This window comes from Acinetobacter sp. CFCC 11171 (assembly GCF_003268405.1).
GTDB classification, from domain to species: Bacteria; Pseudomonadota; Gammaproteobacteria; order Pseudomonadales; family Moraxellaceae; genus Acinetobacter; species Acinetobacter amyesii.
The window spans coordinates 1-57,671 of record NZ_LQXP01000004.1 but is presented as its reverse complement, the minus strand read 5'-3'; the positions used below and the strand labels follow the sequence as shown (position 1 = coordinate 57,671).

The 57,671-nt window shown below is 42.6% G+C and carries 45 protein-coding genes, 1 tRNA gene and 2 pseudogenes (1 of these 48 running past the window's edge); 18 read left to right on the top strand and 30 right to left on the bottom strand.

Annotation, left to right across the window (positions count from 1 at the left end; all coding sequences use genetic code 11):
- The 13 genes and pseudogenes from AVJ20_RS03410 to AVJ20_RS03350 all read right to left on the bottom strand — a co-directional run.
- Positions 1-732: pseudogene (locus tag AVJ20_RS03410) on the bottom strand (TPM domain-containing protein); it reaches 289 nt to the left of the window's first position.
- 77 nt (positions 733-809) lie between these two features.
- Positions 810-1,400 carry a LemA family protein gene (locus AVJ20_RS03405; protein ID WP_078189372.1) on the bottom strand — a complete coding sequence of 197 codons (591 nt, stop codon included), beginning with the start codon at positions 1,398-1,400 and terminating at the stop codon, positions 810-812.
- 163 nt (positions 1,401-1,563) lie between these two features.
- The gene (locus tag AVJ20_RS03400) at positions 1,564-2,448 is read right to left on the bottom strand and encodes a metal-dependent hydrolase (RefSeq protein ID WP_111884144.1); all 885 of its coding nucleotides are present in this window, start codon (positions 2,446-2,448) and stop codon (positions 1,564-1,566) included.
- Between the two features lie 240 nt (positions 2,449-2,688).
- On the bottom strand, positions 2,689-4,110 hold the full coding sequence (locus tag AVJ20_RS03395) for an FAD-dependent oxidoreductase (RefSeq protein WP_078189374.1): 1,422 nt from the start codon (positions 4,108-4,110) through the stop codon (positions 2,689-2,691).
- A 69-nt stretch (positions 4,111-4,179) separates the two neighbouring features.
- A complete protein-coding gene (gene gltB, locus AVJ20_RS03390; RefSeq protein WP_111884200.1) occupies positions 4,180-8,655 on the bottom strand; it encodes a glutamate synthase large subunit in 4,476 nt (1,491 codons plus the stop codon).
- A gap of 445 nt (positions 8,656-9,100) precedes the next feature.
- Positions 9,101-9,877 carry a hypothetical protein gene (locus AVJ20_RS03385; protein WP_228157147.1) on the bottom strand — a complete coding sequence of 259 codons (777 nt, stop codon included), beginning with the start codon at positions 9,875-9,877 and terminating at the stop codon, positions 9,101-9,103.
- Positions 9,878-9,946: 69 nt separating this feature from the next.
- Complete coding sequence (aroB, locus tag AVJ20_RS03380) at positions 9,947-11,029, bottom strand: 3-dehydroquinate synthase (protein WP_111884142.1); 1,083 nt, start codon at positions 11,027-11,029, stop codon at positions 9,947-9,949.
- A 14-nt stretch (positions 11,030-11,043) separates the two neighbouring features.
- Positions 11,044-11,589: a shikimate kinase AroK gene (gene aroK, locus AVJ20_RS03375; protein WP_078189378.1), complete on the bottom strand. Its 546-nt coding sequence runs from the start codon at positions 11,587-11,589 to the stop codon at positions 11,044-11,046.
- A 36-nt stretch (positions 11,590-11,625) separates the two neighbouring features.
- Complete coding sequence (pilQ, locus tag AVJ20_RS03370; RefSeq protein ID WP_171319188.1) at positions 11,626-13,737, bottom strand: type IV pilus secretin PilQ; 2,112 nt, start codon at positions 13,735-13,737, stop codon at positions 11,626-11,628.
- Positions 13,738-13,798: 61 nt separating this feature from the next.
- Positions 13,799-14,326 carry a pilus assembly protein PilP gene (locus AVJ20_RS03365; RefSeq protein WP_111884140.1) on the bottom strand — a complete coding sequence of 176 codons (528 nt, stop codon included), beginning with the start codon at positions 14,324-14,326 and terminating at the stop codon, positions 13,799-13,801.
- Complete coding sequence (locus tag AVJ20_RS03360) at positions 14,326-15,099, bottom strand: type 4a pilus biogenesis protein PilO (protein WP_111884139.1); 774 nt, start codon at positions 15,097-15,099, stop codon at positions 14,326-14,328. Before AVJ20_RS03360 ends, AVJ20_RS03365 begins: the two co-directional genes overlap by 1 nt.
- A complete protein-coding gene (locus AVJ20_RS03355; RefSeq protein ID WP_111884138.1) occupies positions 15,096-15,782 on the bottom strand; it encodes a PilN domain-containing protein in 687 nt (228 codons plus the stop codon). Before AVJ20_RS03355 ends, AVJ20_RS03360 begins: the two co-directional genes overlap by 4 nt.
- On the bottom strand, positions 15,782-16,840 hold the full coding sequence (locus AVJ20_RS03350; protein WP_078189383.1) for a pilus assembly protein PilM: 1,059 nt from the start codon (positions 16,838-16,840) through the stop codon (positions 15,782-15,784). The genes AVJ20_RS03355 and AVJ20_RS03350 overlap by 1 nt, the downstream gene beginning before the upstream one ends.
- A 165-nt stretch (positions 16,841-17,005) precedes the next feature.
- Here AVJ20_RS03350 and ponA point away from each other — a divergent pair, with 165 nt between their 5' ends.
- Positions 17,006-19,546: a penicillin-binding protein PBP1a gene (gene ponA, locus AVJ20_RS03345; RefSeq protein ID WP_111884137.1), complete on the top strand. Its 2,541-nt coding sequence runs from the start codon at positions 17,006-17,008 to the stop codon at positions 19,544-19,546.
- Positions 19,547-19,602: 56 nt separating this feature from the next.
- Here ponA and AVJ20_RS03340 read toward each other — a convergent pair whose 3' ends face one another.
- From AVJ20_RS03340 to AVJ20_RS03300, 9 genes and pseudogenes are all read right to left on the bottom strand, one after another.
- Positions 19,603-20,406 carry a putative RNA methyltransferase gene (locus tag AVJ20_RS03340; protein ID WP_111884136.1) on the bottom strand — a complete coding sequence of 268 codons (804 nt, stop codon included), beginning with the start codon at positions 20,404-20,406 and terminating at the stop codon, positions 19,603-19,605.
- A 77-nt stretch (positions 20,407-20,483) separates the two neighbouring features.
- The gene (gene mraY / locus AVJ20_RS03335) at positions 20,484-21,602 is read right to left on the bottom strand and encodes a phospho-N-acetylmuramoyl-pentapeptide-transferase (protein WP_078192535.1); all 1,119 of its coding nucleotides are present in this window, start codon (positions 21,600-21,602) and stop codon (positions 20,484-20,486) included.
- Complete coding sequence (locus tag AVJ20_RS03330; RefSeq protein ID WP_111884135.1) at positions 21,602-23,011, bottom strand: UDP-N-acetylmuramoyl-tripeptide--D-alanyl-D-alanine ligase; 1,410 nt, start codon at positions 23,009-23,011, stop codon at positions 21,602-21,604. Before AVJ20_RS03330 ends, mraY begins: the two co-directional genes overlap by 1 nt.
- A 9-nt stretch (positions 23,012-23,020) precedes the next feature.
- Positions 23,021-24,517: a UDP-N-acetylmuramoyl-L-alanyl-D-glutamate--2,6-diaminopimelate ligase gene (locus tag AVJ20_RS03325; RefSeq protein ID WP_111884134.1), complete on the bottom strand. Its 1,497-nt coding sequence runs from the start codon at positions 24,515-24,517 to the stop codon at positions 23,021-23,023.
- A gap of 10 nt (positions 24,518-24,527) precedes the next feature.
- Positions 24,528-26,354, bottom strand: a complete 1,827-nt coding sequence (ftsI, locus tag AVJ20_RS03320) for a penicillin-binding protein PBP3 (RefSeq protein WP_078192538.1) — start codon at positions 26,352-26,354, stop codon at positions 24,528-24,530.
- A gap of 12 nt (positions 26,355-26,366) precedes the next feature.
- On the bottom strand, positions 26,367-26,699 hold the full coding sequence (gene ftsL / locus AVJ20_RS03315) for a cell division protein FtsL (protein WP_078189390.1): 333 nt from the start codon (positions 26,697-26,699) through the stop codon (positions 26,367-26,369).
- A 10-nt stretch (positions 26,700-26,709) separates the two neighbouring features.
- Positions 26,710-27,622 (bottom strand): annotated as a pseudogene (gene rsmH, locus AVJ20_RS03310) (16S rRNA (cytosine(1402)-N(4))-methyltransferase RsmH).
- Between the two features lie 186 nt (positions 27,623-27,808).
- Positions 27,809-28,825 carry a sulfate ABC transporter substrate-binding protein gene (locus AVJ20_RS03305; protein WP_078192855.1) on the bottom strand — a complete coding sequence of 339 codons (1,017 nt, stop codon included), beginning with the start codon at positions 28,823-28,825 and terminating at the stop codon, positions 27,809-27,811.
- Between the two features lie 248 nt (positions 28,826-29,073).
- Positions 29,074-30,081, bottom strand: coding sequence for a sulfate ABC transporter substrate-binding protein (locus AVJ20_RS03300; RefSeq protein ID WP_078189392.1), 1,008 nt, complete (start codon positions 30,079-30,081; stop codon positions 29,074-29,076).
- A gap of 381 nt (positions 30,082-30,462) precedes the next feature.
- Here AVJ20_RS03300 and AVJ20_RS03295 point away from each other — a divergent pair, with 381 nt between their 5' ends.
- From AVJ20_RS03295 to AVJ20_RS03280, 4 genes are all read left to right on the top strand, one after another.
- Positions 30,463-30,756, top strand: coding sequence for a hypothetical protein (locus AVJ20_RS03295; protein ID WP_111884133.1), 294 nt, complete (start codon positions 30,463-30,465; stop codon positions 30,754-30,756).
- Between the two features lie 169 nt (positions 30,757-30,925).
- On the top strand, positions 30,926-32,434 hold the full coding sequence (gene gltX / locus AVJ20_RS03290; protein ID WP_111884132.1) for a glutamate--tRNA ligase: 1,509 nt from the start codon (positions 30,926-30,928) through the stop codon (positions 32,432-32,434).
- A 91-nt stretch (positions 32,435-32,525) separates the two neighbouring features.
- Positions 32,526-32,601: transfer RNA gene (locus AVJ20_RS03285), tRNA-Glu, on the top strand.
- Positions 32,602-32,755: 154 nt separating this feature from the next.
- Positions 32,756-33,097 (top strand): hypothetical protein, encoded by a 342-nt coding sequence (locus AVJ20_RS03280; RefSeq protein ID WP_078189395.1) that lies wholly within the window; start codon positions 32,756-32,758, stop codon positions 33,095-33,097.
- A 25-nt stretch (positions 33,098-33,122) separates the two neighbouring features.
- On the opposite strand, the gene AVJ20_RS03275 is transcribed toward AVJ20_RS03280, so the two are convergent.
- The gene (locus AVJ20_RS03275) at positions 33,123-34,094 is read right to left on the bottom strand and encodes a zinc transporter (protein ID WP_111884131.1); all 972 of its coding nucleotides are present in this window, start codon (positions 34,092-34,094) and stop codon (positions 33,123-33,125) included.
- A gap of 353 nt (positions 34,095-34,447) precedes the next feature.
- Here AVJ20_RS03275 and AVJ20_RS03270 point away from each other — a divergent pair, with 353 nt between their 5' ends.
- On the top strand, positions 34,448-34,858 hold the full coding sequence (locus AVJ20_RS03270; protein ID WP_111884130.1) for an SEL1-like repeat protein: 411 nt from the start codon (positions 34,448-34,450) through the stop codon (positions 34,856-34,858).
- 64 nt (positions 34,859-34,922) lie between these two features.
- Here the strand turns inward: AVJ20_RS03270 and ettA are convergent, their stop codons facing one another.
- Positions 34,923-36,584, bottom strand: a complete 1,662-nt coding sequence (ettA, locus tag AVJ20_RS03265) for an energy-dependent translational throttle protein EttA (protein ID WP_111884129.1) — start codon at positions 36,582-36,584, stop codon at positions 34,923-34,925.
- Positions 36,585-36,903: 319 nt separating this feature from the next.
- Here ettA and AVJ20_RS03260 point away from each other — a divergent pair, with 319 nt between their 5' ends.
- From AVJ20_RS03260 to AVJ20_RS03205, 12 genes are all read left to right on the top strand, one after another.
- Positions 36,904-38,181, top strand: coding sequence for an O-acetylhomoserine aminocarboxypropyltransferase/cysteine synthase family protein (locus tag AVJ20_RS03260; RefSeq protein WP_111884128.1), 1,278 nt, complete (start codon positions 36,904-36,906; stop codon positions 38,179-38,181).
- 400 nt (positions 38,182-38,581) lie between these two features.
- Positions 38,582-39,469, top strand: coding sequence for an SDR family NAD(P)-dependent oxidoreductase (locus tag AVJ20_RS03255; RefSeq protein WP_111884127.1), 888 nt, complete (start codon positions 38,582-38,584; stop codon positions 39,467-39,469).
- Positions 39,470-39,571: 102 nt separating this feature from the next.
- Positions 39,572-40,873 carry an FAD-dependent oxidoreductase gene (locus AVJ20_RS03250; RefSeq protein ID WP_111884126.1) on the top strand — a complete coding sequence of 434 codons (1,302 nt, stop codon included), beginning with the start codon at positions 39,572-39,574 and terminating at the stop codon, positions 40,871-40,873.
- A 96-nt stretch (positions 40,874-40,969) separates the two neighbouring features.
- Positions 40,970-41,752 (top strand): bifunctional phosphoribosyl-AMP cyclohydrolase/phosphoribosyl-ATP diphosphatase HisIE, encoded by a 783-nt coding sequence (gene hisIE / locus AVJ20_RS03245; RefSeq protein ID WP_078189402.1) that lies wholly within the window; start codon positions 40,970-40,972, stop codon positions 41,750-41,752.
- Between the two features lie 9 nt (positions 41,753-41,761).
- The gene (locus tag AVJ20_RS03240) at positions 41,762-43,264 is read left to right on the top strand and encodes a UvrD-helicase domain-containing protein (RefSeq protein ID WP_111884125.1); all 1,503 of its coding nucleotides are present in this window, start codon (positions 41,762-41,764) and stop codon (positions 43,262-43,264) included.
- Between the two features lie 46 nt (positions 43,265-43,310).
- Complete coding sequence (locus AVJ20_RS03235) at positions 43,311-44,714, top strand: ATP-binding protein (protein ID WP_111884124.1); 1,404 nt, start codon at positions 43,311-43,313, stop codon at positions 44,712-44,714.
- Positions 44,715-45,057: 343 nt separating this feature from the next.
- Positions 45,058-47,898, top strand: coding sequence for a monovalent cation/H+ antiporter subunit A (locus AVJ20_RS03230; protein ID WP_111884123.1), 2,841 nt, complete (start codon positions 45,058-45,060; stop codon positions 47,896-47,898).
- Between the two features lies 1 nt (position 47,899).
- A complete protein-coding gene (locus AVJ20_RS03225; RefSeq protein ID WP_078192550.1) occupies positions 47,900-48,265 on the top strand; it encodes a Na+/H+ antiporter subunit C in 366 nt (121 codons plus the stop codon).
- Entirely contained in the window at positions 48,265-50,073 is a 1,809-nt protein-coding gene (locus AVJ20_RS03220) for a monovalent cation/H+ antiporter subunit D (RefSeq protein WP_111884122.1), read from the top strand. Before AVJ20_RS03225 ends, AVJ20_RS03220 begins: the two co-directional genes overlap by 1 nt.
- 1 nt (position 50,074) lies before the next feature.
- A complete protein-coding gene (locus AVJ20_RS03215) occupies positions 50,075-50,596 on the top strand; it encodes a Na+/H+ antiporter subunit E (RefSeq protein WP_111884121.1) in 522 nt (173 codons plus the stop codon).
- Positions 50,593-50,868 carry a monovalent cation/H+ antiporter subunit F gene (locus AVJ20_RS03210; RefSeq protein ID WP_078192553.1) on the top strand — a complete coding sequence of 92 codons (276 nt, stop codon included), beginning with the start codon at positions 50,593-50,595 and terminating at the stop codon, positions 50,866-50,868. The genes AVJ20_RS03215 and AVJ20_RS03210 overlap by 4 nt, the downstream gene beginning before the upstream one ends.
- Positions 50,869-50,880: 12 nt before the next feature.
- On the top strand, positions 50,881-51,282 hold the full coding sequence (locus AVJ20_RS03205) for a Na+/H+ antiporter subunit G (RefSeq protein WP_111884120.1): 402 nt from the start codon (positions 50,881-50,883) through the stop codon (positions 51,280-51,282).
- A gap of 17 nt (positions 51,283-51,299) precedes the next feature.
- On the opposite strand, the gene AVJ20_RS18300 is transcribed toward AVJ20_RS03205, so the two are convergent.
- The 6 genes from AVJ20_RS18300 to rimP form a co-directional block, all read right to left on the bottom strand.
- The gene (locus AVJ20_RS18300; RefSeq protein ID WP_162689720.1) at positions 51,300-51,683 is read right to left on the bottom strand and encodes a hypothetical protein; all 384 of its coding nucleotides are present in this window, start codon (positions 51,681-51,683) and stop codon (positions 51,300-51,302) included.
- Positions 51,677-52,129: a tetratricopeptide repeat protein gene (locus AVJ20_RS03195; RefSeq protein WP_162689719.1), complete on the bottom strand. Its 453-nt coding sequence runs from the start codon at positions 52,127-52,129 to the stop codon at positions 51,677-51,679. The genes AVJ20_RS18300 and AVJ20_RS03195 overlap by 7 nt, the downstream gene beginning before the upstream one ends.
- Before the next feature lie 174 nt (positions 52,130-52,303).
- The gene (locus tag AVJ20_RS03190; protein ID WP_111884117.1) at positions 52,304-52,708 is read right to left on the bottom strand and encodes a ribosome-binding factor A; all 405 of its coding nucleotides are present in this window, start codon (positions 52,706-52,708) and stop codon (positions 52,304-52,306) included.
- Positions 52,708-55,401: a translation initiation factor IF-2 gene (infB, locus tag AVJ20_RS03185; protein WP_111884116.1), complete on the bottom strand. Its 2,694-nt coding sequence runs from the start codon at positions 55,399-55,401 to the stop codon at positions 52,708-52,710. The genes AVJ20_RS03190 and infB overlap by 1 nt, the downstream gene beginning before the upstream one ends.
- A gap of 10 nt (positions 55,402-55,411) precedes the next feature.
- A complete protein-coding gene (gene nusA, locus AVJ20_RS03180) occupies positions 55,412-56,896 on the bottom strand; it encodes a transcription termination factor NusA (RefSeq protein WP_078192558.1) in 1,485 nt (494 codons plus the stop codon).
- A 35-nt stretch (positions 56,897-56,931) separates the two neighbouring features.
- On the bottom strand, positions 56,932-57,456 hold the full coding sequence (rimP, locus tag AVJ20_RS03175; protein WP_078192559.1) for a ribosome maturation factor RimP: 525 nt from the start codon (positions 57,454-57,456) through the stop codon (positions 56,932-56,934).
- Positions 57,457-57,671: the final 215 nt, after the last annotated feature.

The following is a 57,671-nucleotide window of genomic DNA, read 5'->3' as shown; positions in this document are numbered from 1 at the left end:
AATCACCAAAATGATGAGAACCGTTGTAAACGTTTTCTCTTTGGCTTGTTGCTCGTGTAAGGCTTGTTCCTGACGTTCTTTTAGCTCTTGGGCTGCTTGAGCGGCAACTTCAGGGTCTTGATTTAAAATACGTGTTATTTCCGTTAAGCCAGCATCAATACCTTGAGCATACTGAGCTTGCTTAAAATACGGTGTGATTTGATTTCGAATAATGCGACTAACGATGATATCGGGCATGATTCCTTCCAGCCCATAACCCGTCAGGATTTGAATTCTGTGATCATTCACAGCAATCGCCATCAATATCCCATTGTCACGTTTTGCTGAACCGAGTTGCCATTTTTCTGCAACACGCATGGCGTAATCAAAAATATCTTCTTGACCTGTGGTTGGCACAATCACAACACCAATTTGTGCCTTACCTTGTTCGTGCAACTGTAGAATTTTCTGACTAATGGCTTGCTTTTCAGCAGCCGAAAGTAAATTTGCCTGATCAACTACCGGTTCATTTAGGGTCGGCAAGCCACGAATCGACTCGCCATCTGCCATATCATTGGCGATATTCGGCTGCTGAATTTTGATTTCAGGCTGTGCTGTTGTTTCTTTTTGTGTAGCTGACTGCTGATCTTTTAATATTTTACCGACAACAACTGTTTCAGCATCTACATCTGTAGCGGTGGCAGTTTCTGCATGTGTGAAACCCACCACACACAATAAGCATGCTAAAACCATGCGCTGCAACCACAACAAACCTGTATGTTTTAGCTCAAAATCCACCATCAGCCCACCTCACAATGCAGTGATGCCAATTAATTAAAATCAACTTTTGGTGCAGTTTGTGCACTTTGCTCTGCGCTAAAGTTAGGCTTGGTATCCATACCGATGACTTTAGCTGTCATCACTTGCGGGAACTGGCGTGCATAGCCATTAAAGTCTTGTACCGTAGTAATGTAGCGATTACGTGCGACAGCGATCCTGTTTTCAGTGCCTTCAAGCTGTACCTGTAAATCACGGAATTGCTCATTGGCTTTTAAGTCTGGATAATTTTCCGAGACTGCAATTAAACGAGAAAGTGCGCTGGTCATCTGCGCTTGAGCTTCTTGATATTTTTGGAACAGTGCTGGATCTTCCAAAACTTCCTTATCCACTTTTAAGCCCGCAACATTGGCACGTGCTTGAGTCACTTCTGTCAGTACTTGTTCCTCATGTTTCGCGTAACCTTTAACCACATTGACAAGGTTAGGTACCAAATCTGCACGGCGTTGATATTGGTTTTGCACCTCAGACCATGCTGCTGTAACGGCCTCGTCTTTGACTTGTAATGTGTTATAACCACAACCACTCAGGGTCAACGTACTGACTAATGCGATTGCGAGCATGCTTTTTTTCATTGAATTCATAACCCTTAACCTCAAGTATTTATTTGTAATTGTTTAAATAAATTCATTCTAACCCTATTTTTCGAATGAATTATGTATTTTCTTTGTGATTAAACTGATCCACTCGAAAAATATTGAGCATGAAAAAAAAGCCCACAACTCGGGCTTTTTTTATCATATTGAACTAACTATACAATTGCGGTGTAATTTCAGTCTGAAAACTTTCCATTTGATATTCATCAGCAAGGCGTTCTTTCCAATATTTCACAAACTGACTGTAATCAATTTCACTCGGATGGAATTCTGCTTTGTAATATGACAAATATTCTGGCGTCAGTTGAATAAACATTTTTGCCAATAAATACGCGCCGAAAATATTTCCGCCCAGCTTTGGCAAACTTTTTTTCATATCCTGCATAAATAGCTTCGTTGCAGAATAAAACGTAAGACTTGCAAAACCTGTGGTCACACTGCGCATAATCATGCGACGTATTTTATCATCACCATACACATGCTGATATACATCAAATGCCACCGCACGATGCTCAATCTCTTCAATGGCATGCCACACCCAAAGTTTCACTGCATCATCATCTAAAGTACTCAGTACTTCAGGATGTCTTAAAATATAGCCGCCAAGCAAAGCAGTAAAATGCTCAAATGCACAGGTAATTGCCAACTGTATTTTGGGATGTAAGTTTTTTACATAGCTGTCTTTACGTGCTAGCCATGCTTGGAAACGATCTAAATTATAGGTTTCACTGCGCCAAGCATCATTAAATTCAGCATGAGCCTTGGAGTGCATCGCTTCTTGCCCAATAAATGCTGCGATCTCAGCTTGTAATTTTTCATCACTGACTTTATCGCGTACATTACGCACGCTATGCACAAAGAATTGCTCACCAATGGGAAAGGTCGATGACAATGCCGTCAACAAATGCGACATCACCGGTGAGTTGGCAAAATAATGCCTGCGAATCGCTTTAGGATTGAATTGTGCTCGACGTACCGTAATGCCAATGGCTTTAGGACGATTTAGATATGTTTTTTGTGTCGTCACTTGCGTCATGCTCGCTTCCTAAGATTTAGATCATGATCGCAGTATGTAATTCCTAAGCTCTTTCACACATGGCAAAATGTGCTAGCACACTTGCATAATTCACCATTCTAAAGCGCTGTCTGACAACTTTTCAGCGTATTTATCTGCAAAATCCATTTACGTGTCATTTGAGGTAAATTCCAAAAAATAAAAAACCCGCCGAAGCGAGTTTTTTGAATAAATCCAATGCAATCACTGGCATGTCATGACTTAAACATCTAAGTAGTCAAGAATACCTTCTGCAGCTTGGCGACCTTCCCAGATTGCGGTTACCACAAGATCAGATCCACGTACCATATCACCGCCGGCAAAAATTTTCGGATTCGATGTTTGGAACTTAAATTCTTGCTGTTCAGCAGCAATGACGCGGCCTGAACCATCCATACTGATGTTTGATGTTGTAAACCAATCTGCGGGGCTTGTACGGAAACCAAAGGCTAGCAATACTGCATCTGCTGGTAAAATTTCTTCTGAACCTGGAACTGGCTCAGGGCTACGACGACCGCGACTATCAGGTGCACCTAGCTGTGTAGTCACAACTTTAACACCCGTCACTTTGCCATTTTCACCTACAATTTCAATCGGCTGACGATTAAATTGGAAATCCACACCTTCTTCACGCGCATTTTTCACTTCACGACGTGAACCCGGCATGTTTTCTTCATCACGACGGTAGGCACAGACAACGGATTCGGCACCTTGACGGATCGAGGTACGGTTACAGTCCATCGCGGTATCACCACCACCGAGAACAATCACTTTTTTGCCTTCCATGCTGATGTATTCAGATGGATCTTTTTCCCAACCTTGCGTACGGTTGACATTGGCAATCAAGAAATCCAGTGCATCATGCACACCAACAAGGTCTTCACCCGCAAAACCACCCTTCATGTAAGTATAGGTTCCCATACCCATGAATACAGCGTCGTAATCAGCCAAAAGCTGATCAATGGTCACATCTGTACCAATTTCAGTATTTAGACGGAATTCAACGCCCATGCCAGAGAAAATCTCACGGCGACGTTTCATCACATCTTTTTCCATTTTGAATTCTGGAATACCAAATGTCAGCAAACCACCAATTTCAGGGCGTTTGTCGAATACAACTGGCTTCACACCATTACGTACAAGAATATCTGCACAGCCAAGGCCAGCAGGGCCTGCACCAATAATCGCAACTTTCTTGTCTGTCCACTTAACGTGTGACATATCTGGACGCCAGCCCAATGCAAATGCCGTATCGTTAATGTATTTTTCAGCATTACCAATGGTGACTGCACCAAAGCCGTCATTTAGCGTACACGCGCCTTCACATAAACGGTCTTGCGGGCACACACGACCACAAACTTCAGGCAAGGTGTTGGTTTGATGACACAATTCTGCCGCTTGGAAAATGCGACCTTCTGCAATCAGTTTTAACCAGTTTGGAATGTAGTTATGTACTGGACATTTCCATTCACAATACGGGTTACCGCAACCTAAGCAGCGGTGTGTTTGGTTTTTTGCAACTTCAGCTGTAAACGGTTTATAGATTTCCACAAATTCTGCTTTGCGGACAACTAGATCTTTTTTCTCTGGATCTTGGCGTGCTACATCCAGGAACTGAAAGTCATTATTTAGGCGCTCTGCCATGTCTCTCTCCGTGGGTAGGTGTAAGCATGTTTGCACTTACACCTGCCTATCAAATCTGCAGTAGTGGAATTATTGTGGATCAGCTTGAGTTGTTTTCAACAAAGTCTGCAAATTAGCAGCTTTTGGTTTCACAAGCCAGAATTTGCGGCTATAGAAGTCAAACTCGTTGCGGATCTTATACGCCCAAGCACTACCTGTTTCTTTAATATGTTCATCTAAGATACGGCACAAGAACTCTTTGTGTTCTTCCATCGATTCTGTAGAGATACGGTTCAATTCAATCAGTTCGTGGTTGTAATGGTCAACAAAGTCATTGTCCAGGTCGAGCACATAAGCGAAACCGCCTGTCATACCCGCACCAAAGTTATGACCCACTTTACCCAATACAGTCACGATACCACCCGTCATGTATTCACAGCAGTGGTCGCCTGCACCTTCAATCACGGCAAACGCACCTGAGTTACGTACAGCAAAACGCTCGCCTGCTGTACCTGCAGCAAACAATTTACCGCCTGTTGCACCATACAAACAGGTGTTACCAATAATCGCAGTATTTTGCGTTTGGAACGGTGAACCTTTCGGTGGGAAGATTGAGATACGACCGCCCGCCATACCTTTACCCACGTAGTCATTCGCATCGCCCTCTAGGCTGATGTGTAAACCACCTGCGTTCCAAACACCCAATGACTGACCTGCAGTCCCTGTTAATTTAACTTTAACAGGATGCGCTTCCATGCTGAGGTTGCCATAACGTTTTGCAATCTCACCCGAAATACGCGCGCCAATTGAACGGTCACAGTTACCAATAGTGAAACCGTATTCACCGCCTGTGCCTGCTTCAATCGCTGGCAGCATTTCAGCTACCATTTTCTCAGCCAATAAGCCTTTATCGAATGGTGCATTGCCTTGTACTTCACAGTACTGTGCTTTGCCTTCAGCCGCAGGATGCGATTGGAGCAATGCACTCAAATCAAGGTGTGCATGTTTTTCAGTTTCACCCGGAAGCATTTCCAGTAAATCTGTACGGCCAATCAAATCTTTCAGACTTGCAACGCCTAGCGCTGCCAGCCATTCACGCGTTTCTTCCGCAATAAAGTGGAAGAAGTTGATCAGCATTTCAGGCTCACCGATATAGTGTTCCTGACGTAAATGATCTTGCTGTGTTGCAACACCGGTCGCACAGTTGTTTAAATGGCAAATACGCAGGTATTTACAACCCAATGCGATCATCGGTGTAGAACCAAAACCGAAACTTTCAGCCCCAAGAATCGCTGCTTTCACAACATCTAGACCTGTTTTCAAGCCACCATCAGTTTGTACACGGACTTTGCCACGCAGGTCATTCACACGTAGCGCCTGATGCGCCTCAGATAGACCAAGCTCCCATGGAGAACCTGCATGGTGAATTGAAGAAAGTGGAGAAGCCGCTGTACCACCGTCATAACCAGAAATGGTAATGAAGTCTGCATATGCTTTTGCTACACCTGCCGCAATCGTACCAACACCCGGCTCAGAAACCAGCTTAACGGACACCATCGCCTGTGGGTTAACCTGTTTTAAATCGAAAATTAACTGTGATAAATCTTCGATTGAGTAGATGTCGTGATGCGGCGGCGGAGAAATTAATGTCACACCCGGTACTGAGTAACGTAAACGTGCAATTAAGCCATTCACTTTACCGCCCGGCAACTGACCACCTTCACCTGGTTTTGCACCTTGTGCCACTTTAATTTGAAGGACTTCTGCAGAAGTTAGATATGCAGGGGTCACACCAAAACGGCCAGATGCAATTTGTTTGATTTTCGAGTTACGAATAGTGCCGTAACGCGCTGGGTCTTCGCCGCCCTCACCTGAGTTCGAGCGACCACCAATAGTATTCATAGCGATTGCAATGGCTTCGTGTGCTTCAGGCGATAATGCGCCTAAAGACATCCCTGCCGAGTCAAAACGTGGCAGAATTTCTTCAACGGATTCAACTTGATCGAGTGCAATCGATTGATCTGTTTTCAGCTTGAATAAGTCACGAATCGTCGCGATTGGACGGTTATTCACTAGCTCTGCGTATTCTTTAAAGTCCGCATAATTACCAGAACGCACAGATTTATGCAGCGCATTGATCACGTCTGGGTTAAAGGCGTGATATTCCTTACCGAATACAAATTTCAGCATACCGCCTTGATCGATTGGCTTACGTGATTTCCACGCCAAATCTGCCAATTTTTTCAAGTCATTTTCTAGATCAGAGAATGTTGCACCTTTAATACGGCTCGGTACGCCAGTGAAGCATTTAGCAACCACTTCATCAGAAAGGCCGACCGCTTCAAACAACTGACCGCCACGGTAAGAGGCAACAGTAGAAATACCCATCTTAGAAAGGACTTTCAATAAGCCTTTCTCAATGCCTTTACGGAAGTTAGCTTGCGCATGAATTGGATCACCCAATAACTCACCTTTCGCGATCAAGTCATTGATCACGTCATAAGCCAAGTATGGATAGATCGCAGTCGCACCGAAACCAAGAATCACCGCAAACTGATGCGCATCACGCGCCAAACCAGTTTCGACAATGATGTTGGCATCTGTACGTAGACCTACATTGATTAAATAGTGGTGAACCGCGCCAGTTGCCATCAATGCATTTGCAGGTAAGAAACCTTGACGGATTTTCTTATCAGACAATACAAGTAATGTTTTTCCATCGCGAATCGCTTGTGCTGATTCTTCACAAATACGCGCGATAGCAGCTTCTAAGCCTTCATCTTCTGCATAGTTCAGGTCGATGTCTGCAATTTCATAACCTTTACGACCAAGGGTACGAATTTGATGCATTTTCGAATTTGACAATACAGGGCTTGAAATGATCAGACGATCTGCATGCTCTGGACCTTGTTCAAATACATTTTGTTCACGGCCGAGACATGTCTCTAACGACATTACGATCGATTCACGTAATGGATCGATTGGCGGATTCGTAACCTGAGCGAACTGCTGACGGAAGTAGTCAGACACATGGCGCACTTGACGAGACAATACTGCCATTGGCGTATCGTCACCCATTGAACCCACGGCTTCCTGACCGCTTTCAGCGATTGGGCGAAGCAATTGGTCACGCTCTTCAAATGTCACCATGAACATTTTTTGTGAAGCTTTCAGGTCATCGCCTTTCAAACCTTGTTCACATAAATATTCTTCCAGCTCTGGACTGCCTTGTACACGTACTGAGTTTTCACGTAACCACTGACGGTACGGACGCATACGTTTGAGGTGATTACTCACATCTTGAGTATCGAGCATTTTGCCAGTAAAGGTATCGATTACCAAAATTTGACCCGGACCGACACGACCTTTAGACACAACGTCTTCAGGTTCATAACCCCAAACACCAATTTCTGATGCCAAGGTGATGTAACCATTTTTGGTAATCACCCAACGTGCTGGACGTAAACCATTACGGTCAAGCATACAAATTGCATGACGACCATCTTGAATTACCAGACCTGCTGGACCATCCCAAGCTTCCATATGTTTCGAGTTGAATTCATAGAATGCACGTAAATCCGCATCTAAAGTTTCAACATTTTGCCAAGCTGGCGGAACCAACATGCGCAGCGCACGGAACAAGTCCATACCGCCGCCGACAAGGATTTCCAGCATATTGTCTAAGCTTGAAGAATCCGAACCTGTACGGTTTACGATTGGATTCAGCTCAGTTAAACCTGGCAATAATGGGTTTTCAAATTTTGGTGTACGCGCCATCGCCCAGTTACGGTTTGCGGTAATGGTGTTAATTTCACCATTGTGCGCCAAGTAACGGAACGGCTGTGCCAAAGGCCAACGAGGCAAGGTATTGGTTGAGAAACGCTGATGGAATACTACGATGTGTGACTTTAAACGCTCATCAGCAAGATCGGTATAGAAGTCAGCAATCGCTGCTGGCATCATCAAACCTTTATAGCTGATCACAGTTGAGCATAAAGTGGTTACATAGAAGTATGGGTCAGCAGTCAGCTGTTGTTCTGCACGACGGCGTGCCATCACTAACTTACGGTTGAATTCAACCTCTGAAACACCCATTGGGCAATTCACGATAATTTGTTCAAATGCAGGCAATGACTGCATCGCGATAGAACCCAACGCATCGTTATTGGTTGGCACAACACGCCAAGCGATGACTTTACAGCCTTCGTCTTCGATTTCTTTGGTTAAAATTTGTTTTGCATGTGCGGCTAATGCAGGGTCTAGATTTAGAAATACCGTACCCACAGCAAAGATTTCACTCAATGTAATGTCACTGAGTTTTTTCGCTTCTTCACGGAAAAATTCTTTTGGCATAGCAAGGAGTAGACCACAGCCGTCACCGGTTTTGCCATCTGCGGCAATACCACCACGGTGGGTCATACAACTTAAACTATGCATTGCGGTTTTGACGAGATCATGGCTTGCATCACCCTGCATATGGGCGATTAAACCGAAACCACAGTTATCTTTAAACTCATCCGGTTGGTATAAACCTTGAGCGGGAGCTACAGTATTAGGCGATGGCATGTGCATAGCGTACCCTTCTTTTCTTTACAGCTCTTTCGAGCACTTAACAAACTAATTTCTTGTTGCGATTCGTCTTAACTTACTCACATGAATTGTTCTGTCGAGCAAAATTATTTCTTATTCACACCCTTAAGATAAACCGAATTCATCTTAGATGCATGAATAAAAGTCAAATTTTCTGCTTTTGCAGTTCAGATCAGGGATAACGACTGGATTAATGACTTCGCACTTTTATCGAATCATTTTCGCGCCAAAACAGGGAGAAAAGTTCAATTTACGCACCAATTAAGCAATTTATATGCCAACTTGATGCATTTTCTCCTAAGATGGCTGATTACAAGCATTTTTTAGTTATAACAAATAATTCAAATTGTTCTTTTTTTATTTTATGCACTTTTTCTGTGCAGTTTAGACTTTTCCTAAGAGGTCTTGCGCTATTTTAGAACTAATTAAATGGATCGGTTACTTCTTGTTCTAGCGGTGCAGGTTTTGGACGTGGTGCATCTACACTACTTTGTGATTTTTGCACATCAATCACATTCCCTTCCGCATCACGACGAGTCACCGTAGTACTTGTCGTTGCATTAGTTGGTGTTGTTACCGTCGCTGCAGCCGCTGCTTTTCGTGCGGCGATTTGAGCTTCATCAATTTTCGGTAAAGGCACAGATTTTAATTTAACAGCATATAACTTTTGACTCGACGACATTTCTTCCGTGCCCAAATCATTCACATATGCTTGATATTGTTTAAATTCCACAACTTCAGGTTTGATTGATGCAGGCAAAGCAATGTTGAGGCTCGACATTGCAGCTTTGGCATCATTTTGCGACGAATATGGTCCAGTTAAAATGACGTATTGCTCAGGATGGTCTTCACCAGAAAGACGTAGATAAATAAATTTGTGACGCTCAGGCTGCTTGCGTAAGAAGCTTTTTAAAATATCTTCTTCAGAAACCCGAAATAATTCAACACCATAAAGCTTGGCAGAGTCATTAATAAATTTAGTGCCGCGAAATTCTGGCTCATGTTGAGCTGTAGCAACCACACGGGTTGTCATATCAAGTGGACGCACTTCTTCATTTAATGCACCAAGATGGGACATTGCTGCGACTTTCTCGGGCTGAATTTGCAAATCCACTTCGGTTTCAGCTTGTTTTTCAACTTCCACCAATTCTTTGGAATCTGTAATCGCCCAGAAAACCAATGCAGCGAACAGACACACAGCTCCACCCACCAACCATGCGTAGTGATGAACTTTTTGCCATTGAGACTGCGCGCTGCCATGATGTACCTACTCTGCCTGATTTGCCAAAATTGTCTGTTTCATTAACTCAACATCAAACTCTTTGGTGATGATGGCCTGACCTAATGATTTCAGTAAAATAAGTCGTAATTGCCCATTCAATACTTTTTTATCGTGGGACATATACGCCAAAAATTCTTCTAGCGGAATTTTAGGGCAAACTATCGGTAATTGTGCACGTAAAATGATTTTTTTTGTACGTTCTAAATCTTCAGCAGTGATCCAGCCCATACGATGGGACAAATCTGCAGCCATCACCATACCAGTTGCAACAGCTTCACCATGCAACCATTCACCATATCCTAAGTATGATTCAATCGCATGACCAAAGGTATGACCCAGGTTTAATAATGCACGTTCGCCTTGTTCTTTTTCGTCGTTGGCCACAATACGCGCTTTATGGGCACATGAACGATATACTGCTTCAGCCAACAAGGTTGCATCACCTGCAACCAATGCATCCATATGTTGTTCAAGCCAAGTCAAGAATTCAACATCACCCAACAACGCATATTTGATCACTTCGGCCAAACCTGCAGAAAGTTCACGCGCTGGCAAAGTTTTTAATTGCGCCATATCTGCAAGGACCACTTGGGGTTGCTGGAAGGCACCAATCATGTTTTTACCCAGTGGATGGTTAATCCCGGTTTTTCCACCAACACTTGAATCCACTTGAGAAAGTAAAGTCGTCGGCACTTGAATAAAATACACACCGCGTTGATAGCATGCAGAGGCAAAACCGGTCATATCTCCAATAACACCACCACCTAATGCCAAAACCGTACAATCGCGGTTAAAGCCTTCTTCAAGCAAGGCATCAAAAATTAAATTCAAATGGTCTAAATTTTTATACTTTTCACCATCAGGCAAAATACATGTCGCAACAGTTTTCCCTAATGCCTCAATTGCTTCTACATAATGTTTTAAATAGAGCGGGGCCACTGTGGTATTAGAAACAATCATTACTTGTTTACCCTGAATATAAGGCTCAAGTAAAGTTTGTGGATTAAGGTCACTCCCAATAAAAATAGGGTAGCGACGATCACCGAGTTCAACATGTAAGGTTTGCATGAATTTAACCTTTTCTAACGAGATATATTTTGTGAAACAATTAAATTAAAAATTTTTTGCGCAAGATCTCTCGCGGCACCTTGATTGGTTTCAATAATATAGTGCGCGACTTCACGATAAAGAGGATCACGGGCAGCCAATAAATCTCGTAGCTTTTGCTCTGGATTTTCCACTTGAAGAAGTGGGCGATTTTTGTCGCGGTAGGTTCGTTGTAACTGAATTTCCACCGGAGTATATAGATAAACAACAATACCACGTTGTTTTAAAAATTCACGATTTGGGGGCTGAGTCACAGCACCACCGCCAGTCGCCAAGACCAGTTGTTTCTTTGCAGTTAACTCATCAATGACATTCGTTTCACGACTTCTAAAGCCTTTTTCCCCTTCCTTTTCAAAAATCCAAGGAATGGTCGCACCTGTTTTACGTTCAATTTCATGATCACTGTCTAGAAATTCACGTCCTAACAATTCTGCTAAATGTCGCCCTACGGTTGTTTTTCCTGCCCCCATTGGCCCTACCAAATAGATATTTGGTAGGGTTTCAAACTCTTTGCTTGGCAAGGAGTCACCTATTTCTTTTGTTAAATTGAAAATATATTAATGATTTCTGGTAACACTGTCATTAACAATTCGCGGAGTAACAAAAATCAGCAACTCATTTTTTGCATCGCTTTTCATATCTTTACGGAATAAGCGACCTACATAAGGAATATCCCCCAAGAACGGTACTTTAGTTTGCTTACTTTGTGTTTCCTGATTAAAAATACCGCCGAGCACAACAGTTTCACCATTGTTGACTAAGACATCGGTATTAATTTCATTTTTATTCAGGATGATTTCACCATTTTGTGCATAACCTGCTGGTGAGTCGCTCTTGATATTCAGCTTCATTTGCACTTTACCATCTGGAGTAATGCTAGGCGTGACATCCAAACTTAATAAAGCTTCTTTAAACTCGGTAGAAGAAGTCGCATTTGAACCTGTACCCGTTGTGGTTTGATATGGAATTTCTTGTCCCGAAGCCACTTTCGCTTGTTGTTTATCCGCTGTCAGTACCTTTGGTGTAGAAATGACTTCACCATAACCATCCGCTTGTAAAGCAGAAAGCTCTAAATCCAACATAAAATCAGAAAGACTAATTAAGCCGAACGCAATTCGACTGGCACCTGCAGTAGTCACCCCTAAGTCCACGTTTAAGTTACTTGGACGTTGAATCGTATATTTCCCATCATCATCCGGTGTTTTTAAGTCCCAAAGCGTAGTATCACTACCACCCACCAATAAATGGTCATTTTGGTTAATCCCTTGAGACAAGAGACCCCATTTCACACCCATTTCTTTGGTAAAGTCGGTAGAAGCTTTTACAATACGTGCTTCGACCATGACCTGCTTGACTGATACATCAAGCAAATCCACCATCTTACGAATCTGATCAATGTTTTGCGCGGTATCATTAATAATCAGTGTATTTGTACGCGTATCTGCAGAAATCGTTCCGCGTGGACTTAACAAATTACCCCGATCATCATCAGCATTATTACTATTAGACGAACCACTGTTCCCTGCTGTTTTAGACTGGGTAATGAGTTTCTCAATATCTGCTGCTTTCGCATAGCTCAGCGTTAAATATTCAGTCTGTAATGGTGCCAACTTAATACTTTGGCGTAAGGCTTTCGCTTCTTCTTCTTCGGCTTTGATCAATTCAGAAACAGGTGCAATCCAAATCACATTACCATTACGACGCTTATCTAAATTTTTGGTTTTCAGTACGATATCTAAGGCCTGATCCCAAGGCACATCTTTCAAGCGAAGTGTAATATTCCCTTGCACCGTATCAGCAGCAACCATATTGATTTCAGTGAAATCAGCCAAAAGTTGTAGTACACGGCGCACTTCAATATCTTGGAAGTCTAAGGAAATCTTCTTGCCGGTATAATGGTTTGCGGCTTTAGGACGTAATGGATTTTTATCTTCCGGACGTTTTAAACTCACCGTTAATTTATTATCCGTTTGGTAAGCCATATATTCATAGCTACCCGTCGACTGAATGGTAATTACACCATTGCCGCCATCATTATGTGCATCAACCGTTGCAACAGGGGTTGCAAAATCATTGACATTTAAACGACGAGTCAAATGTGCAGGTACTTTATTACCTAAAGTACGGATCACCACTTTACTGCCTTGTTGTTGAACATCAACAGGTGTGTTTCCACCTAGTAAATCTACAACGACTTGACCCTCACCATTAGAACCACGATGGAAACCAATATTTGAGATACCCTGTTGCTGACGTTGTGCTGTAGGCTGAACAGAACTAGCAGCTTGTGCAGAATTAATTTTTAGAATGAAGGTATTACCTTCAACACGCGTGGTAAAAGCACCCGCATTGGCTAAATTTACTGTCAAGCGCGCACGTTGTGCATCTGAACTCACATCCACAGTGCTCGCTTCAGCCGTTGCAACAGGAATTGAACTTTGTTTTAAATTTTGCTGTGCTTTATCAAAGTCTAAAACCAGTCGTGATGGTTGATCGAGTTGATAAGCTTGTGGTTGCGGCGGTAAGCCATTAAACATCACGCGAATTTCAGTCCCTTGCCCTGGAATTTGCATTGGTACCACATTGGTTACACTCACCTGAGCATTGGCAACTTGCATCATCGCCATTGCAACAGCCCCCATCGAAAACTGACGAAACACATGATTCATTGTATTGCCATCCCCAAAAATAAAATCTTGTACACTATTCTTCATTTTTATTCCTTTAAGCTTAAGGTGCTGGTCCAATTAATATGAGACTTCTAGGACGCTCTACATATCCTTCTCGCCCATCCGGAATAATCTCAATCAAATCAATTTGAGTCGGGGTAATATTTACCACTCGACCATGATTGAGCCCCATATAACTTCCACGTTGAATACGCTCAACTTCACCATCAGGTGTCTGAATCAAGGCTAATATTTGCCCAGATTGGTTACGCATACTACCCTTCATATTCAGGGTTTCGAGTGCATAACTCTCCAAAGGTTGAGGCTGACGGCTCAAATTTGGATAAACACGCTTACCTGCCATGATTTTAAGCTCTGCCGCCAATGAGCTTGGCAAGAACGGACTTTTTAAAGAATGCGCTGCATAATTAAAAGTCTCGACAGGCACAAAATCTGGCGCAGGCTCAATCGCTAATGGCGCTTGATTGCGTATATTTGCCATCTCTTGATTGACCACATCAATACGTGATTCACAACCTGCTAAAAAGAAAACAGCAAGAGAAGCAAATGTAAACTTAGTTATTTTCATTACTTAGCCCCCTTACTTTTCTTTGAATTATTCATAGATTTATTTTTACTATCCTGAGTGCTTTTCCCATCGGCGCTATTTGCTTCAGCATTAGATGATTGCTCAGCATTCCCTTCATAACGATATGTTTTCGCAGAAATCACATAGTCAATTTTTGGAATATCTGAATTCTTTTCTTTATTTTCAGTTGCTGTAATTGTTAAATTATGCAAAGTCACAATCCGTGAAAGCCCTGCAATACCACTCACAAATGAACCAAAGGCATGGTAATCACCAGTTGCTTCAATATGAATTGGTTGTTCCGTAAAGAATTCTTGCTTCACTTCAGGCTCAAGACGAATAATTTTAAATTTCAATCCAGAATTCACACCAGTTAAGTTGATATCTTCAACCAAACCTGGAATTTCAGTTTCTTTCGGCAATTGTTCTAATTGTTGATTAAAACGTGCTTCCATATCCTGCAACTGCAATTGATATTGTTGCAAATTACGTAGTTTTGAATCTTTTTCACGAAACTCATTCAACAAATTTTGTTCTTGTGCATTGGCACTTGAAATAGCTTCAATCTTGCCTTTAATCGCCAAGAAATAGCCCAAAATTGCCACAAGGATAATGATAAAAATCCAGCAGGTAATTTTGACTGAAATTGGCCAACCACCATAGTTATTCGGATCTAGCGTATTGAACTGCTGTACAAACTTATCAAAGGTCATTTTCTTTTTCGGAATGACAACAGCATCTTGATTCAATTGCTCAAATTCATCACGACTCATTTTGCAACCTCCGGAGTTGGTGTTGCTGCAGTTTGTGCGTCAGATGTTTGCGCCGATGAAGCTGACTGTCCTGCATTTGCTGCTGGATCATTAATGGTCGGCTGCGCAATTTGCTCCAAATCAGCAGTCACAGTAAATGCACCATAAGATTCTTCTATACGAGGAACCACAGAAGTTGGCGCTTTGTCTTTTTTCTCTTCAGCCACAAGGAATGAGCTCATGAAGGCATTACGATACCAAGGTGACGCTTCCAAATTACGCAGTAAATCTGCAACAGTATTTGGACTTTCCGCACGCCCTTCGATCATAAATTTGTCGCCATTACGCTCAAATTTTGTGATGTACATATTGGCAGGTGTCACACGAACCAATTCATCTACAAGATGTACGGCGATTGGACGTTGACCTTGTAAGCCTTGAATCAACTTCATGCGTTCAATAATGGCATTACGCTGTTCTTGTAAACCATCCAAAGACTTTAATTGAACATCTAAATTTTGGTTATGACTGATAATCAATTGGTTCGCTTGTTCTTGATCTTTTAATTTGTGATCAAAGTACAACCATGTCAAACCAACCCCAATTACCCCAATTAAGAAAGCCCCAATACAAAGTGCAATAAATTCTTTTTTTCGTTTCTCTCTTAGCTCATCACGCCAAGGGAGCAAGTTAATTTTTGCCATTAATCAAAACTCCTCAATGCTAGACCGCATGCCACCATGAGTGATGAGGCATCATTTTCAATTTTTTTAATATCAATTTGAGGTGAAAAACCCATTTGTAAGAATGGATTGGCAATCGTGACGCGGTAACCCAATTTTTGTTGAAGTAGTTTTGCAAGCCCCGGAATATTGGCATTCCCCCCTGCCAATAAAATATGGTCAATTTCGTTGAACTGTGAAGATGAGAAGAAGAACTGTAAAGAACGCGCTGCTTGTTGAACGACTGCTTCTAAGAAGGGTTCTAAGACTTCAACATCATAATCATCTGGCAAGGCACGTGTTTTTTTCGCACGACCCGCTTCTTCGAAAGACAATGCATAGCGATTTTGAATTTCCTGTGTCAACTGCTTGCCACCAAACACTTGCTCACGGGTATAAATCACTTTGTTATTCTGCATAACAGATAAGGTCGTCATACTATGACCAATATCTAAAATACCCACGGTATTTACACCCATTGGCAAAGTATCTGAGAAAACTTTAAATGCATTTTCAATTGCAAAGCTTTCTACATCGCCAATTTTTGGTGTCAGACCAGCAAGCTGAATGACTTCTGCACGTGCTTCAACATTTTCAATACGCGTAGCGACAAGTAGAACATTGACACGATTTGGATTAGATAGACGATCCGGCAAGACCTCAAAATCAAGGCTCGCTTCATCAAGTGGGAACGGAATATATTGCTCAGCATCATCACGAATCTGAATTTCACGTTCGTCATCGTTCATATCTGCGTCCATTTCGATGATTTTGGTAATCACCATCGATGTTGGAACCGCTAAAGCTGCATTAGTGGTCTGTGTATTGGCCAAATTAATTGCGCGCTCTAAACAGTCACCGACAGCTTCCGGATTCAATATGTTCTTTTCAACAACACTTCCTTCTGGTAATGGGACCAAAGCATAGCTTTCTACCCAATACCGTCCACTTTTTACAGAAAGTTCCAAAACCTTAACAGAAGTCGAACTAATATCTACTCCTATTAACCCCTTATTTGGCTTACGATATAACCTGAGCACAATATAATTCCTATTATTTTTTTATCCCCAAAAAAATTAACCCACTAATTAGCATTGGTCTATAATTTTATACAGATACAATAACTCATCTAACAATCCGTATATCGAAAGGATATACTGACCACCAATTAGTTTGCCATTAGCTCTTATTAAAACTTACTTGTTATGAAAAAGCTATCTTGTTCAGGCCTTGTTCATCCATTTTTTTTGGCCATTATTATTATTTTGGTCGCAATTCCAATGGGTTTCTATGGCATGTATCTCTATATTGCCCCGTCTTTGCCTGAAATGTCCATCTTAAAAAAGGCTCCATTATTAAAACCATTGCAAGTTTATAGTGCTGATAATGAGCTGATTGCAGAATATGGTGGCAAACTTTCGGTTCCTGTAGAGTACGACCAAATCCCGTCTCATTTCATTCATGGCTTTTTAGCTGCGGAAGATTCTTCGTTCTTTGAACACAGCGGAATTAGTTTCAAAGGATTGGGGCGTGCCGTCAGTGAAAGTATTACAGGCTCAGATGTGCAAACGGGTGGTTCAACCATTACCATGCAGGTTGCAAAAAACTATTATCTGACTCCAGAGCGTACTTTAAAACGTAAACTAACCGAAGTTTTCCTTGCTCGAAAAATTGAACAAAATCTAAGTAAGGAAGAAATTTTAACGCTGTATGTTAACAAAATCTTTTTGGGCAAAAATGCATACGGGATCGCAGCAGCTGCAAAAACTTATTATAACAAGAGCTTGCAAGATTTGAGCTTGGCTCAAATGGCAATGATTTCAGGCCTACCCAAAGCACCATCAAAATATAATCCTGTAGCCAATCCAAAACGTGCTTTAGAGCGTCGTAATTGGATTTTAGGACGTATGTTGCAATTGGGTTATATCAATCAATCGGAATATCAAGAAGCAATTGCTGAGCCAATTAATCTCGATATGCCTGACCGCGGAGTCAGCAACAAATTCCCCTATGTCGGGGAAATGGTTCGCTCTGAGCTCGTAGAAAAGTTTGGCGAACAAGCAACAGATTCTGGCTATAAAGTCTATACCACCATCAACAACCAACGCCAAGCCTATGCTGAGCAAGCTGTGCAAGATGGTCTTGAAGCTTACGATAGACGACATGGTTGGCGTGGTGCAGAAGCACATGATGAGCCATTAAAAAACTTTATTCCATATGCTAACACTTATCCTGCCGAAGTCACTAAAGTCAACAACACCAGCATCGAAGTGTTGATGCAAGACGGCAGTAGTGTGACTGTTCCATGGTCAGGTCTGTCTTGGGCACGTCCCTATCGCAATGCCAATAGTGTAGGCAATGCGCCAAGCAAAGCCTCACAAATTGTTAAAGTAAAAGATATTATTCGCCTACGTCCGAATGCTGATAAAAGCTCATGGGCTTTGGTGCAAATTCCAAAAGCGCAAGGTCAATTGATCGCACTCAACCCCAATAATGGTGGCATTGAAGCCATTGTCGGTGGTTATAATTTTTATCAATCTAAATTTAACCGTGCCCTACAAGGCTGGCGTCAGCCGGGTTCAACCATTAAACCCTTTGTTTATGCTTTAGCACTTGAACGCGGTATGACTCCATACTCCATGGTCAATGACAATCCAATTACGATTGGCAAGTGGACGCCTAAAAACTCTGACGGTCGGTATTTAGGGATGATTCCTCTACGCCGTGCCCTCTATTTATCACGTAACACGGTCTCTGTTCGCTTATTACAAGTCGTTGGGATTGAACGTACTCGCCAACTATTTATGGATTTTGGCTTACAAGAAAACCAAATTCCACGTAACTACACCATTGCTTTAGGTACCCCACAGGTGTTGCCGATTCAAATGGCGACAGGTTATGCGACATTTGCCAACGGTGGATATCGTATTCAACCGCACTTTATTAGCCGTATTGAAGATGCTTATGGCAAAGTGATTTATCAAGCCAATCCTGAATATGCATGTATTCAATGTATCAATCAAAAAGACGAAGTTGAATCAGCAGATCCGACCACGCCGGATGATGAAGTGATTGAAGTCACTAATCAGGATAATAAACCTGCTGAATCGAAAATTTCAGATACTGAAGCAGCAAACTATAAACAAGCTCAGCGAATTTTGAAGTCAAGTTCGGCCTTTGATATGGCGAACATCTTGCGTGACGTGATCCAACACGGTACAGGTCGTGCGGCATTAAAAATTGGTCGCGGTGATTTAGGTGGTAAAACCGGTACAACCAATGATGCAAAAGACGCGTGGTTTGCTGGATTTAATGGAAAATTAGTCACTGTGGCTTGGGTCGGTTTTGATCAACCCTCTACCTTAGGTCGTCGTGAATATGGTGGTGTTGCAGCTCTGCCGATTTGGTCAGATTTTATGGCGAAATCACTCAAAGGCACACCTGAAGCTTGGGTGCGTTTAGACACTCATGCCAAAAATCCAATCAATCGCAATTCAGCTAAAGCGACTCAAGGTCAACCTGAACAAGATCGTGCAGCAACGCCGCCGATGGCTCAACCGCTGTATCGTCCTGCTCCTGTTGTACCAAAACCACAGGCTACGCAAAATGATTTTGAAGATATTCCAGGGGCTGCTGAAACCAATCTTGCACCTACTCGAACTGCGCCACCACCAATGCAGCCTAAACCACAAGGTACAGAGCATAAAACTGACGCACTTGATCATCTCATCGATCAAGTTCAGTAAATAAGCTGCATAAAAAAAGCCCTCAAACGAGGGCTTTTTTTATCACTGCCAATGCATTATTTCTTTTTAAAGAGATAAATTTGATACTGCGCTTGCAACTCAAATTGTTCATTTTTTTCTAGAGCTTCTCGACGCTCAGCTTTGACTTTATAGGCATAAGGCGTCATTGCAATTAAGTTTTTGAGATCCTGCTGAGAAAGTGACATTTTCGCTTGTACCACTTGCTCACTTTCCAATTCAAAATCATTCGCCAGTTGTTCCACAAATTTATGCGGTTCATGTAGTTTTACTTCTTCAAACAGGGCTTCACGCATTGCATAAAGATGCTCTGGCGCAGGTGTAACCACCATCAAGTGCCCTTCAGGCTTTAACACCCGAAGGATTTCTTCTTGAGGAATAGGACTAAATAAACTCGTACACAAGTCAATCGAATGATCTAATACAGGTAAGGTTGCCCCTGTCCCAACCACCCAAGTCACCTGTTTATTCAGTTTAGCGGCGACTTGCACAGCATTTTTAGCAATATCGACGCCCACACATTGTAGTACTTCAGCTTGCATCGCATCGGTGTAATAGCCTTCACCACAGCCAATATCCAATAAGTTTTCAACCCGTAATTTTTGAATCAAAGCCACCACTGCCTGTTGCAAAGGTGCATAGTGACCTGCACTTAAAAATGCTCGACGCGCCTGTACAGATTCAGGCGTATCACCCGGGTTTTTACTGTGTTTATGTTGAACCACATGTAAATTGACATAGCCTTGTTTTGCAACATCATAGCTATGATTATTTTCACAGCGCCATGTCCGCTCTGTGAGTTTCAATGCTTCACGGCATACAGGACACATCAACAGGTTCATCATTTACTCCACTATATTTTTGAAATAAAAAAACCGGCATCTGTGGGAGCAAATGCCGGTTTCGTTTATTTATTTGCTTAACGTAATTTTAAAGTCATTAGACCCAAAACTACCAGCATAATTGTGATAATCCAAAAACGAATCACCACCTGAGTTTCACGCCATCCCTTTTTCTCATAGTGATGGTGCAGCGGTGCCATTAAGAATACACGCTTGTTCCGCATACGCAGTGAGCCAATTTGCAAGAAAACAGAAATAGCTTCAACCACAAAGACACCGCCCATAATGGCAAAAACGATTTCTTGACGAACCATGACTGCGATCGTACCGAGCATCGCACCTAGAGATAAGGCCCCGACATCACCCATAAACACTTGAGCTGGATGCGCGTTAAACCATAAGAATGCCAAACCAGCACCGATCATTGCCGCACAGATCACGACAAGTTCAGATGCGTATTTCACATAAGGGATATGTAAATAATCGGCAAAACGAACATCACCAGCCAGATAAGCAAACACACCTAAACCAGCGGCAACCAGAACAATTGGCATAATTGCTAGGCCATCTAAACCATCGGTTAAGTTCACAGCATTAGATGCGCCGTTAATCACCAAATAAGTAAAGACAATAAAGCCAATACCGAGTGGAATAATAGACAATGGAATGCTAATTTCTTTAAAGAATGGAATCAGCAGATCCAACATATTTGAGGTATGTACTGGGTTTGCTTGCTGTGTCGCAATCACATAAAGTGCAATACCGGCGCCTAACGATGCCACAGAAGTCCAAAAGAATTTCTTCTTCGCAGGTAGACCGGCATTGTCTTTATAACGGATTTTAATCCAGTCATCGGCCCAACCCACAGCACCAAAGATCACCATCACGACAAGTACAATCCATACATAAGGGTTTGAAAGATCGGCCCAAAGTAAGGTTGAAATCCCAATAGACAGTAAAATCAACACACCGCCCATAGTCGGTGTGCCCATTTTTTTGGCATGATTTTCAGGTGCAAATGAACTGACTGCCTGACCATATTTGAGAGCTTGCAATTTGCGGATCATCACAGGTCCAAGCAACAGACCAATGGCCAATGCCGTTAAGACACTGAGTAGCGAACGAAGCGTTAAATAACGAACAACCTGAAACGAGCTGTGATAACCCGCAAGCTGCTCAAATAACCATAACAGCATTAAAGTTTCTCCATCAATTCAGCCATCAAAGTTTCCATGTGGGTATAACGAGAACCTTTAAACAGGAAACTCATGGACTGAGGCTGATGTGTTTTGACTAGACTAATTAATAACGGTAAAGCCTGTTCTTGAGTAAGAAAGGCCTGTAATTTTTTACCATATTGTGTACTGCGCGCGCCTTCTTGCACAGCAGGTGAAAACTCACCGACAGCAACGACAAATTGAAGACCAGAGTGTGAGACAAGATCACGTCCCAACATGTAGTGCTGCTGTGCAGCAGATGAACCTAACTCACCAATATCCCCAATGACCATGACTTTGATGCCATCTTGCTGCGCAAGTACATCAGCAGCAGCACGCATTGAGGTTGGATTTGCATTGTAAGTATCGTCAATAAACAAGTAATCTTTGTGTTGAATAAAGTTTAGACGACCTTTGGCACCAGTTGCATGTTCAAGACCCACAACGATGTCATCTAAACTCACGCCAATCGACAACGCGAAAGCTGCGGCTGCAGTGGCATTTTGCACATTATGTTCACCAGCAAATGGCAGTTGAACAGGACGTGCACCTTGTGGCGTATTTAAGATAAAACGTGAAGATTGAGCCTGAAGCTCCGTCTCAGTCGCAAAGACATCCCCGCCCTGACCAAAACTCATTACTTGCTCAGTTTGCACCGCTTGACGAATGGCATCTGTAAAATCATCTGCCGCAGGAACAATCGAAGTTCCTGTTTTCGCTATATGTGCATAAATTTCAGACTTGGCACGACAAATGCCATCACGCCCACCAAATTCACCCATATGAGCAGTGCCAATATTTAAAATACCGGCAACCTGAGGCTGTACCAAATTTGAGGTGTAATCAATTTCGCCCTTATGACTGGCACCAAGCTCCATCACGGCATACTGATGTTCTAGACGCAACTCAAGTAACATCATCGGTACGCCAAGGTCATTATTTAAATTACCGCGCGTAATTAATGTTGGTGCAAGACGAGAAAGGATACTCCCGAGCATCTCTTTGGTTGTGGTTTTACCACTGCTTCCTGTCAAGGCAATGACTTTTAAAGCTGGGTTTTGGGCACGACGAAATGCACCCAAATGTCCAAGCGCCAAACGTGTATCTGCAACCACCAACTGATAAATATCCACATCGACAGGATGACTGACAATGGCAATTTCACAACCCCTTTCAGCCACTTGAGCAAGGAAGTCATGCGCATCAAAGCGTTCACCTTTCAGGGCAAGAAAAGCGTCACCTTGCTCTGCATGACGTGAGTCGGTCAAAATTCGTTTTACAGAACCTGTCGGCGCTTGATTGTTATGCCAGTGACCTTGTGTCGCTTGAACCAACTGTTCGGCAGTCCATGGTTCTAACGGAACCGTACTGGTCGTTGAAGTATGCATATCTGTTTCCTATTGCGCTGGATAAGCCGAGTCAGTGTTGTGATGTTGTGAATCAATCGCTGATTTCACTTCCACCACATCATCAAACCAATGTCGAACACCATCAATTTCTTGATAGTTTTCATGGCCTTTACCAGCAATCACCACAATATCACCCGCTTGGGCATGGTTGACTGCGAATTTAATCGCTTCACGGCGGTCATGGATTTCATGGACAGTTTTTCCAGTAAAATCAATACCAGCCTTCATATCTGCAAAAATTTGTTCTGGGTTTTCAGTACGTGGATTATCCGAGGTAATCAACGCAACATCTGCATGGTTTAATGCCGCTTGTGTCATCAATGGACGCTTACCACGGTCACGATCACCACCACAGCCAAACACCGCCCATAACTGTTGCGATACATGACGTTTTAAGGTCTGTAACACTTGAACTAAAGCATCTGGTGTATGTGCATAATCCACCACGAACAGGCGTTCATCATCACGAATCACTTGCATACGACCCGGTGCACCTTTTAACTCGGGCGCAGTTGCGATCAAGGCAGATAAGTCAAAACCCGCTTGCTCCGCTGAAATTAAGCTCGCCACAATATTTTCAATATTGAAGTGTCCCAATAATGGACTTTGCACCACAAATTCAGCTTGAGCAGTACGCAATTTAAATTGTGCGCCCGTTAAGCTGTATTGAATATCCGTCACTTGATAATCCGCAGCCTGACGCGTTGAATAAGTCAAAATTTTAGGCTGAGCCGGGTTTTGGCGTGCGGCATTCAGCATCACTTCTGCATGTTCATCATCGAGATTGATGACTGCAACTTTGAGCGATGGAAACTGAAACAAACGTGATTTCGCTTCAGCATAGGCTTCAAGGGTTTTATGATAATCCAAATGGTCACGACTTAAATTGCTATAAGCGGCAATTTCAATTGCACAGCCATTTAATCGACCTTGTTCTAATCCGTGCGAACTTGCCTCTATGGCAGCAAACTCTGCACCCTCAAGCGCATAGGCATGCAATGCATTTTGCATATGTAACGCATCTAAAGTAGTGTGAGATGAGGCTTCTAAATTCGGTAAAATCCCGTTTCCAGTGGTTCCCATCACTGCACATTTTTTGCCTTGCAGCATGAGTAATTCAGCGATTAAGCGTGAGATCGTGGTTTTACCATTGGTACCCGTCACAGCCAAAATCCGTGCAGCTTGAGCTGGTTGAGTCGCCAGTAAATATTGCTTTTGCCACTGCCCCATCAATTGACGCACATCCGCGATCACGACACTTTGATCCAAGCCCAAATCAGTTTCTGAAATGACAGCCAACGCGCCATTCTCTAACGCTGCACCTGCAAATTGTGCTGTTTTTTCAGGTTGCGAAAACGAAGTCAGGGCAATAAATATTTGCCCTGCTGTAACTTTGCGACTATCCAGATTGAAGCCCTGAAAGGATTGCGACATCCATTCAGCGGGCTGTTCAACGGTGTATAGATCTTGAAACGTAATTTTCATTCATCACCTATTACTGGATCTTAGGAGTGTCTAAAGGTTTATCTAATGGTACGTTCATTAAACGTAAAGATTCTTGCATTACACGAGCGAAAACTGGTGCAGCCACCAGACCACCGTAATACTGACCTGTCGGGTTTTCCACTACAACAATCATGGCCAAACGTGGATCACTCACTGGTGCAACACCGGCAAAGAGTGCTCGATATTCTGAAGTCGAATAGCCTTTACGGTCTGCACGTAATTTATGTGCTGTACCAGTTTTACCCGCCACGCGATAACCCGGAATATTGGCTTGACGTGCCGTACCACCCGGCAAGGTCACTGCTTCCATCATTAAAAGCACTTGATCAGCAATTTTAGGGTCAACCATCTGCTCACCTTTCGGCTTTTCCTCAAGCTTGTACAAGCTCAGTGGCATTTTGACGCCCTTATTGGCAATCATGGCATAAGCATCAGCCAGTTGAAGCACTGTAGCGTTCAAACCATAACCATAAGCCATGGTCGCTACTTCTGACACATTCCATTTACTCTTCGGCAAAATCAGACCAGCACTTTCGCCGGGGAATTTCACCGCTGAACGTTGACCAAAGCCAAGACGTTGATAGAACGTTGGTAATGTTTCATAAGGGAGAGATAAAGCGATTTTTGCCACACCGACGTTAGACGATTTTTGAATAATGCCGCCCAAAGTCAGAGGGCCATAGTTATGCGTATCTCGGATAGTATGATTCCCTACACGCATAGAACCGGGTGTGGTATTTACAACGGTATTTGCCGTGTATTTACCGCTTTCCAATGCCATTGCCACGGTCAATGGCTTCATGGTTGAACCTGGCTCAAAGGAGTCAATCGCACCACGGTTACGCATAGCATCTTTATTTAAGACACCTTTTTTATCATTCGGGTTGTAAGACGGCCAAGACGTCATCGCTAAAATTTCACCTGTTTTGACATCCACGGCAATCGCGGTTGCAGAACGTGCGTTATTGGCTACGCCGGCTGCAGTCAACTCACGATACATAATGTATTGCAAACGTGAATCAATACTCAGCGTGATATTTTCACCCGACTCAACCTCTTTCACGATCTCAGGGTCTTTAACGCGGTTGCCTTTTTTATCTCGGACAATTTGCTGCGCACCATCTACGCCTGCAAGACGTTCATTCAATTGCATCTCTAAACCTTCGATGCCCATACCCTCACTATTGGTTAAACCAATAATTTGTGAGTTTGGCTGAGGCTGTGGATAGTAGCGCTTATAGTTTTTCTCGGTATATACTCCCTGAAAGTCACGTTTCATGATCAATTCAGCTTGTTGTGGTGGCACTTCTTTCTTTAAAACTAAATAACGTGAACGTGGACGCTCATTCATTTTGCGTCTCAGTTCAGCACGATCCATCCCTACAGCATCAGCGAGTTCATCTAAATTCAGATTTTTATCTGGTAATTGACGTTTTAACTTACGATTGTTTGGATCTTTAGCCAATTCGGCCGTAATTTCTTCAAAGAGTTTTTTATTGTCAAAATAATCACGTGGATCGATCACGATTTTCATGATCGGAGTACTAATGGCTAAAGGAACGCCGTGACGGTCATAGATTACACCGCGCATGGCTTTTAAGGTTTCAGTTCTTAAAATTTTGGCATTGGCTTTATTTTGTAAAAAGTCTTTATTGATGATTTGTACATAAAAAGCCCGCCCGACCAATGCAATAAAGCACAGTAAAACCACCGCCCACATCAAGTGATAGCGCCACATCTCCACCGAAATGGCTGTACGACCAGTAACAGACTGCTGTTTTTTACGCGGAGTTTGTTTGTTTCTCTTTTCAACCATGTGACCGGCAGCCTATTTTTTCTGTTCAGGAGTTTGTGGCAATGAAATAACAACGGTTTGTGCAATAGGAGGCGAATACATCCGTAATTGGGTAACTGCACGTGTCCCAATTTGGGCTGTTGCACCAAAAGTTTGTTGTTCGATCAGCAAACGTCCCCATTCTGCATTGAGGTCATCCCTTTCACGCATATAGGTACTCAATTGACGATAATCTTGGCGATATTCAAAGACTTGAAACACCACCATAATCGCACTCACAAAAACCAAGAGCAATAAAATGCCGTATGTAATGATTTTCTTTGACTGCGATTGATCAGAGTTTTTTTCGATTGCTTCGGTTTTCATTCTTTGCCTTTTAAGCTAAACGCTCTGCCACACGAAGCCAAGCACTACGAGATCGTGGATTGGCTTTAACTTCTTCTTCACTTGCTTTAATTCGTGACACTTTTTTTTAAGCGGCGGGTATCTTCGCGTTTTTGTGGTAAACCCCAGCCTGTGTCTTCTGCAAGTGTAGATTCTTTTTGAATAAATTGTTTAATTAAACGATCCTCTAAAGAGTGGAAACTGATCACTGCCAGAGTGCCTTGAGGTTTCAGCATATCCACCGCTTGAGGTAAGAAGATATCAATATCGTCGAGTTCTTTGTTAATAGCAATACGAATTGCTTGGAAAGTTCGTGTCGCTGCATGTTTATTTTTTTCCCATTTCGGGTGGGCAACTTTCACGATTTCTGCCAATTGAGCTGTAGTTTCAATATATCCTGCCGCTTTAATCGCTTTGGCAATACGGCGGCTATAACGCTCTTCACCATATTTAAAAATAATATTGGCCAAATCTTCTTCTTCAATATCAACCAACCACTCTGCGGCTGTTGGACCTTGTGAATTGTCCATACGCATATCGAGTGGGCCATCTTTCATAAAGCTAAAGCCACGCTCTGCTTGGTCTAGCTGCGGAGATGACACCCCTAAATCCGCCATAATACCGTCTACCAAGTCGATACCACGACTACGCAGTTCCTCTTTTAAATCGGCAAAACTAGCGTGAATGATTTTAAAACGCGCATCTTCTTGTTCTAATTCTGCTGCAACAGCCAACGCTTGCGGGTCTTTATCAAAGGCATAAACACGTGCGTTTTCATCTAATTTAGACAGTAATAAACGCGTATGACCACCACGCCCAAATGTGCCATCTACGAAAATTCCTGTATTGCGATCTGCCAGTAAAGCATCAACAGTTTCATGAAGTAATACAGAAATATGCGACATAAGGGTTCGTTCAACACAGCTAAAAATGTAACTGCACATTATTACCTTGTTTTAGCAAAGCTCCAAACGTCTTTTTGTACAGAAATATTACTTTCCATAGAGAAAACCGTTTTTATTTTTTTGCCATCCATTAAAAAACCTCCCGAAGGAGGTCTTTGAACATCTCAAATCATAGATTTCGATGTATTAACGCTTATTATTGTAGATCTGATCGAAGATCGCACCATTCACAAAATGTGTTTGTTGTGCTTTTGCCCAGCCACCAAAGACTTCATCAATAGTAAAAGTTTTTAAAGGTGGGAACTGAGTTTTATATTTTGCTAAAACTGCTGCATTACGTGGACGATAGAAATGACGAGCTGCCATCTCTTGACCTAATGGAGAATAAAGATAATTGATATAGCCTTGAGCTAACCATTTATTACCATTTTTATCGACAGTTTTGTCTACGATTGCCACTGAAGGCTCAGTCAAAATCGACATCGATGGATACACGATATCAAATTTATTTTTACCCAAAGTTTTTTGAGTAACTAAAGCTTCGTTTTCCCAAGTCAATAACACATCACCAATACCACGTTCTGCAAATGTAGTCATCGATGCACGTGCCGCAGAGTCCATTACTTTTACGTTATGGTACATCTTACCCACGAAATCTTTGGCTTTCGCTTCATTACCACCCGGCTGTTTCAAAGCATAACCCCAAGCTGACAAGTAAACCCAACGTGGGAGACCGCCAGTTTTCGGGTTCGGGGTAATAATTTGTACGCCCGGCTTGGTTAAATCAGACCAATCTTTAATATGTTTCGGGTTGCCCTTACGCACCATGAAGACAATCGTTGACGTATATGGCGCTGAGTTATGTGGAAACTCTTTTTGCCAACCCGGCTGAATCTGACCAGACTTTACAATTTCCTCGATGTCATTGGCCAAGGCCAAAGTCACGACATCACCTTTTAAACCGTCAACCACAGAACGGGCTTGTTTACCTGAACCACCGTGTGATTGTTTAAATGCAACCGTTTTACCGGTACGCTCTTTCCAATATGCACCAAATGACTTATTAAATTCGTCATAAAATTCACGCGTTGCATCATAAGAAACGTTTAAAAATTCACGATCAGCGGCCTGAGCAGAGGCTGAGAAAGCAACACCAGTGGCAAGCAACGCAGCACTGAGCCACGCCTTAAATTGAGTTTTCATAACAGCCAGCATAAAGTTATATTCAATACTGCTAAATATATGAAATAAAGTCATAAATCGCAATTGCAGCAAGTTTAGACCCTTTACTGGATACAGCTAACGCAGCGAATTTAATTGTTTGTTTTTCATATTAAAATACACAAAAACAATCTACTTATTCCCTATATATAGATTTTTATGCATTACATATGCAAAAAACGGATAATATAAATCATCCGTTTTTACTCAACTCAACTTTATTTATAGACTTACTCTTTATTCTTTTCACTATAGATTTGATCAAAAATCGCACCATTCACAAAATGTGTTTTTTGCGCTTTAGCCCAACCGCCAAACACTTTATCAATGGTAAAAGTTTGAACTTTCGGGAATTGAGCAGCGTACTTTGCAGTGGCTTTTGCATCGCGAGGGCGGAAGAAATATTTGCCTGCTAGCTCTTGGCCCTTAGGTGAATATAGATAGTTTAAATAACCCTTCGCCAAATTTCGATTACCATTTTTATCGACGGTTTTATCTACCACAGCCACCGAAGGTTCAGCTAAAATCGAAATAGACGGATAAACAATGTCATATTTATCTTTGCCTAGGCCCTGAGTCGCTAATAGTGCCTCATTTTCCCAAGACAATAAGACATCTCCAATGCCGCGCTCAGCAAAGGTCGTGAGTGAACCACGTGCGCCTGAATCCAAAACTTTGACATTGCTATAGAGTTTTTTCACCAATTCTTTGGCTTTGGCATCATTGCCACCCGGTTGTTTTAAAGCATATCCCCAAGCTGATAAATAGATCCAACGCGGTGCCCCACCTGTTTTTGGATTTGGTGTAATAATTTCAACACCCGGTTTGGTCAGGTCATTCCAATCTTTAATTTTTTTCGGGTTACCTTTGCGCACCAAAAATACGATGGTTGAGGTATACGGTGCAGAATTATGTGGAAATTGCTTTTGCCAGTTTTTATTGATTTGTCCGGTCGCCACAATTTCATCAATATCATTTGCCAATGCCAAAGTGACTACATCCGCTTGTAAACCCGTTGCCACTGCACGAGCTTGTTTGCCAGAACCACCATGTGATTGTTTAAAATTAATCTCTTGTCCTGTACGTTTTTTCCAATATTGTCCAAATTCTTGGTTATATTCCTGATAAAACTCACGTGTTGGATCATATGAGACATTTAAGAAATCTTTTGCGGCATACACCTGTACCGCCACCCCACCCAACAATGCGAAAATGCCCGATGCTATTATTTTTTTCATCTGCTCAAACTCAAATTGATCTTGAGAGCACTATATAAATCAAAAATAACTTTAACAATCAGCTATCTATAATATAAATTCAAATCTATTTCTGTTTTAAAGATATCTAAAAATAACGTATTTAAAGCTTTAATTCTGCTAATGCAGCAACAATCAGAAGCGATCTCCATGCTATCTTCATAGTTGTTTGCTAAAACATCCGAAAATCTGGAGAAAACAGTCTATTTAGGTAATCCCAGTACAGACTTTTTTAGTTTTTTTGTAAAAATTGTGACGTAGTTCTACTTTTTAATTACGAAAGATGGTTAAATCGTAGTCTAAATATTAAAACTATTTTGCAAATAAAAAGTTCCATCACCAAAACTAGGGGGAGATTTGGACATGAAATTTTCATACGCGCTATGCCTAGGCTTAAGTTTAAGCGTTACTGCACAGACTGCTTTGTGTGCTGCAACCAGCACCGCATCGAATAACAAACTTACGATGCCTGCTGAACGTACCTCATTGATCGAAAAAGCGATTAATCAGCAAAAATCTGAAGGTAAAGGCCGTACAGACGATAATTTAAAAGTACTTACGTCTATTAAAGCTGCACCGACTCAAAGTTTCTTTGCATCACAAAACCAAAGTTTTTCTCGTTTTGTTCAAGCCATTTTTTCTGGTAGCAACTCATAACGACATCAGCATACTGATGCTGTCCAAGCTATTGTTTTAGACGAGTTCCCCTACTGTCGTCTAAAAAATACTAAAAAACGCCTGATCATTCAATGTTGAATTAAGCATTAAGTGATCAGGCTTTTTCGTTATAATAGATCCCAATTTACATTCTGATTAAAAGCTGATTATGACTGTTCGTACTCGTATCGCACCTTCTCCTACTGGTTTCCCGCATGTTGGGACTGCTTATATTGCATTGTTTAACTTATGTTTTGCGAAGCAACATGGCGGTGAATTTATTCTTCGTATTGAAGATACAGACCAACTGCGCTCTACCCCAGAATCTGAGAAAATGATTTTAGATTCATTGCGTTGGTTAGGTTTGAACTGGTCAGAAGGTCCAGATGTGGGTGGCCCTCATGCGCCATACCGTCAATCTGAACGTATGGACATTTATAAACAATATGCTTTGGAACTGGTTGAAAAAGGCCATGCATTCTACTGCTTCGCAACAGCAGAAGAACTCGATCAAATGCGTGCGGAACAACAAGCGCGTGGTGAATCACCGCGTTATGACGGTCGTGGCTTAAAACACACTGCAGAAGAAGTGGCACAGCGTTTGGCTGCTGGTGAACCGCATGTTATTCGAATGAAAGTGCCTGAAGAAGGGATTTGTAAATTTAACGACTTACTACGTGGTGAAGTCGAAATTCCTTGGGCGCAAGTTGACATGCAAATTCTATTAAAAACCGATGGTTTACCGACGTATCACTTAGCAAACGTGGTTGATGACCATTTAATGGAAATCACTCACGTGATTCGTGGTGAAGAATGGATTCCATCTGCGCCTAAACACCAATTATTGTACAAATATTTTGGTTGGGACATGCCTGTACTTTGCCACATGCCGCTGTTACGTAACCCAGATAAATCAAAACTGTCTAAGCGTAAAAACCCAACCTCAATTAACTACTACAAAGACATCGGCGTTTTACCTGAAGCATTATTGAACTACTTAGGCCGTATGGGCTGGTCAATGCCGGATGAAAGTGAAAAATTCACTTTGGCTGAAATGATTGAACACTTTGACATTCAACGTGTATCACTAGGCGGTCCAATCTTTGATGTTGAAAAGTTGAACTGGTTAAATGGTCAATGGATTAAAGGTTTAACACCGGGTCAATTGCTCGATACCCTACTGGCTTGGAAATCAGATCGTAATACCTTGGAAGAAATTGCTGCTGCGATTCAACCGCGTATTAATTTGTTATCTGAAGCAGTGAATTGGGCAGGTTTTTATTTCAACCAATTCCCAACACTCAGCAAAGAACAGTTTGAAAGCAAAAAATTGACTGAAGAACAAGTGCGTCAAAGCCTTCAATTTGCCATTTGGCGTCTAGAAAGCATGTTCACTTGGAACAATGACACCGTCAGCCAAACGCTTATGGATTTGGCGAACCAAATGGACATTAAACTTCGTGACTTCATGCCAACCTTCTTTATTGCAATTGCTGGTTCGACATCTTCGACACCTGTTATGCAATCGATGGTAACCATTGGTCCTGATTTAACCTTTGCTCGCTTACGTCATGCACTTGAAATTGTGGGCAGCCCGAGTAAAAAAGAAACAAAAGCATGGGAAAAACTCAATGAAACCTTAAAACTGCCGAAAAATGATGCAGTTGATGAAGCTTAATTGATTTTTTAGTTGACGGATGGGCGTTATCCCCCTAATATAGCGCCCATACCGAGAGATGGTGTCAACCAACTCTAAGTTGCCTCAAATTGTCCCTATCGTCTAGAGGCCTAGGACATCGCCCTTTCACGGCGGTAACCGGGGTTCGAATCCCCGTAGGGACGCCATATTCAAGGTGATGCAAATCATCTTATAAAAAACCCAAGCATTATGACTTGGGTTTTTTATTGCCTAAATTTTATCTGATTTAAATTTACGGTATTTTTGCTTTCTGCGTCATTCTGATTAAAATAAACCATAGATTAAAATTATGGAGTTGCAATGCAATACCGTTGCCCTAAATGTCAAAGCCCTAAAATTATGCCTCTTGCGCAAGCAGGCCAGCCTGTTGCTCGTCCTGTCGTGCCTAAAAGCCTGATTATCCTCATCCCTGCGGTATTTATTCTTTTACTGTTGGTGATTATCAGCATCGCAATGTGGATTTTTGGTGACGGTGCAGGCACTACATTACAAACTGCGACTGTTGTTGTATTTATTGCTTGCTTGATTGCTGGCTTCATGTTCTATCGCGACCTGCCAGATTTCAAAATTTCAATGCAAGGTTTTATGCAATCACAGAAAAAATGGAAATGCCGCGAATGTAATCATGAGTGGGAAATCTAAGCCGGCCATTTAAATTACATCAGCGTTAGTGCTGATGTGATTCATCATGAGAATGCGCGTGATCATCTTGATGATGCCCATGTGCATGATCAGACTTTTGGGTATGTTGGTGTACCACACATTCATCTTCTTCGATTTGTAATGTCATCTCCGTGATTCCATGTTCATGTTGCAACATTTCAATCGCCTCAAAATACAAGGCATTACGATCGGCTTCAGGTGCAAAGAGATGAACTGTCAAATGCACATTCTTTGATGTTATTGCCCAGACCTTTAACTGGTGAATACTCTCTACCCCATTGAGTGCCAATAAATCATTGCGTAACTTTTCTATGTCAATTTCTTCTGGTACACCTTCCAATAAAATATTGATGCTTTGTTTTAATAAAATCCAAGTCCTTGGTAAAACCCAAAAGCCAATGAGCACTGCAATTAGTGTATCGACCCACATCCAGCCGGTAAAATAAATAATCGCTGCGCCAATAATTACACCAACCGAACCTAGGGCATCACTCAACACTTCTAGATACGCCCCCTTCACATTCAAGCTTTCTTGTGAACTGGAAAATAAAATACGCATCGAGATTAAATTAATGATCAAACCAATAACCGCCACAATCATCATGCCCATACTTTGAATTTCCGGCGGCGTTGAAAAGCGCTGATAGGCCTCATACAAGATATATATTGCAACTACAAATAACATCAAGGCATTAAACAAGGCTGCCAAAATTTCAAAACGCTGATAGCCAAATGTACGTTTGTTATCAGCGGGAAGCTTGCCAATTTTGATCGCGACCAATGCTATGGCAAGGGCTGCAGCATCGGTGAACATATGTGCCGCATCTGACAATAGCGCCAAACTTTGCGTCATAAATCCAGCAATGACTTCAACAATCAAAAATGTCGTGGTCAGTGCTAAGGCAAAACTTAATTTTTTGACATTCCCTTCTGTGACAACGGCATGGCTGTGGTCATGCCCATGATGCTCGCTCATTATTTTCTGACCTTTATAAATTATATGTTCTTCAGTCATGAGCTTAACAGGTGCAGCAAACGTAATAAAATTACATCATTCAACCTTCAGTATTACGTTTTACTTTCAAGCTTAAAAACTGCTTTATCAGCATCCTCTTTCAATTTATTCAAATTAATTTTTCGCGATTTAGATGACTGAAATTACTTATAAATATTTTTCAATACCTATTCACATATCATGACAAGCATGCTAATTTTCATCTTAAGTGTGATCTGTTTAAAACAATTAAATCATTCATCGCAGCGCACGAATGACTGCAATTAATATTTTTATTAATCAAGTGGTTATATTTAGCAACAAGGAGTTTAACAATGATGATACAAGCTCTGAAAAAAATCTATGCACTGTTGTCACAACAGATGAATCCAAAGTTGCAAGGAATGCCCCTTTCGATTCCAGAAGCCGAGGGTGATTACGCCCAAGGGACTTATTTTGAAATTCTTGCGGCTCAACACCATCAAGACTTTCTCAGTCACCATACTATGGATTCAGCAGACCAATCCCCTACTGACTATCGCAATGCCATGTGGAATTTCTTAAGTGCCGCATTAAAAGGTCATAAAGATGCCCAATATCGCTTAGGTCTCGGTTATTTACGTGGAGAACTCGGCTTGGACCGTAATTATGAACTTGCAGAACTTTGGCTCAGTAAAGCTGCTGCACAAGGCCATGAACATGCAGACTACGTCTTACATCATGCCTATGAAGACATTGTCGTATAGTCATTGCATCCTAAGTAATAAAAAACCAGCCCGCAGGCTGGTTTTTTTACTTTAAAACTGGAACTTAGTTGCCAATTTTGCGGTATTTTTGACGCTTTGCAACAAGGTCATCACCATCACGTTTACGACGGTATTCTTCAAATTCATGGTAGTTACCTGTAAAGAATTCAGGTGCTTCACCTTCAAATGACAAGATGTGCGTAGCAATACGGTCAAGGAACCAACGGTCATGCGAGATCACCATGACAGTACCTGGGAATACCAGAATAGCATCTTCAAGCGCACGTAAAGTTTCAATATCCAAGTCGTTTGACGGTTCATCGAGTAAGATGACGTTTGCACCCATTTGCAGGATTTTCGCAAGTTGTAAACGGTTTCGTTCACCACCTGACAATTGACCTACACGTTTTTGCTGATCTTGACCTTTGAAGTTAAAGCGACCGATATACGCACGAGATGCGATTTCGTATTCACCAATTTTCAAGATATCTAAACCGCCAGAAACTTCTTCCCAAACAGTTTTGTTGTCATCTAAGGTGTCACGAATCTGACCAACATAAGCCACTTTAACAGACTCACCCAGTGTAATTGTACCTGTATCTGGTTGTTGTTCGCCTGTCATCATACGGAATAATGTGGTTTTACCCGCACCGTTTTCGCCCACGATACCTACAATTGCAGCAGGTGGTACAACGAACGATAAATCTTTATAAAGTGTACGGTCACCAAAGGATTTACTAATACCTTCAACTTCTACAACTTTATTACCTAGACGTGGACCAGGTGGAATATAGATTTCAGACGTTTCGTTACGCTGTTGGAATTCGCGTGAGTTAAGCTCTTCAAAACGCTCCATACGCGCTTTGTTTTTCTTTTGCTGACCTTTAGCATTTGAACGAACCCATTCAAGTTCTTTTTTCAATGCTTTAGCAAAAGATTCTTCTTGCTTCTGCTCTTGCTCTAAACGGGCATTTTTCTGCTCTAACCAAGAAGAGTAGTTGCCTTGGTACGGAATACCCATGCCGCGGTCAAGCTCAAGAATCCACTCTGCCACATTATCCAAGAAGTAACGGTCATGGGTAATCGCAACGATTGTACCTGGGAAGTCTTTCAAGAAACGTTCTAACCAAGATACTGATGAAGCATCCAAATGGTTCGTCGGTTCGTCTAGAAGCAGCATGTCTGGTTTAGACAATAACAAACGGCAAAGTGCAACACGACGGCGCTCACCACCAGACAACTTAGATACATCTGCATCCCAAGCTGGAAGGTTCAACGCTGCAGCAGCCTGATCCATTTGGTTCACAATATTATGTGCATCCCATGAATGGATAATGGCTTCTAACTTCTCTTGTTCTTTTGCAAGTGCATCAAAGTCAGCATCTTCTGCTGCATATTCTGCAAACACTTCATCAAGACGCGCCAAAGCATCTAACGGCTCACGTAAACCGTCTTCAACGTTACCACGAACGTCTTTGCTTTCATCCAATGGCGGCTCTTGTTCAAGGTAACCAATTTTGATACCCGGTTGAGCACGTGCTTCACCTGAGAAATCTTTATCTACGCCCGCCATAATACGAAGCAAGGTAGATTTACCTGCACCGTTTAGACCAAGCACACCAATTTTTGCGCCTGGGAAAAATGATAAAGAGATGTCTTTCAGGATTTCGCGCTTAGGCGGAACCATCTTCGACACACGGTTCATCGTGTAAATATATTGGGCCACTTAGGACTCCTCAATAGTCAAAACATATACGGAACAACACAAAGTTGCCCCTGCTCAATTGAGCGAAAAAATAATCGGCTATTATACGCATAAAGTCGTGAAAAAATAAGGTTTCGCACACGCCTTCAATGCATTGTTACAAGTTTAATGGCGAACAAAATTTAAACATGCGTTTTTAAGCATGATTTCGCTCATCTTTAGCTGAAAATTTTTCAACAATATGAATAATTATGATATTCATTTTATAAATAAAGCACTTTTATTCATATATATAAATGATAGACTATTTAAAAAATTAGCTCACTTAGATGATGTAATCATGACATATAAAGACGAAACTTTAGCAATTCACGCGGGGTATACCCCGGAAGCAACCACCAAAGCTGTTGCAGTTCCGATCTATCAAACAACATCATATTCGTTTGATAACACGCAGCATGGTGCTGATTTATTTGACTTAAAAGTTCAGGGTAATATTTATACCCGCATTATGAATCCAACCACGGCGGTACTTGAACAGCGTGTTGCAGCGCTCGAAGGCGGTATAGGCGCACTGGCGTTGGCATCAGGTATGGCTGCCATTACATATGCGATTCAAACCATTGCTGAAGCAGGCGACAATATCGCTTCTGTTTCGACCCTGTACGGCGGCACATATAACCTGTTTGCCCACACCCTGCCGAAACAAGGCATTGAAGTTCGCTTCTTTGATTATCAAAACCCTGAAGCGCTGCGTAGCCTCATCGATGACAAAACCAAGTTGGTCTTTGTCGAATCTATTGGTAACCCATTGGGCAATATTATTGACCTCGAAGCAATTTCGAAAATTGCGCATGAATTTGGCATACCTGTAGTCGTAGACAATACTGTGGCCACACCTGTTCTGCAAAAATCATTTGAATTTGGTGCCGACATCGTGGTGCACTCACTCACAAAATATATTGGCGGTCATGGTAATTCGATCGGTGGCATCATCGTCGATAGCGGCAAATTTCCTTGGGGCAAATACCCTGAACGCTTTAAATCACTCAACACCCCTGATCCAAGCTACCACGGGGTCAATTATGTCGAAGCCTTAGGTGACGCAGCCTATATTGCCCGTGCGCGCGTGGTCCCGCTGCGTAATACAGGCGCTGCGATCAGCCCGCATAATGTATTCTTAATCTTACAAGGTTTGGAAACCTTAAGCCTGCGCATGGAGCGTCATACTGAAAATGCGCAAAAAGTGGCGGAATATTTACAAGCGCATCCAAAAGTAAAATGGGTCAACTACGCTGGCCTAAAAGACCATCCTCAGCATGCTTTGGCGCAAAAATATGTCAAAGGCAAACCATCTGCGATTCTTTCCTTTGGGGTTCAAGACGGCCTTGCAGGTGGCACACGTTTCATCGATGCGTTGCAGTTATTTACTCGCCTTGTGAATATTGGTGATGCCAAAAGTTTAGCTTGCCATCCTGCGACCACGACACATCGTCAGCTCAATGAAGATGAACTCAAAGCAGCCGGAGTCAGCATTGATATGGTTCGTTTATCGATTGGGATCGAGCATGCAGATGACTTGATTGCCGACTTAGAGCAAGCCTTAGCTGCTGTTTAAACCACAAGTGCACAATCCACAGGTCTTATTTTTAAGGCCTGTTTTTATTTCCATTTCATTTAAATAACCACCCCCACATTATCCGCCTTTCAATTTTGCGCATCTATGGCCCTGCTTCTATATTTATTTACAATTTTATTTATCTTGAAAATCGACTTTTTTACGTTGCAACGATGTGGATAAAAGCACTTCTCTTTCACATATTTATGTGTTAAAAAATGAGTAAATAGGGATTTTAATTTAGAGTAAAAACTCTAAATATATTTTATTATCAATTACTTATCATATGGCTTTTTTTTAATAAAACGCTATCATACCGCTGACTTAAAACAGCCCTGCACATAGCATTGTCGGGCCGATAAATGAATACAATAAAACTGATTTAACAGGGAACCTCATCGTGAATTCAAGACTTGAGAAACGTTTCGTTGACCGTGTCAACGGCAAGACCATTTTAATCACCGGTGCATCAAGTGGTATCGGTTTAACCACAGCGCATCGCCTTGCCAACGCAGGCGCACATGTTCTATTGGTTGCACGTACCAAAGAAACTCTTGATGCCGTAAAAGCTGAAATTGAAGCCACTGGCGGTAAAGCTGATGTTTTCCCATGTGACCTCAATGATATGGAATCCATTGATGCTGTGGCACAACAAATTCTCGCTTCCGTCGATCATATTGACATTTTAATTAATAACGCTGGCCGTTCTATTCGCCGTGCCGTGCATGAATCAACTGATCGTTTCCATGATTTTGAACGTACTATGCAGTTGAACTATTTTGGCGCGGTACGTTTGGTGATGAATTTACTGCCGAAAATGATGATTCGCCGTGAAGGTCATATCATTAATATCAGCTCGATTGGTGTATTGGCCAATGCAACGCGCTTCTCTGCATATGTTGCGTCTAAAGCCGCATTAGATGCTTTCAGTCGTTGCCTAAGTGCTGAAGTTCACTCGCATAATATTGCCATCACGTCGGTATATATGCCATTGGTGCGCACACCAATGATCGCCCCAACCAAAATTTATAAATACGTACCAACCCTTTCTCCAGAACAAGCAGCCGACCTGATTGCCTATGCCATCGTGAAACGTCCGAAGAAAGTGGCGACCAATTTGGGCCGTTTGGCTTCGATCACCTACTCCATTGCTCCTGACATTAACAATAAACTCATGTCGATTGGTTATAACCTGTTCCCAAGCTCTTCAGCGTCTATTGGTAAGCAAGAAAAACTCAATTGGGTACAAAAAGCATATGCTCGCCTATTCCCTGGTGAACATTGGTAAGACCTGACTCCCCCTTTAAAAAGCCCTTTTGAGGGCTTTTTTATTGGGTTTTATGCAGCATCTTTGCTACATTGGGCTGAGATAAAATCAACTTTTATAACAATGAAAACTCAAAATATTGCCATCATCGGTGCAGGTACGGCAGGATTGGCTGCTGCAGCAATGCTTGCTAATCAAGGCCATCAAATCTGCTTATATGAAAAAGTCTCACAACTTGAACCTGTGGGCGCAGGATTATTATTACAACCCGCCGGGCTTGCGGTTTTCGAACATTTAGGCATTTTGGAACATGCCTTAAGCCTAGGTGCTGTGGTAACAGGTCTGGAAGGTCAACTGGCTGGCGGCGACTTGCTGATTAACAGTCATTATCGACAAGCCGATGAACGTTCATATGGACTCGGCATTCACCGTGCCACGCTCTGTCATGTCCTCGCATCCAAAGTCCGTGAATATCCTCAACACGTTGAGTGGTGCATGGCGCATGAAGTGCATGAACTTCAAGAATCCAGTGAGGGTATAAACGTAATTGGGCAGTCCGTAGATCAATCCTTTCAACGTCAGTTTGATCTCGTGCTGATTGCCAATGGTGCACGCAGCCATTTACGCCCTAATGCATGGGAAAAGCTCAACCAAGCCTATCCTTGGGGGGCGAAGTGGATCATCGTGCCTGAATGCGAAGTACTCAATCCGCAGATCTTGCATCAGTTCTATGACCGTTCCAATATCATGATGGGTGTGATGCCAACGGGAGCAATTCCAACGCAGCCTGAACAGCGCCTTTCGAGCATTTTCTGGAGTCTGCCTACAGAAGATTTAGAGGGATTCTTAAAAACCAAGAACGCACAGCAGCAATGGTTGCTTGAAGTTTCAAAACGCTGGCCGAGTGTTGCAGAATGGTTAGCGCATGTGATTCCACATCCAGATGATCCGCAGCAATGGCTATCTGCCAATTATCGTGATGTGGTGCTGAGCAAACTTGGTGAAGGTCGTATCGGCATATTAGGCGATGCTGCTCATGCCATGAGTCCACAGCTTGGACAAGGCGCCAATATGGCTTTGCTCGATGCATGGGCCATCAGTCAAGCTCTGCTTCAATATCAACAGGACTCCTCACTGCAAAATCTCTGGCAGGAGTATCATCAGCTACGGTTGCCCTCCGTGCGATTTTACCAATTTTTTAGTCGCTTGCTGACTCCTTTTTATCAATCACATCATCGCTGGACAGCACCGCTCCGTGATTTTTCATTTCGTGCTATGTATCAGCTGCCGTTTTTCCGCAAAGAAATGGCGATTACGATTTCCGGCTTAAAAACGGGTGCATTTGGGCAAATGAATTATGCTGACATTGCCCGAAAGCCTGCAGATGATTCTGCGGCTGAACTGCGCAATTTAAAATTTGATTAAGAATTAACTCCCCATCATTCTCTTGATGGCTTACACTATAGTGCTGCTCAAATGCTGCGGCATTTATTTTTTGATTTTTGAATTGGTGAAATCCTCATGAACAACCTGCAATGGCTCGATGAAGTAAAATTTAACGAACAAGGCTTAGTGCCTGCTATTGCACAGCATCATCAAAGCGGGCGCGTATTGATGGTGGCATGGATGAACCGTGAAGCGTTGGCGCAAACTGCAGAAAAAAATCAGGCGGTGTACTTTTCACGTTCACGCAATAAGCTATGGCACAAAGGTGAAGAATCTGGCCATTTCCAAACCGTACATGAAATCCGTTTGGACTGTGATGCTGACGTGATTGTGCTACAAATTGAACAGCATGGCGGCATTGCCTGCCATACCGGCCGTGAGTCATGCTTCTACCGCAAGCTTACTGCCAATGGCTGGGAAATTGTCGATGCGCAATTAAAAGATCCGGCTGCAATTTATGGTGCAAAATCAGCAAATCCACATACCCTTGCGATGAATGCATCCAATGCGCAATCTGAGCAAGTCGAAGTACTCGACTACTTAGGTAAAATGATGGCTGAACGCAAACAAGCTGATCCTGAGTCCTCTTATGTGGCAAAGCTTTACCATAAAGGCCTCAACAAAATTTTAGAAAAAATCGGTGAAGAAAGTGTTGAAACCATCATTGCCGCTAAAGATTTCAAAATCGAAGCCAATGAAGACAACAAAAACGATTTGATTTACGAAGTAGCAGACCTTTGGTTCCATACCATTGTGATGTTGGGTTATTTCGATATTGATCCTCAATTGGTACTTAACGAACTCGCTCGTCGTCAAGGCCTTTCCGGTTTGGTTGAAAAAGCCAACCGTCAGCACTAAGACGCAACCGTGCCAGATCTTAAAAAACCGACCGCGACCTATGAGCAGGCCACCGCCATAGATAACGCACGTCTTGGTAAATCATTTAAAGTGATTGCCTATGCTGGCACAGGTAAAACCACCACACTCCAAATGATCAGTGATGCCATGCCTCAGCGGCGTGGCATGTACTTGGCCTTTAACAAAGCCATTGCCACCGAAGCACAGAATCGTTTTCATCAAAATGTCGACTGTCGAACCTTCCACTCATTGGCTTATCGTAGTGTTCCACGTGGAGTGACTGACAAACTGCGTCTACCACGTTTAAGTCCGAGTTTTATTGCCAAAGAATATCGACTAGAACCGATCACCTTACGTCGTATGATGGGCGGTCGTTATGAAAAATATGTACTCATGCCTTCGCGTTTGGCAAGTCTGGTGGCAAACGCTGTCAGTTATTTCTGTTCGACCAGTTCGCAATACCCTGCCCCACGACATCTACAAGCACCGAGTTGGTTGCATCCGGACGATATCGAAAGCTTACAAAAGCATTTGTATCCTGCCATTGAACGTCGTTGGTTAGAGTCGATTGATCCGAACCATGCAGCAGGGATTGGACACGATATTTATTTAAAACTTTGGGCTTTGTCTGAACCGAATATTCCTGCGGATTATGTGCTGTTCGATGAAGCTCAAGATGCTGACCCGCTAATGCTAGGGATTTTACTGAAACAGCGGAATACTCAAGTCATCTATGTTGGCGATGCGCATCAACAAATTTATGCATGGCGTGGCGCAGTCAATGCCATGCAGCAACTCCCTTTACCTGAATCCCGTTTAACCACGTCTTTCCGTTTTGGTGAAGAAATTGCCTTGAACGCCAATGCTCTACTGGGCGCATTGAACGAAACCGTGCCTTTATTGGGTAATCCGCAGCTCAACTCTAAAGTGGTCAATAAACCACATACCAAGATGCGCGATGCCATTTTATGTCGTACCAATGCACGTGCGATGGAACTGTTATTGGCGGGTTTGGTTAAGGGCGAAAAAGTTAGCCTGCAAGCAGATCATGCGCGACTCAATCGTTTTGTCGATGCTGCAGCCATGCTCAAGCAAGGCAAGCGCGTAGTCGATGTCCCAGAGCTTGCGTGGTTTAACTCATGGCATGATGTGCATGAATATTGTGAAACCAACGACGGCAGCGATATTAAACCGCTAGTGAAGTTGGTCGATGACCACGGTACTGACCCACTGAAAAAGGCGCTGGCGAAAATCACCCCAATTGATCAAGCCGACTACATCATCTCGACCGCCCATAAAGCCAAAGGTTTAGAATGGGATCGGGTACATATTGAAGATGACTACCAATTTAAGCTCAACGATAAAGATTATAAAATTAGTGACGAAGAGTTACGGTTACTTTACGTGGCTTGCACACGTGCTAAAGTAAGTTTAAATATCCATCATATTTATGACTTGATGCAGCACTTAAAACGTCAAATGCCCAAATCTTTGGCACAAGCGGTCAGCTAGTATGATGAAAAAGGTGAATAAACAATAAATCAGTAAAAGGTGCACCATGAAATTACAATCGATCCAACTCAAGCACACCCTTCATTTTACTGATATCACCCTCAATTTTAATTACCACGATCTGCCGATCACCTTAATTTTGGGTGATCAAAGTTCTGGAAAAACCTCCCTACTACGCTTTAGTTATCAGGCCCTCACTTGGTTTGCTGCACGCTATAAAGATTTACGTACCGCAGGCGTGGTAATGCTCGATCAAGACATCATGTTAAATCGCTTGCAATCGAAACTTGATATTCAAGTCAGTTTTCCCGAAGAGATTGGCTCATTTCAGCTTTCAAGTGATCAACAAGACCATGACCCACAATGTTGTTCATGGCAATTGTACAAAACCTTAAACAGTCAAGGCGTCGGTCTCAGTAAGGCCGAAACACAGCAATTAGAATCGATGGTTGCGCTGTATCAAAAAGCCCTCAAAGCCGATCCGTTACAAGGGTTGCCACTCATTGCCTATTACCCTGCTGAACGTTTCGTCAACGATGTGAATATTCTCAATAAAAATAATCCTGCTATTTTTCAGCCTTCGCATGCTTATGAAATATCGGCCATTCCCTTTACCACGTTTATTCGTTTTTTTGAGTGGTTTCGAGAAATATCCGACATTGAAAATGCGCAAAGTGCCGAATTAATTCACAATTTATTACATCCTAAAACCCAAGCCGATATACCCAACGCATCAGACACGCCTCTTTTTGGGCATAAACTAGCACAAGCTCAGGCCGATCTACACGCGCCGTCACTCAGATCATTAAAACAAGCTTTAGAGACCGTGTTGCCCGATGTGAGCAATATTTATCTGCAATATCACCCCAAATTACAGTTAATGGTCTGCTATCAAGGCAAAGACATGTTATTTCAACAGCTGTCGAATAGTGTGCGCAACCTTGTGGCCTTAATTGGTGATATTGTACGTCGCCTGTGTATACTCAATCCTCATAGCTTATATCCATGCCAAGAAGGTGATGGCATTTTATTGATCGACGCCATAGACCACCAACTCGATCAAAACATGACTCAAGTGATTTTGACCCGTTTAAATCAAGCGTTTCCACGACTCCAAATCATTGCCAGCGGCAACCGTCCTGAACTGATGGAACAAGCTTCTCGCTTTCAGTGCTTACAATTACAGAATAAAAAGCTCAGTGAGATTCAGCCTGAAAAACTACAAGAAACCTATGATCAAATTTATCAGCAGTTGCAACTCGGATCTAAACCATCGCTTCCACCTAAAACTGAAGAGACTGAATTAAATGAGCCGCTGAACCATCCGGATACCATCCAGCACATGTTGCAATTAATTCAGACACAACTGACCGAGCAACAGCAACAAGAATTGGTTAGGGCTTTATCACAGCGAGGTGATCAGGACGTTACAATCCAACCACTGAGTTAAAAATACTGAGGCTGATTGGCTGAGTATAATACACCGACTCGATGTTTAAATATTCAGCAACAAGGCCGCAATAGATGTCTAGACAGTTTCGTCAGGCGTATAATATGTAAGTGGTTCATAAAAAAGATTGATGTTGTTTTACGCATGTAATATGATCGGTTTTATTTGCAATTTTCATAGTAACATCGGAAATTGCTATCGCTTCACGAGTTGCGCAACACAGCTTGTTTTTAATTTTTTTTGACACACATGGCTTTCAAGATTGAATTTTTGGACTGCTCTTTGCTGTCCTGTAATCCTTGAAAGATGAAATACACCTAGGTTTCACCGCCTAATCAAGACAATGGATACGAGTGTGCTACCGATTATTATATTGTTACCGTTAATACTAGGCACAACACTTGTCTCGTGGTTGAAGCAATTCTCTCGCGGGGTAACAGCTTTAGGGGCGATTGGCGTCAGCCTCAGCAGTTTAGTTTTATTATTGAGTCAGGCTCAAGATGTATTTAATGGCAAAACCATCATTCAAACATGGCCATGGCTCACTCAAGTTGGCATTGATTTCAGTTTCCGCCTCGATGCACTGGGCTTATTGTTTTCCCTGCTCATTACCGGGATCGGCACCTTAATTTATATCTATGCCTACTATTATTTAAGTCCAAAGAATTCGCTCAGTAAACTGTATGTTTTATTGATGCTGTTCATGGCTGCCATGCTCGGCATTTCATTGTCTAATAATTTAATTTTATTACTCATTTTCTGGGAACTCACCAGTATTTCATCTTTCCTTTTGGTCGGTTATTGGAGCAATTACGACGCAGCTCAGCGTGGCTCTCGAATGGCTTTGACCATTACAGGTATGGGTGGTCTATGCATGTTGGGTGGTTTTGTTCTGTTGGCACAAATCACGGGCACCTATCAGATTGATCAAATCCTGACGATGAGTAGCCAAATTCAGCAGCATCCGCTTTTTGTACCCACACTGCTATTAATTTTAATGGGGGCATTTACCAAAAGTGCGCAGTTCCCTTTCCATTTTTGGTTGCCAAATGCTATGGCGGCACCGACCCCCGTCTCGGCCTATTTACACTCTGCCACGATGGTGAAAGCCGGAATTTTCCTGCTTGCACGCTTATTACCGATTTTTGCAGGCGCTGCGTTGTATCACAACTTGGTCACCTTTATTGGCTTATTTACCTTATGTATGGCGGCCTTTTTTGCCATTTTCAAAGAAGATTTAAAAGGGCTTTTGGCCTATTCCACCATCAGCCATTTAGGTCTGATTTTTTGCTTACTCGGGATCGGATCTCCCCTCGCAGTTGCGGCTGCCATTTTCCATATCATTAATCATGCGACCTTCAAAGCAGCCCTATTTATGATCGCGGGGATTATTGACCACGAATCAGGCACACGTGATTTACGAAAACTCTCTGGTTTATGGCAATTACTTCCGTTTACCGCAACGCTAACCATGATCACTGCGGCCTCTATGGCAGGTGTCCCATTAACCAATGGTTTCCTCTCTAAAGAGATGTTCTTTACTGAGCTTTTAGCCAATCTGACTGGGCCTGTGATGATCGTATCGGCCATCATTGCCACCTTTGCCGGTATCTTTGCTGTCGCGTATTCAGTACGTTTAGTTCACGGGGTGTTTTTTGATGGTCCACTGGGGAAAGAAATTCCCAATAAAGAAGCACATGAACCACCGTTTGGTATGCGCGCACCAGCAACATTACTGGCTGCTTTATGTATTTTAGTTGGATTATTCCCTGCCCTATTGGTTGAGCATATAGTCAACAGCACAGCACGTGCGAGTATTCAAAACCCTGCGTTTGAAGGTACACATTTAGCGATTTGGCATGGTTTAAATGCACCGCTTTTGATGAGTGTAATAGCACTATTGGGTGGTTTAATTTTCTACTTCGCATTGGCAAAGGGCGGCAAATTACGGCGGATCGACTTAGATCCATTTTTGGGTCGTTTGCAAGGTAAAGTGCTGTTCGACTTATTTTTAAAATATCTTTTACTCAGCTCAAGAAAATTCCGTCGCTTTACTGAAAATGGCAAATTACAAAGCTATGTATTGTGGATTTTAATCTTTAGTGTAGCCATCGTCATCGTTCCATTTTGGCTGCAAGGCATCGGCACAGGCAGTCGTGAACTGGTACATGCACCGGTCATCGCGATCGTTCTGTGGCTATTATTATTCTCTGCATGTTGGATGATGCTTTGGTTCCACCATGAACGGATTAAAGCCGTCCTCATCAGTGGTGCAGTCGGTCTGGTTGTGACCATGGTGTTTATCTGTTTCTCCGCTCCCGATTTGGCGTTAACACAGATTACTGTTGACGTGGTGACCACCGTGCTCTTACTCATGAGCTTATCGTTATTACCACAGCTCACCCCTTATGAGTCGAGCGTGTCACGTCGTTGGCGAGATGCATTGATTGCGATTATTGCAGGTCTAGGGATTGCATGGATTTCATGGTTGATCATGACCCGTGATCACAATTCCATTTCATGGTTCTTCATGCAGCAGTCTATCCCACTTGGTGGTGGTACCAATGTGGTCAACGTGATCTTGGTGGACTTCCGTGGTTTCGATACCTTTGGTGAAATTACCGTACTGGGAATTGCTGCAATTGGTACGCTATGCATGATGGATGGTATGCGTGCTCATGGCACCACCATTACGCAAGGTCTAACCTATCGTTTTAATCCGTCGCCACTGATGTTCCGTATTACCTCATCTTGGATTTTGCCTTTGGCCTTGGTGGTCAGTCTGTATATTTTCCTACGGGGTCATAACTTACCGGGCGGTGGCTTTATTGCAGGTTTAATTACCTCTTTAGCCTTAGTGATTCAATATATCGCGCTCGGTCAAGACCGTGCCGAACAATTGATTGGTGCAAAATCAGGTCGCTTATATGAAGTGTGGATTGGTATTGGTTTAACCATTGCGGGTTTGACAGGGATCGCTGCTTGGCTATGGGGCCGCCCATTCCTGACCAGTGCTCATATCTATGTCTCACCACCCATTTTAGGTGAAATGCACCTTGCCTCCGCTGCCCTCTTCGACACAGGTGTCTACATCACTGTTGTGGGTGCGACGATGTTAATGATTTCCGTCTTAGGCGACTCGCGTCACTCGAGTATGTCTGGTCCAGTTCCAAGAGGCGAATAAGATGATTAGTTTAGAATTTTTACTCGCTTCAGCCATTGGCTTACTGACCGCAACAGGGGTATACCTGATTTTGCGGGCACGTACCTTTCCTGTCGTGCTGGGTTTAGCCATGATTGGCTATGCCGTCAACTTATTTTTATTTGTCATGGGGCGTATTCATATCAACGCACCGGCTGTGTTAACGGAAACAACCAAAGCGACCGATCCTTTACCGCAAGCCTTGGTCCTGACCGCCATTGTGATTGGCTTTGCGACCACTGCGTTTATCGTACAATTGGCTCTGCGTAGCCGCTATGAAACCGGAACAGATCATGTGGACTCCAAAGAAGAAATACCGCAAATTGACCCGCGGGAGGATGAGCCATAATGCATGATTTCATCCAATTTTGGACTACCCACAGCCCGATTTTCAGTATTTTAATTCCTGCAATTACTGCATTTATTTTAGTCCTGTTGGGCAACCCCGGCTCTGGCTCGTTGGCACATGACTGGCGACAACCTTGGCGTCGTGGAATCAGCTATGTTTCTGGCATCCTTGGGCTGATCACATCTATCAGTTATTTGATGATCGCCAGCTCTGGCCAAGTCTTGGTTTATAACCTGAGTGAATGGGCCGCACCGTTTGGTATTGTCTTAGTTCTAGATCGACTCTCAGCATTCATGTTGGTGCTGACTTATGGTCTTGCTGTGCCAGTGATGTGGTTTGCCAGCAAAGAATGGGATGAGCGTGGTCGTTATTTCCATGCCATGTGCCATTTCTTACTGATGGGTTTGTGTGGTGCATTCCTAACAGGCGATTTATTTAACCTATTTGTCTTCTTTGAAATCCTGTTGATGGCATCGTACGTTTTGCTCTTACACGGCCAAGGCAAAGCACGTTTTCAATTGGGGATTCATTACGTCACCATTAACCTATTTGCCTCTGCCCTCTTCCTGATTGGACTCGGGATGATTTATGGCAGTGTAGGTAGCTTAAATATGGCAGATGTTGCACGACTTATACCTTTGCTTGAAGCCGATCAACATCGTATTGCTGTAGCTGGTGCATTGTTACTGTTTACCGTCTTTGGCATCAAGGCAGCAATGCTGCCTGTAGGGTTTTGGTTACCGAAGACCTATGCTGTGGCAACCACTCCTGTCGCAGCCTTGTTCACCATTATGACCAAGGTCGGCATCTATGCCATTCTCCGTGTTAATGGCACTGTGTTTGACGATGGGATTAGCCGTGAAATCTTACAGCAGTGGCTATTACCGATTGGTTTAGTGACGTCGCTCTATGGTGCTTATGGTGCAATCGGAACGGATCGTTTACGTCGCTTTGTCGGTTTTATGATTTTGTCTTCTATCGGCACAATATTGGTTTCGATTTCACTCTTTAATACGGATGCATGGGCTGCAGGACTTTATTACCTGATTCACAGTACCATTATTGGTGCAGCTTTTTATATTCTATCGGGTTGGATTACCTCACAACGCGGCGAATTTAAAGATCATTTTAAACTTGCGCCCCGCATGAAACAGCATAATACCGTTGCTGTCTGCTATTTCATCATTGCGTTGATGATGGCTGGTCTACCACCCTTTAGCGGCTTTTTGGGTAAAGTATTTATCTTACAAGCCACAGCCAATTCACCTTACCAAATCATGATTATTTTAATTGTTTTGTTGGTGAGTTTACTCAGTATCATGGCATTTACCCGCGTTGGTTTTGTACTTTTCTGGCGTTCATCTCGTCCAGAAGATGATATTGATACTGAAGAATATCAACGTTATCAGGCTTTGCCGAATAAGGCTCCGCTACGCAATGACAAGACCATTTATCTACTATTAACAGCGCTTGTGGGATATATGGTCTTTGCTGCACCAATCTATGACTATACCTACAAGACTGCGCAGCAAATTCAAGACAACCCATTATATGAATCGTTGCTATTGAAAAAGGATAAAGAAGGTCAAATTATCAGTGTTCAACCTTATGATCCTGAAAATTTACCTGAAACCAAATATGGTGGCGAATCAGCGGATCCAAATGCACACCTCATCCCTGCATTGATTGCGCCTGAAACCCTAAATGGCGAACATATTTCTGAATATAAGCGACGCCAAATTCAGGGACAGCAACAAGAAGAAAAATTGCCTGAAGAGACCCAGCTGAAACCGATGGAGGTACCTTAACATGGCGACACTATCTTTATTTAATCGCTGGTTTCCGCATCCATTGGTATCAGTCATGGTTGGTCTGAGCTGGGTGATGTTAGCGCACAGTTTAGATGCGGCCACACTATGCATGGCCTTGGTTTTAGCCATTGTTATTCCGCGAATGGTTCGCCCTTTTATTGATCGAACACCGAATATCAACTGGCTGGCAGCATGTAAATTATTCTTTGTAGTGTTATGGGATATTATTGTCAGTAATATCCATGTTGCAAAACTCGTCCTTGGTCCGACACATAAATTGCATCCGAAATGGTTCCGTGTTCCTCTCGATACACAGCATGAAGAAGTCAATTCTCTGCTTGCGATGATCATCACCACGACACCCGGTACGGTGTCTGCCGGAATTGACCAAGACCGTGGTGATATTTTGGTCCATGCTCTGAGCACGGATGATCCTGAAGCAGAAATTCAAACCATTAAAGAGCGCTATGAACGCCCTCTCATCCTCATTTTTGGCGCTGATACAGGAGAGTCTGCATGACAATTTTACCTTATGCGCTTGGCATTTGTTTAGTTGCGGTGACGATCTCGATGTTACTGTGCCTCATCCGCTTGGTGATGGGACCTTCAGTTGTGGACCGACTACTTGCTTTAGATACTTTGTTCTTAAATGCCACCTGCTTAATCGTCATTTTAGGTATTTATTGGGCAAGTACATCAATGTTTGAAGGGGCTTTATTGGTTGCCATGCTGGGGTTTGTATCTACAGCTGCTTTAGCGCGTTATTTCACTACTGGCCACGTCATCGACTAGGAGTCCTTTAATATGCAATTAGTCATGGAAATTTTGGTCTCGATTTTTTTGGTGATTGGCGCTTTTTTCATGTTGGTCGGCGGTATTGGCATGGTTCGCCTACCTGACTTATTTATGCGACTGCACGCACCGACTAAATCAAGCACCTTAGGTTTAGGAAGTTTTCTAATTGCTGCAATTATTTATGCAGCATTTCAAGGCCGTTTTGGATTTGCAGAAATCCTGATCACGCTTTTTGCTTTTATCACTGCACCGGTTTCTGCAAACCTCATGGCACAAGCGGCATTACATTTACGACTGCGCTCGATGAGTGGTGATGCACCAGAAGCGCTTAATCGCCCTCTTCCTTGGCAGCGAACTCGGCGCCGTGCATTTCACTCTAAACGCCATTCAAAACCGGAGGATCTGGATTAAATCTAGATCCAGTTTGATTATGCCTTCGAGCTAAAAAATTCTTTAATTTTCATCCATAATTTCTCAATTACATTCCCTTGAGCCATATATTGCAAACGTTTTTGGTTATAAGGTGTTTTTTTTAAACCATACTGCCTAGCTAAATCAATCAGTAAATTAGTCTCAAAACTACTTTGAAAATGATCAGACCATTTAGGCTGATATTGACTCATCTCAAGATTCGCCAATTCATAAAACAGCTGTGCCATCACGGCATCCTGTCTTGAAACAAAATTTTTCCGCTCATTAATCTGTAAACTAGCCTGCTCTCGTATAGCATCATATTCTGCTGTTCTGAGTTTCCGCTGATTCTTCCAGTGTGCATCGGGTACATAACCTGTTCCACAATATACATTCAACAATAGATATTCATGAAAATATTTTGCTGTCGCACTTTTTCTTTGGCTGTTAAAATATTCAGATGAATCCATTCACTCCCAAGGTGAATCGTTGGATCACGTTTCATACCTTCAGCAATCCATCTTTTGGCCTGTGGAATATTGCCAATCAACTCATATGCAGTACCTAAATTCACTGCAGTCTTTGGTAAACCTGGATGCTCTTTTTCAATTTCACTTAAAACCATAATGGCTAAATCGTATTTACCTGCATAAATCTGATGTACGGCATAATCATTTTCTGCCTGATAGTCTATTGGGCTAGGATGCCTTGATACAAAGTTATTCAATTTCTCGTCATGATGTTCTTCGCGTTGATTTTCTTTTTGTGAATCAGATGTATAAAAATCTTCTACATAGGTATTTAAACATGCCCAACTTGGCATAGTAATAAATAATGCGCTACTCAAAAGGATTATTTTTTTCAATTCATTATTTTTACAGATTGGCGGATTAAATATCATGTTCGACCTGTCTTTCATTGGCATATTATAATTTTAAAGTGATTGAGTTTTTAAATTACCGTTATTCAAACATAAAAAAGCCACCCAAAGGTGGCTTTTTTCATTCAGCGAACTGAATTATTAATCATCTTTTTTTGCTTCGTCAGTAGGAGGTAAGTCCTTGACCGCTTCCGCAATTAGACCAAACATATAGTTGCCATAAGCATTTGTTTTGTCGTAATGGAAACGCAAACGTGGCGTAATACGTGTTTTGATACGACGGCTTAGTTCATGACGCAAGAAACCAGATGCTTTATTCAAGACATCTAAAGTCTCTTTATTTGCGGCTTCACTTTGCTCATCGCCTAGCTCACGACCCATTACAGTCACATAAACTTCGGCATATCCTAAGTCTGGGCTCACCTTCACGGCAGAGATGGTCACGAGACCACCTAAGCGTGGATCTTTCAGCTCCTGACGGATCAGTTCTGACAACTCACGTTGTACTGTATCCGCCATACGCTTCAGACGTTGACTACCCGCCATTAAAGACTCCGTTTAATCAATTGAACATCGTACACTTCAATCTTATCTTGTGCTTTGATGTCTTTATAGCCTTTCACCGCAAGACCACATTCCATACCGGCACGAACTTCTTCAACCACATCTTTGTAGCGACGAAGAGATTCAAGCTCACCTTGGAATACCACCACGTCATCACGTAATACGCGAATCGGTTTATTACGGTGTAATGTACCTTCAAGTACCATACAACCTGCAGCAGCACCGAATTTACTTGAGTGGAACACTTCACGTACTTCAGCCACACCCAGAATTGTTTCACGGTGTTCAGGCGCCAATTTACCGCTCATCGCATCTTTCACATCATCAATTAATTGATAGATGATCGAGTAGTAACGAATGTCGATACCATCAGCATCAGCTTTTTGACGTGCAGTATTATCAGCACGTACGTTAAAGCCGAGAAGAACCGCTTCTGATGATTCAGCAAGTGTTACGTCAGACTCAGTGATCGCACCAACACCTGAACCAATAATACGTACTTTCACTTCATCAGTTGCAAGTTCAGCAAGTGCAACGTGTAATGCTTCCAAAGTACCACGTACGTCTGTTTTCAATACCACGTTGACAATAGGCACATCTTTCTTGCCCATAGACGCCATGATATTTTCAAGACGCATCGCAGATTGACGCTCAAGTCGTTTTTGACGTTCACGATCCATACGCGCATCAGCAACTTCACGTGCTTTTTTCTCGTCATTTACAACAAGAACTTCATCACCTGCCATTGGCGCTTCTGGTAGACCCAAGATTTCCACAGGAATCGAAGGACCAGCAGATTTAATACGTTGACCATTTTCATCTGTCATCGCACGTACACGACCGTATGACGAACCTGCAAGAACAAGGTCACCCACTTTCAATGTACCGTTTTGAACAAGAATCGATGTTACCGCACCACGCCCTTTGTCTACACGTGCTTCAATTACAACACCTTGTGCTGCACCCTCTTCAGATGCTTTAAGCTCAAGAAGTTCGGCTTGAATTGAGATCAAGTCTAGAAGCTCGTCGATACCTGCACCGCTGTGCGCAGAAACCATTGCTACTGGAACGTCACCGCCCCATTGCTCAGGTACGATTTCTTTCGTCGTCAACTCATTCAATACGCGATCTGGATCAGCAGACTCTTTATCCATTTTGTTGATAGCAACAATAATTGGGGTACCTGCTGCACGTGCATGGTCAATCGCTTCCGCAGTTTGTGGCATAACACCATCATCTGCTGCAACAACCAACACTACGATATCTGTAGATTTCGCACCACGTGAACGCATTGCAGTAAATGCTGCGTGTCCCGGTGTATCTAAGAAAGTAATAATACCTTTTTCAGTTTTCACATGGTAAGCACCAATATGCTGTGTGATACCACCTGCTTCACCTGCAGCCACTTTAGAGCGACGAATACGGTCAAGAAGTGATGTTTTACCATGGTCAACGTGACCCATAATTGTCACAACTGGCGGACGAGTGGTTTGGACACCACGCGCTTCTTCAGCTGCTTCAAGTAAGTTGTCTTCTGCTTGTGTATCCGAAACAAGTACTGGATTGTGACCCATTTCTTCAACAACAAGTGCTGCAATTTCTTGATCAATCGCTTGGTTTTGAGTAACCAATTCCCCCATTTTCATGAGTGATTTGATAACTTCGCGAACTTTAACCGCCATTTTCGCAGCCAAGTCAGCAACAACAATTGTTTCACCAATTTCAACATCATAAACTTGTTTTTTAACTGGTTTTTCAAAGCCATGCTTGTTCGCTTGACTTGTTTTTAAACCACGTTTATGTGAGTTATCACGGAAAGATTGCTCTTCGCCACGACGACCACCTTTTTTAGGTGAACGTGAATTGTTGGTATTGGTACCACGTTTAATTTCACGGTCTTCTTTCGCAAATGAATCTTCATATGCCTGACCTACAAGGCCGGCAGCAAGCGGAGAATCATCTACAACACGAATGGTCGCAGTAGTGTCTTCGTTAGAATACTTAGACGCCATTTGACGCATTTGCTCAAGCGTACGTTGTTGCGCTTCTTCAGCGGCTTTACGACGCGCCGCTTCTTCTACAGCTTTCAATTGTGCTGCTTGAGCTTCACGTGCTTTTTTCTGTTCTAGAGTTTCAACAGGTTTTGTAATTGGCTTGTTGTTTGACTTACGTTTTACAACAACCGCAGCTTTCGGTGTTTCTTGCTTCGCATGTTCTTGCTTCGCAGCAGCACGCATTGCTTCTAAAGCTTGTTTCGCTTTAGATACTGGTTGTTGCTTCGGTTCTTCAGCTTTCGCTTCAACCTTAGGTTCCTGTTTACGTGCTTGTTGGTCAGCTTGTGCTTTCGCTAATGCTTCAGCTTTAATTTGCTCAGGATCCGGTTTAACAAATGTATGTTTCTTACGAACTTCTACATTAATCGTTTTTGCCTTGCCCGATGTACTCGCCACTTTAGCAGTACTGGTAGTTTTACGTTTCAACGTGATTTGTCCTGCATTGCCCGCATCCTGACCATGAACTTTTTTCAAATGGTTAACGAGGGCATTTTGTTGTTCAGTGGAGATAATATCGTCAGGTTTAGTTTGTGGTAAACCCGCATCACGAACCTGTTCCAGCAGCTTCTCAACTGGACGACCCACGCTGAGAGCTAACTCCTTAATCGACTTGTCCGTCATATATTACCTCCTAGTTAAACCATGATTCGCGCGCTTTCATAATAAGTTGACCTGCTTTTTCAGCACCTAAACCTTCGATATCAGAGATATCGTCAGTGGCTTGATCTGCAAGATCATCTACAGTTACCACACCGCGAGCGGCAAGCGCATATGCGATTTCTTTAGTCACGCCTTCCATTGCAGCAAGCTCTTCGCTTGGCTCTTGGATGTTTTCTTGTTGCTTCAATGCATCAGCCAATGCGATTTCTTTTGCACGACCTTGTAGCATTTCAACAGTTTCAGCATCAAGTTCGATCTCATCGAATGTTTCCGCAGGAACATACGCGATTTCTTCTAATGATGTGAAACCCATTTCAACTAACGCCATCGCTAAGTCTTCATCAATATCTAGACGTGTAACAAACATATCTAAATATTGTTGCGCTTCGTTTTGTTGGCGTGCGTGATATTCTTCTTCAAGCATCATATTGAGCTTGTAACCAGTCAATTCAGATGCTAAGCGTACGTTTTGACCTTGAGAGCCAATTGCACGTGCTAACTGATCACTCGTTGCAAAAATAATATCTGCAGTACGTTCTTCTTCATCAATCACGATACCTGATACATCAGCAGGCTCTAGAGCACTTGCAATGTACTGTGCCGCGTCATCAGACCAAACGACTACATCAATACGCTCACCATTTAACTCTGATTGAACTGCTTGGATACGTGTACCACGCATACCAATACATGCACCTACAGGATCAATACGGTGATCGTTTGTTTTCACAGCGATTTTAGCACGAACGCCAGGTTGGCGTGCAGCAGCCTTAATCTCAATGATTTCTTCAGCAATTTCAGGAATTTCTTTCTTCATCAATGCAATGAGCATTTCTGGTTTAGAACGAGAAAGTAATAACTGAGCACCACGGCCTTCACGGTTTACGTTAAACAAAATCGCGTTTACACGTTGTTTAGGACGTAGAATTTCTTTAGCGATCATTTCTTCACGCGCAAGATATGCTTCTGCATTGTCACCTAAATCAATGATAAAGCCATCTTTGGTTTGTTTTTTCACTTCACCGTAGATGAGTTCACCAACTTTAGATTCGTAAGCATCTGCAATTAGCGCACGCTCTGCTTCACGTATTTTTTGAACAATCACTTGTTTCGCAATTTGTGCCGCAATACGACCAAAATCAATCGATTCAACTTCAAGTTCACGGATATCCCCAATTGCCCATTTTGCAGGATCTACATCAGAGATCGCATCTTGGCATGCTGGCATTTCGTGATCTTCGTCGGCAACCACTTCCCATTGACGGAAAGTACGGTAATCACCAGTACGACGGTCGATTTCTACACGTAGACGAGCTTCTTCCGAGTGAGTTCCCTCGTAGAATTTCTTCTTAGTCGCTGCAACTAAAGCTTGTTCAAGCGCTTCAAAAATTGCATCACGACTTACACCTTTTTCGTTACTAACCGTTTCTACTACGGTAAGAATTTCACGAGCCATAAGTCACCTATTCGTTCAGATTCTTATTTATTAAATTAATCTTGGAAAACCAGATTTGCTTTATCAATATTGTGGCTGTCAATATCCAACACTTGTTGCTTTTCAACTTCAACCTGAATCATTTCGTTCTCAAGGTCTACGTTTACAAGTTTGGCTTGGAATTTACGACGATTATCTACAGCACTGATCAAACGCAAAGCGACTTGCTGACCAATGTATGCCGTCATTTGTTCCAATTTAAAGAACTGACGATCCCAACCTGGAGATGACACTTCCAATGCATATTCGCCTGAAATTGGATCATGTACATCCAACATCGCACCCACTTGCTGAGTGACACGAACACAGTCCTGCACGCCGATACCACGGCCTTGCTCAACTTCGCCATCTTCATTGATGACAGGTTCTGCATTTTCATCAACTTCACGGTCGATATAAATACGTAACAGTGAACGTTTTCCTTGAGGTTGGAAATCAATCCCCCAAAGTTCTACATCACATGCTTGCACCGCTGGGGCAATTAAGTCCTGAAGTGCTTGAGTTTTATTTGATAGCTTCATTTACTCTCGTCAAATTTGTGCGATTCGATGGTCGAAATGACCACTACAGACCAATGCGAAACTATAGTAGTAGTGAAACATGACGGTTTGACCAAAATACTGTCGACACTACACGATAGCCAATAAAAAAGGGCGTAAATCGCCCCATTATTACACAGAAAACCATAGTCCACTGTGCAAAAAGGCCCACCTAGTTGTGAGCCTCTTTTAGAAAC

Excerpts from the sequence above, each read along its gene's own strand:
- AVJ20_RS03235 (WP_111884124.1), top strand. The coding sequence starts at position 43,311 with ATGAAATTACAATCGATCCAACTCAAGCACACCCTTCATTTTACTGAT.
- ftsL (WP_078189390.1), bottom strand. The coding sequence starts at position 26,699 with ATGAAAACCGAAGCAATCGAAAAAAACTCTGATCAATCGCAGTCAAAG.
- gltB (WP_111884200.1), bottom strand. The coding sequence starts at position 8,655 with ATGCCATCGCCTAATACTGTAGCTCCCGCTCAAGGTTTATACCAACCG.
- AVJ20_RS03260 (WP_111884128.1), top strand. The coding sequence starts at position 36,904 with ATGACATATAAAGACGAAACTTTAGCAATTCACGCGGGGTATACCCCG.
- AVJ20_RS03300 (WP_078189392.1), bottom strand. The coding sequence starts at position 30,081 with ATGAAAAAAATAATAGCATCGGGCATTTTCGCATTGTTGGGTGGGGTG.
- AVJ20_RS03330 (WP_111884135.1), bottom strand. The coding sequence starts at position 23,011 with ATGCATACTTCAACGACCAGTACGGTTCCGTTAGAACCATGGACTGCC.
- pilQ (WP_171319188.1), bottom strand. The coding sequence starts at position 13,737 with ATGAATCATGTGTTTCGTCAGTTTTCGATGGGGGCTGTTGCAATGGCG.
- AVJ20_RS03280 (WP_078189395.1), top strand. The coding sequence starts at position 32,756 with ATGCAATACCGTTGCCCTAAATGTCAAAGCCCTAAAATTATGCCTCTT.
- AVJ20_RS03295 (WP_111884133.1), top strand. The coding sequence starts at position 30,463 with ATGAAATTTTCATACGCGCTATGCCTAGGCTTAAGTTTAAGCGTTACT.
- AVJ20_RS03230 (WP_111884123.1), top strand. The coding sequence starts at position 45,058 with ATGGATACGAGTGTGCTACCGATTATTATATTGTTACCGTTAATACTA.
- AVJ20_RS03405 (WP_078189372.1), bottom strand. The coding sequence starts at position 1,400 with ATGAATTCAATGAAAAAAAGCATGCTCGCAATCGCATTAGTCAGTACG.
- AVJ20_RS03220 (WP_111884122.1), top strand. The coding sequence starts at position 48,265 with ATGCATGATTTCATCCAATTTTGGACTACCCACAGCCCGATTTTCAGT.
- AVJ20_RS03395 (WP_078189374.1), bottom strand. The coding sequence starts at position 4,110 with ATGGCAGAGCGCCTAAATAATGACTTTCAGTTCCTGGATGTAGCACGC.
- nusA (WP_078192558.1), bottom strand. The coding sequence starts at position 56,896 with ATGGCTCGTGAAATTCTTACCGTAGTAGAAACGGTTAGTAACGAAAAA.
- AVJ20_RS03190 (WP_111884117.1), bottom strand. The coding sequence starts at position 52,708 with ATGGCGGGTAGTCAACGTCTGAAGCGTATGGCGGATACAGTACAACGT.
- ftsI (WP_078192538.1), bottom strand. The coding sequence starts at position 26,354 with ATGGTTGAAAAGAGAAACAAACAAACTCCGCGTAAAAAACAGCAGTCT.
- AVJ20_RS03325 (WP_111884134.1), bottom strand. The coding sequence starts at position 24,517 with ATGAAAATTACGTTTCAAGATCTATACACCGTTGAACAGCCCGCTGAA.
- AVJ20_RS03355 (WP_111884138.1), bottom strand. The coding sequence starts at position 15,782 with ATGGCAAAAATTAACTTGCTCCCTTGGCGTGATGAGCTAAGAGAGAAA.
- AVJ20_RS03365 (WP_111884140.1), bottom strand. The coding sequence starts at position 14,326 with ATGAAAATAACTAAGTTTACATTTGCTTCTCTTGCTGTTTTCTTTTTA.
- AVJ20_RS03360 (WP_111884139.1), bottom strand. The coding sequence starts at position 15,099 with ATGAGTCGTGATGAATTTGAGCAATTGAATCAAGATGCTGTTGTCATT.
- AVJ20_RS03340 (WP_111884136.1), bottom strand. The coding sequence starts at position 20,406 with ATGAACCTGTTGATGTGTCCTGTATGCCGTGAAGCATTGAAACTCACA.
- AVJ20_RS03275 (WP_111884131.1), bottom strand. The coding sequence starts at position 34,094 with ATGAGCGAGCATCATGGGCATGACCACAGCCATGCCGTTGTCACAGAA.
- AVJ20_RS03250 (WP_111884126.1), top strand. The coding sequence starts at position 39,572 with ATGAAAACTCAAAATATTGCCATCATCGGTGCAGGTACGGCAGGATTG.
- gltX (WP_111884132.1), top strand. The coding sequence starts at position 30,926 with ATGACTGTTCGTACTCGTATCGCACCTTCTCCTACTGGTTTCCCGCAT.
- AVJ20_RS03215 (WP_111884121.1), top strand. The coding sequence starts at position 50,075 with ATGGCGACACTATCTTTATTTAATCGCTGGTTTCCGCATCCATTGGTA.
- AVJ20_RS03225 (WP_078192550.1), top strand. The coding sequence starts at position 47,900 with ATGATTAGTTTAGAATTTTTACTCGCTTCAGCCATTGGCTTACTGACC.
- infB (WP_111884116.1), bottom strand. The coding sequence starts at position 55,401 with ATGACGGACAAGTCGATTAAGGAGTTAGCTCTCAGCGTGGGTCGTCCA.
- AVJ20_RS03400 (WP_111884144.1), bottom strand. The coding sequence starts at position 2,448 with ATGACGCAAGTGACGACACAAAAAACATATCTAAATCGTCCTAAAGCC.
- hisIE (WP_078189402.1), top strand. The coding sequence starts at position 40,970 with ATGAACAACCTGCAATGGCTCGATGAAGTAAAATTTAACGAACAAGGC.
- mraY (WP_078192535.1), bottom strand. The coding sequence starts at position 21,602 with ATGCTGTTATGGTTATTTGAGCAGCTTGCGGGTTATCACAGCTCGTTT.
- AVJ20_RS03210 (WP_078192553.1), top strand. The coding sequence starts at position 50,593 with ATGACAATTTTACCTTATGCGCTTGGCATTTGTTTAGTTGCGGTGACG.
- AVJ20_RS03205 (WP_111884120.1), top strand. The coding sequence starts at position 50,881 with ATGCAATTAGTCATGGAAATTTTGGTCTCGATTTTTTTGGTGATTGGC.
- aroB (WP_111884142.1), bottom strand. The coding sequence starts at position 11,029 with ATGCAAACCTTACATGTTGAACTCGGTGATCGTCGCTACCCTATTTTT.
- AVJ20_RS03305 (WP_078192855.1), bottom strand. The coding sequence starts at position 28,825 with ATGAAAACTCAATTTAAGGCGTGGCTCAGTGCTGCGTTGCTTGCCACT.
- rimP (WP_078192559.1), bottom strand. The coding sequence starts at position 57,456 with ATGAAGCTATCAAATAAAACTCAAGCACTTCAGGACTTAATTGCCCCA.
- AVJ20_RS03270 (WP_111884130.1), top strand. The coding sequence starts at position 34,448 with ATGATGATACAAGCTCTGAAAAAAATCTATGCACTGTTGTCACAACAG.
- ponA (WP_111884137.1), top strand. The coding sequence starts at position 17,006 with ATGAAAAAGCTATCTTGTTCAGGCCTTGTTCATCCATTTTTTTTGGCC.